This window comes from Microbacterium testaceum StLB037 (genome assembly GCF_008763945.1).
In the GTDB taxonomy this organism is placed as follows: Bacteria; Actinomycetota; Actinomycetes; order Actinomycetales; family Microbacteriaceae; genus Microbacterium; species Microbacterium testaceum_G.
This window is the reverse complement of record NZ_VTQH01000002.1, coordinates 704,984-754,716: the sequence shown is the minus strand read 5'-3', so window position 1 is coordinate 754,716 and position 49,733 is coordinate 704,984. Positions and strand designations below refer to the sequence as shown.

53 protein-coding genes and 1 tRNA gene (1 of these 54 cut by a window edge) are annotated in these 49,733 nt (G+C 70.5%); 32 read left to right on the top strand and 22 right to left on the bottom strand.

The annotated features are described in order from the left end of the window. Positions 1–136 precede the first annotated feature (136 nt). Positions 137–2,809: a phosphoenolpyruvate carboxylase gene (locus F9B98_RS12265; RefSeq protein WP_150957740.1), complete on the bottom strand. Its 2,673-nt coding sequence runs from the start codon at positions 2,807–2,809 to the stop codon at positions 137–139. A 383-nt stretch (positions 2,810–3,192) separates the two neighbouring features. On the opposite strand from F9B98_RS12265, the gene F9B98_RS12260 reads away from it, so the two are divergent. Continuing rightward, on the top strand, positions 3,193–3,798 hold the full coding sequence (locus F9B98_RS12260) for a MazG family protein (protein WP_150957874.1): 606 nt from the start codon (positions 3,193–3,195) through the stop codon (positions 3,796–3,798). A 154-nt stretch (positions 3,799–3,952) separates the two neighbouring features. Next, on the top strand, positions 3,953–5,200 hold the full coding sequence (gene hisS, locus F9B98_RS12255) for a histidine--tRNA ligase (RefSeq protein WP_225310334.1): 1,248 nt from the start codon (positions 3,953–3,955) through the stop codon (positions 5,198–5,200). Positions 5,201–5,260: 60 nt separating this feature from the next. Here the strand turns inward: hisS and F9B98_RS12250 are convergent, their stop codons facing one another. After that, positions 5,261–6,118: a helix-turn-helix transcriptional regulator gene (locus tag F9B98_RS12250; protein WP_150957735.1), complete on the bottom strand. Its 858-nt coding sequence runs from the start codon at positions 6,116–6,118 to the stop codon at positions 5,261–5,263. 126 nt (positions 6,119–6,244) lie between these two features. Between F9B98_RS12250 and F9B98_RS12245 the strand changes: the two genes are divergently transcribed. From F9B98_RS12245 to F9B98_RS12195, 11 genes are all read left to right on the top strand, one after another. After that, a complete protein-coding gene (locus tag F9B98_RS12245; RefSeq protein WP_150957733.1) occupies positions 6,245–7,690 on the top strand; it encodes an MFS transporter in 1,446 nt (481 codons plus the stop codon). A gap of 109 nt (positions 7,691–7,799) precedes the next feature. Further along, entirely contained in the window at positions 7,800–8,603 is an 804-nt protein-coding gene (locus tag F9B98_RS12240; RefSeq protein WP_150957731.1) for an SGNH/GDSL hydrolase family protein, read from the top strand. A 269-nt stretch (positions 8,604–8,872) separates the two neighbouring features. Further along, positions 8,873–9,664 carry a cytochrome c oxidase assembly protein gene (locus tag F9B98_RS12235; protein WP_225310324.1) on the top strand — a complete coding sequence of 264 codons (792 nt, stop codon included), beginning with the start codon at positions 8,873–8,875 and terminating at the stop codon, positions 9,662–9,664. Between the two features lie 31 nt (positions 9,665–9,695). Further along, positions 9,696–10,373 (top strand): O-methyltransferase, encoded by a 678-nt coding sequence (locus F9B98_RS12230; RefSeq protein ID WP_150957729.1) that lies wholly within the window; start codon positions 9,696–9,698, stop codon positions 10,371–10,373. 97 nt (positions 10,374–10,470) lie between these two features. Continuing rightward, positions 10,471–11,751 carry a phosphopyruvate hydratase gene (eno, locus tag F9B98_RS12225; protein ID WP_150957727.1) on the top strand — a complete coding sequence of 427 codons (1,281 nt, stop codon included), beginning with the start codon at positions 10,471–10,473 and terminating at the stop codon, positions 11,749–11,751. Positions 11,752–11,928: 177 nt separating this feature from the next. Continuing rightward, the gene (locus tag F9B98_RS12220) at positions 11,929–12,534 is read left to right on the top strand and encodes an FtsB family cell division protein (RefSeq protein ID WP_225310323.1); all 606 of its coding nucleotides are present in this window, start codon (positions 11,929–11,931) and stop codon (positions 12,532–12,534) included. A 45-nt stretch (positions 12,535–12,579) separates the two neighbouring features. Next, a complete protein-coding gene (locus F9B98_RS12215; RefSeq protein WP_150957725.1) occupies positions 12,580–13,098 on the top strand; it encodes a DUF501 domain-containing protein in 519 nt (172 codons plus the stop codon). After that, positions 13,095–14,465 carry a S8 family peptidase gene (locus F9B98_RS12210; protein WP_150957723.1) on the top strand — a complete coding sequence of 457 codons (1,371 nt, stop codon included), beginning with the start codon at positions 13,095–13,097 and terminating at the stop codon, positions 14,463–14,465. Before F9B98_RS12215 ends, F9B98_RS12210 begins: the two co-directional genes overlap by 4 nt. Continuing rightward, positions 14,462–15,865, top strand: coding sequence for an NAD(P)/FAD-dependent oxidoreductase (locus tag F9B98_RS12205; RefSeq protein ID WP_412177040.1), 1,404 nt, complete (start codon positions 14,462–14,464; stop codon positions 15,863–15,865). The genes F9B98_RS12210 and F9B98_RS12205 overlap by 4 nt, the downstream gene beginning before the upstream one ends. An 87-nt stretch (positions 15,866–15,952) precedes the next feature. Then, positions 15,953–16,025: transfer RNA gene (locus F9B98_RS12200), tRNA-Leu, on the top strand. Between the two features lie 110 nt (positions 16,026–16,135). Further along, on the top strand, positions 16,136–16,705 hold the full coding sequence (locus tag F9B98_RS12195) for a LemA family protein (protein WP_150957721.1): 570 nt from the start codon (positions 16,136–16,138) through the stop codon (positions 16,703–16,705). Positions 16,706–16,744: 39 nt separating this feature from the next. Here the strand turns inward: F9B98_RS12195 and F9B98_RS12190 are convergent, their stop codons facing one another. Beyond that, positions 16,745–17,986, bottom strand: coding sequence for a winged helix-turn-helix domain-containing protein (locus F9B98_RS12190; protein ID WP_150957719.1), 1,242 nt, complete (start codon positions 17,984–17,986; stop codon positions 16,745–16,747). A gap of 70 nt (positions 17,987–18,056) precedes the next feature. On the opposite strand from F9B98_RS12190, the gene F9B98_RS12185 reads away from it, so the two are divergent. After that, positions 18,057–19,247, top strand: coding sequence for an AI-2E family transporter (locus F9B98_RS12185; RefSeq protein WP_150957717.1), 1,191 nt, complete (start codon positions 18,057–18,059; stop codon positions 19,245–19,247). Continuing rightward, a complete protein-coding gene (gene ilvA / locus F9B98_RS12180) occupies positions 19,244–20,473 on the top strand; it encodes a threonine ammonia-lyase (protein WP_150957715.1) in 1,230 nt (409 codons plus the stop codon). The genes F9B98_RS12185 and ilvA overlap by 4 nt, the downstream gene beginning before the upstream one ends. Positions 20,474–20,738: 265 nt before the next feature. On the opposite strand, the gene greA is transcribed toward ilvA, so the two are convergent. Together greA and F9B98_RS12170 are read right to left on the bottom strand one after the other, a co-directional pair. After that, positions 20,739–21,230 carry a transcription elongation factor GreA gene (greA, locus tag F9B98_RS12175; protein WP_056230000.1) on the bottom strand — a complete coding sequence of 164 codons (492 nt, stop codon included), beginning with the start codon at positions 21,228–21,230 and terminating at the stop codon, positions 20,739–20,741. A gap of 104 nt (positions 21,231–21,334) precedes the next feature. Continuing rightward, on the bottom strand, positions 21,335–21,730 hold the full coding sequence (locus F9B98_RS12170) for a DUF4307 domain-containing protein (RefSeq protein WP_150957712.1): 396 nt from the start codon (positions 21,728–21,730) through the stop codon (positions 21,335–21,337). Positions 21,731–21,793: 63 nt separating this feature from the next. Between F9B98_RS12170 and F9B98_RS12165 the strand changes: the two genes are divergently transcribed. Next, a complete protein-coding gene (locus tag F9B98_RS12165; protein WP_150957711.1) occupies positions 21,794–22,069 on the top strand; it encodes a hypothetical protein in 276 nt (91 codons plus the stop codon). 105 nt (positions 22,070–22,174) lie between these two features. Here F9B98_RS12165 and trhA read toward each other — a convergent pair whose 3' ends face one another. Next, complete coding sequence (trhA, locus tag F9B98_RS12160) at positions 22,175–22,870, bottom strand: PAQR family membrane homeostasis protein TrhA (protein ID WP_150957866.1); 696 nt, start codon at positions 22,868–22,870, stop codon at positions 22,175–22,177. A 166-nt stretch (positions 22,871–23,036) separates the two neighbouring features. Between trhA and F9B98_RS12155 the strand changes: the two genes are divergently transcribed. Next, complete coding sequence (locus F9B98_RS12155) at positions 23,037–23,810, top strand: isoprenyl transferase (RefSeq protein ID WP_150957864.1); 774 nt, start codon at positions 23,037–23,039, stop codon at positions 23,808–23,810. Positions 23,811–24,057: 247 nt separating this feature from the next. Then, positions 24,058–25,419: a PhoH family protein gene (locus F9B98_RS12150; protein ID WP_150957709.1), complete on the top strand. Its 1,362-nt coding sequence runs from the start codon at positions 24,058–24,060 to the stop codon at positions 25,417–25,419. Positions 25,420–25,716: 297 nt separating this feature from the next. Here F9B98_RS12150 and F9B98_RS12145 read toward each other — a convergent pair whose 3' ends face one another. From F9B98_RS12145 to xseA, 7 genes are read right to left on the bottom strand one after another with little or no spacing between them, the layout of a single operon-like run. Then, positions 25,717–26,373 (bottom strand): response regulator transcription factor, encoded by a 657-nt coding sequence (locus F9B98_RS12145; protein ID WP_150957707.1) that lies wholly within the window; start codon positions 26,371–26,373, stop codon positions 25,717–25,719. Beyond that, positions 26,370–27,785, bottom strand: a complete 1,416-nt coding sequence (locus tag F9B98_RS12140; protein ID WP_150957705.1) for a sensor histidine kinase — start codon at positions 27,783–27,785, stop codon at positions 26,370–26,372. The genes F9B98_RS12145 and F9B98_RS12140 overlap by 4 nt, the downstream gene beginning before the upstream one ends. 49 nt (positions 27,786–27,834) lie before the next feature. Beyond that, positions 27,835–29,229, bottom strand: a complete 1,395-nt coding sequence (locus F9B98_RS12135) for a class II fumarate hydratase (RefSeq protein ID WP_150957703.1) — start codon at positions 29,227–29,229, stop codon at positions 27,835–27,837. Between the two features lie 30 nt (positions 29,230–29,259). Then, on the bottom strand, positions 29,260–29,946 hold the full coding sequence (locus F9B98_RS12130) for a carbonic anhydrase (RefSeq protein ID WP_412177039.1): 687 nt from the start codon (positions 29,944–29,946) through the stop codon (positions 29,260–29,262). Then, positions 29,943–30,575: a DUF4245 family protein gene (locus F9B98_RS12125; RefSeq protein ID WP_150957701.1), complete on the bottom strand. Its 633-nt coding sequence runs from the start codon at positions 30,573–30,575 to the stop codon at positions 29,943–29,945. The genes F9B98_RS12130 and F9B98_RS12125 overlap by 4 nt, the downstream gene beginning before the upstream one ends. Beyond that, complete coding sequence (locus F9B98_RS12120; protein WP_174799685.1) at positions 30,575–30,802, bottom strand: exodeoxyribonuclease VII small subunit; 228 nt, start codon at positions 30,800–30,802, stop codon at positions 30,575–30,577. Before F9B98_RS12120 ends, F9B98_RS12125 begins: the two co-directional genes overlap by 1 nt. Before the next feature lie 10 nt (positions 30,803–30,812). Continuing rightward, positions 30,813–32,207 (bottom strand): exodeoxyribonuclease VII large subunit, encoded by a 1,395-nt coding sequence (gene xseA, locus F9B98_RS12115; protein WP_150957699.1) that lies wholly within the window; start codon positions 32,205–32,207, stop codon positions 30,813–30,815. A gap of 65 nt (positions 32,208–32,272) precedes the next feature. On the opposite strand from xseA, the gene F9B98_RS12110 reads away from it, so the two are divergent. From F9B98_RS12110 to F9B98_RS12090, 5 genes are read left to right on the top strand one after another with little or no spacing between them, the layout of a single operon-like run. Beyond that, positions 32,273–33,334, top strand: coding sequence for a 4-hydroxy-3-methylbut-2-enyl diphosphate reductase (locus tag F9B98_RS12110; protein WP_191966813.1), 1,062 nt, complete (start codon positions 32,273–32,275; stop codon positions 33,332–33,334). Beyond that, on the top strand, positions 33,331–33,915 hold the full coding sequence (locus F9B98_RS12105) for a DUF6264 family protein (RefSeq protein ID WP_191966810.1): 585 nt from the start codon (positions 33,331–33,333) through the stop codon (positions 33,913–33,915). Before F9B98_RS12110 ends, F9B98_RS12105 begins: the two co-directional genes overlap by 4 nt. 10 nt (positions 33,916–33,925) lie before the next feature. Continuing rightward, positions 33,926–34,474 carry a sigma-70 family RNA polymerase sigma factor gene (locus F9B98_RS12100; RefSeq protein ID WP_150957697.1) on the top strand — a complete coding sequence of 183 codons (549 nt, stop codon included), beginning with the start codon at positions 33,926–33,928 and terminating at the stop codon, positions 34,472–34,474. Further along, positions 34,471–35,169, top strand: a complete 699-nt coding sequence (locus tag F9B98_RS12095) for an anti-sigma factor family protein (protein ID WP_150957695.1) — start codon at positions 34,471–34,473, stop codon at positions 35,167–35,169. Before F9B98_RS12100 ends, F9B98_RS12095 begins: the two co-directional genes overlap by 4 nt. Positions 35,170–35,213: 44 nt before the next feature. Next, positions 35,214–35,759: an MOSC domain-containing protein gene (locus F9B98_RS12090; RefSeq protein WP_150957693.1), complete on the top strand. Its 546-nt coding sequence runs from the start codon at positions 35,214–35,216 to the stop codon at positions 35,757–35,759. A 256-nt stretch (positions 35,760–36,015) separates the two neighbouring features. Here the strand turns inward: F9B98_RS12090 and fbaA are convergent, their stop codons facing one another. After that, positions 36,016–37,044 (bottom strand): class II fructose-bisphosphate aldolase, encoded by a 1,029-nt coding sequence (gene fbaA / locus F9B98_RS12085; RefSeq protein ID WP_150957691.1) that lies wholly within the window; start codon positions 37,042–37,044, stop codon positions 36,016–36,018. 177 nt (positions 37,045–37,221) lie between these two features. On the opposite strand from fbaA, the gene glpX reads away from it, so the two are divergent. Together glpX and F9B98_RS12075 are read left to right on the top strand one after the other, a co-directional pair. Then, positions 37,222–38,211, top strand: a complete 990-nt coding sequence (gene glpX, locus F9B98_RS12080; RefSeq protein WP_150957689.1) for a class II fructose-bisphosphatase — start codon at positions 37,222–37,224, stop codon at positions 38,209–38,211. A 204-nt stretch (positions 38,212–38,415) separates the two neighbouring features. Continuing rightward, on the top strand, positions 38,416–38,625 hold the full coding sequence (locus F9B98_RS12075; RefSeq protein ID WP_150957687.1) for a UDP-N-acetylmuramyl pentapeptide phosphotransferase: 210 nt from the start codon (positions 38,416–38,418) through the stop codon (positions 38,623–38,625). Between the two features lie 33 nt (positions 38,626–38,658). Here the strand turns inward: F9B98_RS12075 and F9B98_RS12070 are convergent, their stop codons facing one another. Together F9B98_RS12070 and F9B98_RS12065 are read right to left on the bottom strand one after the other, a co-directional pair. Next, complete coding sequence (locus tag F9B98_RS12070) at positions 38,659–39,993, bottom strand: DNA recombination protein RmuC (RefSeq protein ID WP_150957858.1); 1,335 nt, start codon at positions 39,991–39,993, stop codon at positions 38,659–38,661. A 54-nt stretch (positions 39,994–40,047) separates the two neighbouring features. After that, positions 40,048–40,641: a 3'-5' exonuclease gene (locus tag F9B98_RS12065; protein WP_150957856.1), complete on the bottom strand. Its 594-nt coding sequence runs from the start codon at positions 40,639–40,641 to the stop codon at positions 40,048–40,050. Between the two features lie 109 nt (positions 40,642–40,750). Here F9B98_RS12065 and F9B98_RS12060 point away from each other — a divergent pair, with 109 nt between their 5' ends. From F9B98_RS12060 to F9B98_RS12040, 5 genes are all read left to right on the top strand, one after another. Then, positions 40,751–41,500: a class I SAM-dependent methyltransferase gene (locus F9B98_RS12060; protein WP_150957685.1), complete on the top strand. Its 750-nt coding sequence runs from the start codon at positions 40,751–40,753 to the stop codon at positions 41,498–41,500. A gap of 40 nt (positions 41,501–41,540) precedes the next feature. After that, positions 41,541–42,614, top strand: coding sequence for a redox-regulated ATPase YchF (gene ychF, locus F9B98_RS12055; RefSeq protein ID WP_150957684.1), 1,074 nt, complete (start codon positions 41,541–41,543; stop codon positions 42,612–42,614). A gap of 51 nt (positions 42,615–42,665) precedes the next feature. Further along, positions 42,666–43,004, top strand: coding sequence for a hypothetical protein (locus F9B98_RS12050; RefSeq protein WP_150957682.1), 339 nt, complete (start codon positions 42,666–42,668; stop codon positions 43,002–43,004). Positions 43,005–43,106: 102 nt separating this feature from the next. Beyond that, a complete protein-coding gene (locus F9B98_RS12045) occupies positions 43,107–43,526 on the top strand; it encodes a hypothetical protein (protein ID WP_150957680.1) in 420 nt (139 codons plus the stop codon). Between the two features lie 23 nt (positions 43,527–43,549). After that, positions 43,550–44,371: a hypothetical protein gene (locus F9B98_RS12040; RefSeq protein WP_150957678.1), complete on the top strand. Its 822-nt coding sequence runs from the start codon at positions 43,550–43,552 to the stop codon at positions 44,369–44,371. Between the two features lie 170 nt (positions 44,372–44,541). Here F9B98_RS12040 and F9B98_RS12035 read toward each other — a convergent pair whose 3' ends face one another. From F9B98_RS12035 to F9B98_RS12015, 5 genes are all read right to left on the bottom strand, one after another. After that, positions 44,542–44,808: a Txe/YoeB family addiction module toxin gene (locus F9B98_RS12035; protein WP_150957676.1), complete on the bottom strand. Its 267-nt coding sequence runs from the start codon at positions 44,806–44,808 to the stop codon at positions 44,542–44,544. After that, a complete protein-coding gene (locus tag F9B98_RS12030; RefSeq protein WP_150957673.1) occupies positions 44,805–45,053 on the bottom strand; it encodes a type II toxin-antitoxin system Phd/YefM family antitoxin in 249 nt (82 codons plus the stop codon). The genes F9B98_RS12035 and F9B98_RS12030 overlap by 4 nt, the downstream gene beginning before the upstream one ends. 41 nt (positions 45,054–45,094) lie before the next feature. Then, positions 45,095–46,033, bottom strand: coding sequence for an ADP-ribosylglycohydrolase family protein (locus tag F9B98_RS12025; protein ID WP_150957671.1), 939 nt, complete (start codon positions 46,031–46,033; stop codon positions 45,095–45,097). A gap of 25 nt (positions 46,034–46,058) precedes the next feature. Continuing rightward, positions 46,059–46,727: a hypothetical protein gene (locus F9B98_RS12020; protein WP_150957668.1), complete on the bottom strand. Its 669-nt coding sequence runs from the start codon at positions 46,725–46,727 to the stop codon at positions 46,059–46,061. A 122-nt stretch (positions 46,728–46,849) separates the two neighbouring features. Next, positions 46,850–48,157 carry a D-alanyl-D-alanine carboxypeptidase gene (locus F9B98_RS12015; protein ID WP_225310321.1) on the bottom strand — a complete coding sequence of 436 codons (1,308 nt, stop codon included), beginning with the start codon at positions 48,155–48,157 and terminating at the stop codon, positions 46,850–46,852. A gap of 152 nt (positions 48,158–48,309) precedes the next feature. Between F9B98_RS12015 and F9B98_RS12010 the strand changes: the two genes are divergently transcribed. Both F9B98_RS12010 and F9B98_RS12005 read left to right on the top strand, forming a co-directional pair. Next, a complete protein-coding gene (locus F9B98_RS12010; protein ID WP_136585266.1) occupies positions 48,310–48,480 on the top strand; it encodes a CsbD family protein in 171 nt (56 codons plus the stop codon). 116 nt (positions 48,481–48,596) lie between these two features. Beyond that, positions 48,597–49,565 carry an aldose 1-epimerase family protein gene (locus F9B98_RS12005; RefSeq protein ID WP_150957666.1) on the top strand — a complete coding sequence of 323 codons (969 nt, stop codon included), beginning with the start codon at positions 48,597–48,599 and terminating at the stop codon, positions 49,563–49,565. A gap of 64 nt (positions 49,566–49,629) precedes the next feature. Here F9B98_RS12005 and F9B98_RS12000 read toward each other — a convergent pair whose 3' ends face one another. Further along, a protein-coding gene (locus tag F9B98_RS12000) for a glucose-6-phosphate dehydrogenase (RefSeq protein WP_150957664.1) crosses the window boundary here: on the bottom strand, positions 49,630–49,733 show its 3' end. The gene runs 307 nt beyond the window's last position; the window shows 104 of its 411 coding nt (coding positions 308–411); the start codon falls outside the window, past its right edge; the stop codon is at positions 49,630–49,632.

The following is a 49,733-nucleotide window of genomic DNA, read 5'->3' as shown; positions in this document are numbered from 1 at the left end:
AGCGCCGGTGCGCTCCCACCCCGAAACCACGGGTGAGAGCACACCGGCGCTTCGTCATACCCGGGGTACGTGATATCGAAAGAGAACGCGCCGGCCCCCGCGAGGGGAGCCGGCGCGTGGCACCGAGGGTCCTGACTCAGCCGGTGTTCTGCAGACCCGCCGCGACGCCGCTCACCGAGAGCAGCAGGAGGCGCTGGTGTTCGGCATCCGGAGTCGGGTTCTCTGCATCCGCGTCGCGAAGAGCGCGCAGGGCCCGCAGCTGCAGGAGCGAGAGCGCGTCGACGTACGGGCTGCGCATCTTCACGGCGCGCTGCAGAACGGGCTTGTTGCCGAGGAGCTCGCCGCCGGTGATGCGCTCGACCCAGGAGCGGGTGAGGAGCATCTCGTCCATCACGAGCTCCGCGAGGTCCTGACGGTCGCCGAGCGCGAGGTAGCGACGCGCGATGCGCTCGTCAGCCTTGGCCAGGCTCATCGCGACGTTGTCGATCATCGTCCGGAACAGCGGCCACTGCTCGTAGGCTTCGCGGAGGCGCTGCTCGTCGCCGACGGCGTCGAGGGCGGTTCCGAGGCCGAACCAGCCCGCGAGGTTGATGCGGGCCTGCGTCCACGAGAACACCCACGGGATCGCGCGCAGATCTTCCAGCGACTCGACCGAGAGCCCGCGCCGGGCGGGGCGAGACCCGAGCGCCAGGTGCCCGAGCTCCTCCATCGGCGTGACCGTGGCGAACCACGGCGCGAAGCCGGGGGCTTTCACGAGCGCGAAGAAGCGCTCGCGCGAGGCAACATCCATCGTGCTCGCGACATCGGCGAAGGCTTCCGCGGCTCCGCGGTTGCGGCGTTCGATGGAGGGGGAGGACGCCGTGAGCACGGCGGCCGCGACCTGATCGATGTGGCGCATCGCGATGTCGGCGTCGCCGTACCGGGCGAAGATGACCTCGCCCTGCTCGGTGAGCTTGAAACGGCCGTCGACCGAGTGCGGGGGTTGGGCCAGGATGGCCGAGTTGGCGGGGCCGCCGCCACGGCCGAGGGCACCGCCGCGACCGTGGAAGAGCGTCAGTTCGATGCCCTCGGCCTGTGCCCACGTGGAGATCTCGGCCTGCGCCTCGTAGAGCGCGAGGTTGGCTGCGACGGGTCCGACGTCTTTCGACGAGTCGGAGTAGCCCAGCATCACCTCGAGGCGGCGGCCCGTGGCATCCAATCTGCTGACGAAGGAGGGGTGCGAGACGATCTCGGCGAGGATGCCGGGGGCCGCCTGAAGGTCGGCGAACGTCTCGAACAGGGGGATGACGTCGAGCACGGGGGGCTCTTCGCCCGGTCCCATCGCGTACGAGGCGAGCTCGTGGACGTTGGCCAGATCTTCCGCCGACTGCGTGAACGACACGATGTAGCGACCGGCGGCGCGGGGCCCGAAACGTTCCTGCACATAGGCGATCGAGCGGAAGACCTCGAGCACCTCGTCGGTCTGCTCGCTGCGAGCGCCACCGGCGCGGAGCTCTTCGAGCACCTTGCGGTGGACGGCCGAGTGCTGGCGCACCTCGAGTTCGGTGAGGTGGAAGCCGTAGGTCTCGACCTGCCACACGAGGCGCTGCAGGGCGCCGTACGCCTGGCGTGTGGCGCCGGCTGCGACCAGCGAGTCCTGCACGACGCGCAGGTCGGTCAGCAGGTGCTCGGGGTCGCGATAGGCGAGGTCGGCGTTGCGCGTGCGGGTCGCGGCGATCTTGCGCGCGAGCAGCAGCATGATGCGGCGGTGCGGCTCGTCGGGTGAGCGCTCGGCGATCTCGGCCGCGGCGTCTTCATCGGCGGCGCGGAGTCGGTGCCACAGCGCGACGAGAGCGTCGCTGGGCGGGGTGCTCTCGGCATCCAGGGTCAATCCTCGTCCGACGCGCTGGGTCGTGCGCTCGAGGCCGAGCAGCACGTGCTCGCTCGCGATCGCCGCCGCCTTGCGGGTGACGGATGCCGTGACGAAGGGGTTTCCGTCGCGGTCGCCGCCGACCCACGAGCCCACGCGCACGAACGGCTTCACGATGGGCGCGCGGGAGCCCGCGTTCTCGCCCTGGAGGATGTCGTCGATGCGGCGGTACACACGGGGCACCGCGGTATAGAGCGTCTCGTCGAAGACCGACATGACCGATCGGACCTCGTCGACCGGGGACGGCTTCTCGCGCCGCAGGGGGGCCGTACGCCAGAGCGTGTCGATCTCCTCGAGCATGCGTCGCTCGGCGCGACGGCTCTCGGCGCCGCCCTCCGACGCCTTGTCGTGCTCGGACAGGAGTTCGGACAGACGCCGGATGCTCGTCGAGATGGCGCGACGGCGGGCCTCGGTGGGGTGGGCGGTGAAGACGGGGTGGAAGCGGAGCGCCTGCAGCCGGGCCAGTGCCGTCTCTTCGCCGACCTCGCTGGAGAGGCGCTCGAACGCGCTCGCGATGGTGTCGGGGATGCCACTGCGAGACGGCTGGTCGCCGCGCTCGCGGAGCACCCGCACGCGCTGATGCTCTTCGACGAGGTTGACGAGGTGAAAGTAGGCCGTGAAGGCCCGGGCCACTTCGTCGGCCCGCTCGATCGAGAAGCCGTCCGCGATGGCGGCGGCCCGCTCGAACGCCTCGGGCGTCTCGTCGGTGTAGGCCTGGATCGTCGCCGAGCGCAGCCGCTCGACGTCGTCGTACAGTCCGGGGGAGCCGCTCTCCTGAAGCACACGGCCCAGGAGCGATCCGAGCAGGCGCACGTCGGCACGCATCTGTTCGGGGAGTTCCTGGCCGGCTTCGAAGCGGCCCACGAGGTCGATCGCCTCGGTCGGGGTCAGTTCACGCACACGCCCCAGATTATCGGCGTCGGGGGCGCGACAATTCACGTGTAACAGCATGCGTCGGTCTCGCGGGGCGGACGCCGGACTTTCTCCGGCATCGGGCCGCGGTGGCCGTAGTGATCCGGGGTCGCGGGGTGTGGCATCCGGAAATCTCCGGCGCCCGGGCGCTCTGCCAGGGCGGGTCGGCGGGGGAGGGCGTGCCGCACTCCGGAAAGATCGCCGTGCGCGGAGAAGAGACCGGCGGAATCGAGTGCCTCTCGCTCGAATCACCGGAGCGCGGCACGCGCCCGCACCTCCCGCGCGGGAGATACTCGTGGCGAGCGGTGCCACCGGGCCCCGCGGAGGGAGGAACCGTGAGCGACGACGCCCTGCGGGACGCAGCCGACACCATGCGGGCGGTGCGCGAGCGCTGCGCCTGGACGCAGACGATCGACCACCGCGATCTGGTGCCCTACCTGGTCGAGGAGAGCGCGGAGGTCATCGACGCGGTCGAGTCCGGCACGCGCGCCGACCTGCGCGAGGAGCTCGGCGACCTGCTGTGGCAGGTGCTGTTCCACGCGGAGATCGCCGCGGGAGACGCCGACGACCCCTTCGACATCGACGACGTCGCGCGCGGGCTCACCGAGAAGATGGTGCGGCGGCACCCGCACGTGTTCGGGGATGCCGTGGCATCCACCCCCGAAGAGGTGCTCGTGCACTGGAACGCGGCGAAGGCGGCCGAGAAGAACGAGCGAACCAGCGTGCTCGACGGGGTCAGCGACCACATGCCGGCGCTGGCTCTGGCGCAGAAGGTGATGGGCAAGGCCGCGCAGGTCGGTGTCTGCGCGCCGACGCACCACCTGGCCGATCCGGAGACCGAGGCGGAGCTCGGCGACGCGCTGCTGACGCTCGTGCACCTGGCGCGGACGCGCGGGTGGGATGCCGAACGGGCGCTGCGCGAGCGCGTGCGCGCATTGCGCGCCGAGGTGCGCGCGACGGAGGCCGGCGCGAGCTGACACGATCCGGTCGAGCGGGCACGTTCCGGCGTGGTCGTCGCGCGTGATCTCGGCGGGATCGTGCGATCTCGCGCGGTGGGCGGCGCCGGGAGACGGAGGCACCGGAGGGCTCTGGAAGAATGGACCCGTGGCATCCGTGAACCCGCCGCGCGGCATGCGCGACTTCCTCCCCGCCGACAAGGCCCGTCGCGAGCGCGTGCTCGCCGTCATCCGCGAGCGTTACCGCGCCCACGGTTTCGACGAGATCGAGACCCCGGTCATGGAGGACTACGACCGCCTGCACGCCGGGATCGGCGGCGACAACGAGAAGCTGTCGTTCAGCATCCTCAAGCGGGGGATGGATGCCGAGGGCATCCGCGCCGCAGCGGAGGACCCCGCCGCGTTGGCCGACCTGGGTCTGCGTTACGACCTCACCGTCCCCCTCGCGCGGTTCTACGCCACGCATCGGGCGCAGCTGCCGACGGTGTTCCGGTCGATTCAGATCGCCCCGGTGTGGCGCGCCGAGCGCCCGCAGAAGGGGCGCTATCGCCAGTTCATGCAGTGCGACATTGACATCATCGGCGACGCCTCGGCGCGGGCCGAGGCCGAGTTGATGACCGCCAGCCTCGACGTGCTCGACGCGCTCGGGCTCGAGGGCGGCACGATCCGCGTCAACGACCGCCGGGCGCTCGACGCGATGCTGGATGTGTTCGGTTTCGCGGTCGACGAGCGCCCCGGAGTGCTCATCACGATCGACAAGCTCGACAAGATCGGCCCCTCGGGCGTCGTCGCCGAACTCCGCGACCGCGGCGTGAGCGCGCGCGCCGTCGACTCTTTCGCGGCGTACCTGGACCGACCCGCGGCGGACCCCTCGTTCGATGACGCCGGCATCCGCGCCGCGCTGCCCGATGGCATGCCGGACGAGGTCATCGCCCACCTCGTCGACCTCGGCGACACCGTCGCCGCGGCGCGCGGGGGCGTGGTGCCGCTCGTCTTCGACCCGTTCCTCGTGCGCGGCATGGGCTACTACACCGGCACGATCTTCGAGCTCGCCCACCCGAGCGTCGACTACTCCCTCGGTGGCGGGGGCCGCTACGACGGCATGATCGGGCGGTTCCTCGGCCAGCAGGTGCCGGCGGTGGGCTTCTCGATCGGCTTCGAGCGCCTCGTCGACCTCCTTCCCGAGACCGGCGCCGACGGCGAGCGGGCCGTCGTGCTCGTGCACGACCGTGACGTGCCCTTCGCGCGGCTGCTCTCGCTCAAGACGGCGCTCATCGCCGATGGAGCGCGCGTGCGCGTCGAACAGCGGGCGAAGAACATGAAGGCCCTGCTCGAGCGCTCGGCCGCCGACGGCTACGCGTCGTTCGCGACGGTCGGTCTCGACACGACACCGGAGACGCTGGAACTCAAGCCCCTCTCCTGAAGCGACACGGGATGCCGGGAACCCGCCGCCTCGGGAGGGTTCTGCCCGCGCGCGAGGACGTCAGGCCACCGCGCTGATCAAGGCCTCGGCCGGGTTCTCGGCCGTGAGGCGTTCCAGGCGCGAAGCGGTCTCGGTGTCGCGGGGCGAGAACCACACCACGCGCGAGCCGAGCCCGTCGTCGATCCACAGGCTCGACATCTCGAGGTGCAGCTCGCCGACGCGGGCGTGCACGAGGTGCTTGTTCGCGTTGCGTTCGCCGCCGACGTCGCCCAGGCGCCACAGTTCGGCGAAGCGCGGGGACTCCTCTTCGAGCTCGGCGATGAACCGCTGCCACGAGGGCTCCTCGTGGTGACGGCCGTACGCGGCCCGCAGGCGTGCCGCGATGCGCCGTTGGGCGTGGTCGAGGTCGACGTGCGAGCGTTGCCACTCGGAGTCGGTGAACAGCAGCACGGCACAGTTACGGCGGTCGGCCGGCAGGTCGTCGAGGTCATCGAAGAGGTACCGGTAGGCGCGGTTGTAAGCGCGGATGTCGAAGCGCGCGGTCTGAACGGCGGCCGGGTAGGGGAGGAGCTTCTCGAGGAGGTCGAGGTGGGTCGCGTCCACGCACTGCCGCGCCTCGCGGTCGGGCGCGGGGAGATCGGCGAGGGCGAAGAGGTGGTCGCGCTCGTCGTCGCTGAGGCGGAGGGCGCGGGCGATGGCGGCGACCACCTGTGCGGAGGCCGCGATCGGGCGTCCCTGCTCGAGCCAGGTGTACCAGGTGAGGCCCACCCCGGCGAGCTGGGCGACCTCTTCGCGGCGAAGACCGGCGACCCGGCGCCGCGTACCCTCGGGCAGGCCCACGTCGGCGGGGCGCAAGCGCGCTCGCCTGCTGCGCAGGAACCCCGCGAATTCGGCGCGGGCATCGTCGGACCGGGTCATGGCATCCCTCCTCTCGGGCGATCATAGGACGGACCTCCGACATCCGCCGTGGCCCAGGGGAGTGCTCGCAGTACCAGGATGAGCGCACTCCTGGTACCAGGATGGCGGTCTCTCCATGCTGGCACCATGACGACTTCCGCACACCCCGCCACCGGGACCGCTCCGGTGCCGATCCGCCCGGGCTCCCTCACCGAGGTGCCGACCTGGCGCTACCTCGGATTCCTCCTGGGCCCCGGCGTCGGTACCTTCGCGTTCAACGCGGTGACCGTGATCCTGCCGACGCTGCGCGATCGGTTCGGAGCGGGCGACGTCGCGCTCGAGCTGGTGATCGCGGGGTACGGCATCCCCTTCGCCGTCCTGCTCATCCTGGGCGGCCGGCTCGGCGACCGCTTCGGACGGCACCGCCTGTACGTCGTCGGCATGGGCCTGTTCCTCGTCTCGGCCGTGGCCTGCGCCCTGGCCCCGTCGATCGAGACGCTGATCGCGGCCCGCATCGTGCAGGGCGTCGGCGCGGCCCTGTGCACGCCGCAGGTGCTCGCGACCATCCAGGCGACCTCGCAGGGGGCTGCCCGCACCCGCGCGATCGCGGCGTTCGGAGCGAGCGGAGGCATCGGAGCGGCGGTCGGGCAGGTATCCGGCGGAGCCCTGGCCGCGCTGTCGTTCGGTCCGGTCGAGGGGTGGCGCGCGGTGTTCGTCGTCGTGGCCCTCGTCGCCGTCGCGGCGATCTCGCTGGCCCCGCTCGCCCCGCGCTCACGCGCGCACGAGGTCGTCGCGATCGACCTGATCGGGACGGCGGCGCTGGGCCTCGGCATCCTGGCCGCTTCCGTCGCCCTCACCTTCGGGCCGGTGTGGAACTGGTCGTGGCCGGTCGCGGTGGCGCTCGTCGTCGCGGGCGCGGCTCTCGTGGCGATGTGGAAGCACCAGAACGCCATCGAGCGCTCGGGCCGGGTGCCGCTCCTGCCGCCGAGCGTGCTGCGGCTGCGACCGCTGCAACTCGGGCTCATGGCCGCGGGCCTCTTCTTCGCCGGGTACTCGGCGCTGCTGTACGTCTTCCCGCGCGCCGTCGAAGCGGGGGGCCTCAGCTCGCTCGAAGCGGGGATGGCGCTGCTGCCCTTCGCCGTGGTGTTCGCCGGCGTCTCTCTCGCCGTCGCCCGAATCCAGGTGCGGCTCGGTGACTCGACGCTCGTGCTCGGCGTCACGGTGCAGATCGTCGCGCTCATCGCGATGGCCGTGACCCTCGTCCTGGCGTGGGGAAGCGATATCGGTCTCTGGCTGCAGCCCGCCCTGATCCTGCTCGGTGCGGGACAGGCCCTGATCTTCTCCCCGCTCACCCAGCTCGTGGTGCGCGAGGTGCCGGTCGAGGCGGCGGGGCTGTCGGGCGGGATGTTCAGCACCGCGCAGCAGCTCGCCCTCTCGTTCGGCGTGATCGTCATCGGGGGCATCGTCACGCTCACCGGCGTCGGTGGCCGCGCCGAACTGCTCGCCGGACTCGCCCTCGACACCCTGCTCGCGGTGGCGGTGCTGGCCCTCGCCGTGGCCCTCCGCGCGCGGAGCCGTCGCACGGCGGCCTGAGTCCCGGCATCCCTTCTTCGAAATATTCACGGGATGCCGGGAGCCCGGCGCCTCCTCGCCGTCACGGCGCGGCCACCCGGCGTTCACCGAGGGCCGGTGTCATCGGAGGATGCGCACGCGTCGACCGGTGGCCCTGACCGCGGCGTCCGTGCTCGCGCTCGCCGGGGCCGGGGCCGTGGGGCTGCGCTCCCTCATCGCCCGGCAGGCCGCGATCGCCCGCCGGCGCATCGGCAAGCCGCTCGGGGAGCAGGCGCTCGACGCCGACCGGGTGTGGCGGCGCAAGAAGCATCCGGGGGAGCCGGTCGAACTGCTCGTGCTCGGCGACTCGATCGCGGCGGGGCTCGGAGCGGGGCACCGGCGCGACACCCTCGGCGCGCGGCTCGCGAAGGGGATCGCGCGGGAGGCGGGGCGACCGGTGCGCCTTCGTACCGCCGCGGTCGTGGGGTCGGAGACCTCGGCCCTCGCCGCGCAGGTGGCCTCGCTTCCCGCGGGATACCGGCCGGATGCCGCGGTGATCGTCGTCGGGGGCAACGACGTGACCCATCGCATTCCGGCATCCCGTTCCGCGGAGCAGCTGGAGGAGGTCGTGCGCGAGCTGCGCGGCCGCGGCGTGCCCGTCGTCGTGGGCACGTGCCCCGATCTCGGCACGCTCCGCGCGATTCCGCAGCCGCTGCGCGCGCTCGCCGCCCGATCGTCACGGCAGCTCGCCGCGGCCCAGGCCGCCGCCGTGCACCGCGCGGGGGGACGCGTCGTGGCTCTCGCGCGCGCGGTGGGGCCGGTGTTCGCCGAGCGGCCCGACGAGATGTTCAGCGTCGACCGCTTCCACCCCAGCGCCCTCGGGTATCGCCGAACCGCCGAGGCGCTGCTGCCGGCGGTGTTGGCCGCGCTGGAGTCAAGGCGGGAGCGCGGCTGAGGCGCGGCGCGGGTGCCGGGCTTCGCTTTCCGGCCTGCGCCGGTGCCGGGCTCCGGTCGACCGGCTCGGATCGGCCGGATCTCGTGCGGAAACCGCACGGGACGCCTCGATCATCCGGAGCGCGGCCCGCCCCCGCACGACCGCATTTCCGGCGGCGCTGCAATCCCCACCTGACGCATAGCCGGCGGATCTACGTTTCTTCCACGCCTCCCATCGATGTCTTCCTCAGCACCTGGCGCGCCGATCCGATCACGCTCGGCGCGCTCTTCGTGGCATCCGCCGCCTATCTGCTCGGGGTCCGGCGCGTGCGGCGCCGCGGAGAGGCCTGGCCTCTGCGGCGCACGATCGGCTTCTTCGCGCTCGGGCTCATGCCGTACGCGGTGATCGAGCTCGGCTTCCTCGGCGTGTACTCGTCCGAGCTGCGCTGGGCGTTCTCGACCCGGGTGGCGCTGTTGATCTTCGCCGTTCCGGCGGGGATCGCGGCGGGTCGGCCTCTCGACCTCGTGCCCGCGGGCCTGCGCGAGCGGTTCCTCGCGTCGCGCCTCACGCGCGTGTTCGGCAACGCCATGGTCGCCACCGTCGTGATCGCGGCGGTCTTCTGCCTGTTCCTGACGCCGATCGCCGGCATCCTGCGGGTGAATCCCGTGGTCGAGGCGTCGCTCGGGATCGGCGTGCCGCTGGTCGGGCTGGCGATGGTGCTGCCGATGATGGCGCTCGGCGCGGTGCACACGGGCACCTTCATCGCGATCGAGTTCCTGCTCGCGTTCGTGGAGCTGCTCATCGACTCCGTGCCGGGGCTGCTCATGCGGCTCAACGACAACGTGCTGGATCTGATCCCGGATGCCACACAGGCGGTGTCGTGGTGGCCGTCGCTGCTGCACGACCAACACCTCGCGGGCGACATGATCTGGTTCATCGCCGAGTTCGCCGACGTGCCGATCCTGGTGATCCTCATGATCCGGTGGATGCGGTCGGACCGCGTGGAGGCGAAGGGCTTCGACGACCTGTCGGACGCGGAGTACGACGAGATGACCCGTGCCCACCTGCGCGGGGAGCGTTGACCCGTCGCATCGGTGCCGACAGGCTGGGGGAGTGCGCACCCACGACGACGTCGATGCCTTCCTGACCGAGACCCTCGTCGGATCCGACCCGACGCTGGAGGCCGCCCTGCGCGCCCAGCACGAAGGGGGCCTTCCCGATATCGAGGTCGCGCCGGTCAACGCCAAGTTCCTGCACCTGCTCACCCGCATCGCGGGCGCTCGCCGCGTGCTCGAGATCGGCACGCTCGGCGGGTACTCGACGATCTGGTTCGCTCGGGCGGTGGGCCCGAAGGGGCGGGTCGTGACGATCGAGGCGGAAGCCGCCAACGCCGGGATCGCCCGCGCCAACCTGTCGGGCGCCGGCGTCGCCGACCGGGTCGAGGTGCGCGTGGGGCGTGGAGCGGACGTGCTGCCGACGCTTGCAGAGGGGGAGCCGTTCGACCTCGTCTTCATCGACGCCGACAAGGAGTCGAACGAGCTCTACCTCGACTGGGCGGCGCGTCTGGGGCGGCCGGGGACCGTGATCGTGCTCGACAACGTCGTGCGCGGCGGCGAGGTGGCCGACGCCGACACGACCGACTCCAAGGTGCTCGGCGCTCGGCGCGGCATCCTGAAACTGGGTTCCGACCCCCGCTTCGACGCTACGGCGCTGCAGACCCTCGACCGGAAGGGGTGGGACGGGGTGGCGGTGGCGCTGGTGGTGGATCCGACGGCCTCGGACACCGAATGACGAACCGGCTCACGAGTGTCGGAGCCGGTCACTAGACTCGACCACGGACCGACGACGCTCCGCCCCCTCCCACTCAAGAACCAACGAGGAGTCCTTCGTGGCACTTATCGAGGCTGTCAACGCGCGCGAGATTCTGGATTCGCGCGGTAACCCGACCGTCGAGGTGGAGGTGCTCCTCGACGACGGAATCGTCCAGCGGGCCGCCGTCCCCTCCGGCGCGTCCACCGGCGCCTTCGAGGCCTACGAGCTGCGCGACGGCGACAAGGGTCGCTACGGCGGCAAGGGCGTGCTTAAGGCCGTCGCTGCGGTCGTCGACGAGCTCGGCCCCGCGATCGAGGGCGTCGAGGCCAGCGAGCAGCGCATCATCGACGAGATCCTCATCGAGACCGACGGCACCGAGAACAAGTCGCGCACCGGCGCCAACGCCATCCTCGGCGTGTCGCTCGCGGTCGCCAAGGCCGCCGCCGACAGCGCCGACCTGCCCCTGTTCCGCTACCTGGGCGGCCCCAACGCGCACCTGCTGCCCGTTCCGCTCTTCAACGTCATCAACGGTGGCGAGCACGCCGACAACGGCATCGACTTCCAGGAGTTCTTCCTCGCGCCCATCGGCGCCGAGACGTACGGCGAGTCGCTCCGATGGGGCACCGAGGTCTACCACGTCCTCAAGGGCGAGCTGAAGTCCGCGGGCTACAACACCGGTCTCGGCGACGAGGGCGGGTTCGCCCCCGACCTGCCCAGCAACCGCGAGGGCCTCGACTTCCTGATCCGTGCGATCGAGAAGGCCGGCTTCACCCCCGGCAAGGAGATCGCCGTCGGCCTCGACGTCGCCGCCACCGAGTTCTACAAGGACGGCGTGTACACGGTCGAGGGCAAGGAGTGGAGCGTCGACACGCTCGTCGACTACTTCGCCGACCTCGTCGCGAACTTCCCGATCGTCACCATCGAAGACGCCCTCGCCGAGGACGACTGGGACGGCTGGAAGAAGCTGACGGATGCCGTCGGCTCCAAGGTCCAGCTCGTCGGCGACGACCTGTTCGTCACCAACCCCAAGCGCCTGCAGCAGGGCATCGACCTCGGTGTCGCCAACTCGCTGCTGGTCAAGGTGAACCAGATCGGCACGCTGTCCGAGACGCTCGACGCGATCTCGCTGGCCACCCGCTCGGGCTACACCTCGATGCTGTCGCACCGCTCGGGCGAGACCGAGGACACCACGATCGCCGACCTCGCCGTCGCGGTCAACGCCGGCCAGATCAAGACCGGTGCCCCCGCGCGCAGCGAGCGCGTCGCGAAGTACAACCAGCTGCTGCGCATCGAGGAAGACCTCGGCGACGCCGCGGTCTTCGCGGGCCGCTCGGCGTTCCCCCGTTTCAAGGGCTGATCGTCTGACATACGCGAGGAGGGGGAGCCGGAGGGCTTCCCCTCCTTCGTCGTTTCGGCCTCCGTTTCACTGGGCGGATGCCGAGCCCCCGGCGCGTCCCCGGAAGCGCCGATTCCCGCGACGTAGACTCGCTCGCGGTTCGAAAGCCGAGCCGTGCGGAACGACGGGAGGGATGCCGTGGAGCGACCGACACTGCCTCCCCGCCGCCCGGCGGCATCCGAGGCCCCGAAGGCGGGCAAGAAGGCGTCCCGGACGTCCGCTCGGCCCGCTCGGCCGACGGCGCGGCCGAGCGCCGGGGACCGCCGCGTCGATGCGCGTGAGTGGCTCGGGCGGGTGCGCATCTCGGGCTTCGTCGTGATCATGCTCGGTCTCGTGGTCCTCGGAACGTTCGTCCTCGTGCCGACCGTGGGCACGTACATGGACCAGCGTCAGCAGATCCAGGCGCTGCGCAGCGCGGTGCAGCTGAGCCAGTCACAGGTGGCCGACCTGCAGACGCAGCGCGACCGGTGGTCCGACCCGGCGTACATCCGCACGCAGGCTCGAGAGCGTCTCGGGTACACCTTCCCCGGTGAGGTCGTGTATCTCATCGACAACGACCTGCCGGCCTCGGCGACGCCTCAGGAACAGGACGACGTCAGCGGCGAGGTGGGGCAGACCCACACCGACTGGATGGCGCAGCTCGTGCGCTCCGTCACCTCGTCGGGGGCGGCCCAGGTCGCCGTGCCCGAGGTGACGGTCGGCGTTCCCGACCCGACCCCCGCGCCTAATTCGCCCGCGGGCTGAGCCCGTTCCGGCGGGGTGTCGGAGACCCCGGGTACCCTGGAGGCGATGAGTACCGCAACGCTTCCCCCCGCCTCCGACGCCGACCTGGCCGTGCTCCAGTCCCAGCTCGGCCGCGTCCCGCGCGGGGTCGTGGGTATCGCGGCGCGCTGCGTGTGCGGAAACCCGACGGTGGTGGCGACCTCGCCCCGCCTCGATGACGGCAGTCCGTTCCCCACGTTCTACTACCTCACGCACCCGGCGGCGACCGCGGCGATGTCGGTCCTCGAGGCCGGCCACGTCATGAAGGAGTTCTCGGACGAACTCGCCGAAGACGAAGAACTCCAGGCGCAGTACCGCGCCGCGCACGAGGCGTACCTGCGTGATCGCGCCGCGTACGGAGAGCCCGAGGAGATCGCCGGGATCTCGGCGGGGGGCATGCCCACGCGCGTCAAGTGCCTCCACGCCCTCGCAGGTCACGCTCTGGCCGCGGGCCCCGGGGTGAACCCGATCGGCGACCGCGCCCTCGAGCGCGGCACCTGGTCGCCCGAGCGGTGCCAGTGCGAAAGCCCCGGGACCGGCGGATGAAGCGCGTCGCCGCGTCCGTGGCATCCGTCATTCTCGTGACGGTGCTGAGCGGTGCGACGGCGATGCCCGCGCAGGCCGCACCCGCGCTCACCTCGACGGTACCCGCGTCGGCGTCGCCTCAGGCGCCGTCGAACCCCGTGCCCGAGGACCCGACCGACTCCATCCGCGCGGGCGAGTACTGGCTGGATCAGTACGGCGTGCGCGAGGCATGGAAGACGACGCGTGGAGCGGGCCAGAAGATCGCGATCATCGACACCGGCATCGGTCGCGGACCCACCGAGTTCACCGGCGCCGTCGTCGGCGGCACCGACGTCTCGGGCGTGGGGTCCGCGGACGGCCGGACGCCGGTCGGTGCCGTGGACGCGAACCACGGCAGTTGGGTGGGATCGCTCGCCGCCGCCCGCGGGACCGGAAACGGCCGCGGCATGATCGGCGTCGCTCCCGAGGCCGAGCTGCTGTCGATCTCGGTCGGCTTCGGCGCCTCGAGCACCAAGCCCTTCACGGACCAGATCGCGGAGGCCATCCGCTGGGCCGTCGACAACGGAGCGACGGTCATCAACATGTCGCTGACGACCAACACCCTCGACTGGGACACCAGCTGGGACACCGCTTTCGAATACGCCTTCGATCGCGACGTGGTGATCGTCGTCGCCGCCGGCAACCGGGGCAGCGGAACCGATCGCGTGGGCGCCCCGGCGACGATTCCGGGCGTGCTCGCCGTCGGCGGCGTCGACCCGAAGGGGGCGGCGAGCAACGACGCCTCGACGCAGGGCATCACGATCGGCCTTTCGGCCCCGAGCGAAAGACTCATCGGCGTGTCGGCGGACGGCTCCCTCGTGCAGTGGAACGGCACGAGCGGGGCGGCGCCGATCGTCGCCGGGATCGCCGCGCTCGTTCGCGCCGCGCATCCGGGCATGGATGCCGATAATGTGCTGAACCGCCTGATCCAGACGGCGAAACCGGCCGCCGGCGCCTCTGCCCGGCCCGACAAGCTGTACGGCTACGGACTGGTGGATGCCGCAGCCGCGGTGTCGGCGCGCGTCGAGACGGTGTCGGAGAACCCGCTCGGCAGCCTCAAAGAGTGGATCCGCCTCTACCGTCGCGCGGACGCGACCCCGTCGCCCGAGCCGACCTCCACGCCCGTCGTCATCCCGCCGCTTCCCCCGGTCGAAGCGGCCCCCGCGGCCGGCTCGCCCCTGCTGCCATCTCGCGATAGCGTTCTGTACGGGTCGTTGCCGCTCGGGGCTGTCACACTGGCCGCTATAATGATTGCGCTCGGTGTCACTGCTGCTGCCCGGCGAATCCGACAGGCGCGCACCTCCCGCGAGCCGAGCCGCACCACAAACGAGGAGTCCCTCACATCGTGACCACTACCGTGCCCAGAATCCTCATCGTCGGTGGGGGCTACGCAGGTTTCTACACCGCCTGGAAGCTCGAGAAGCTCCTCGGCCGCGGCGAGGCTGAAGTCACGCTCGTCGACCCGCTGCCATACATGACGTACCAGCCGTTCCTCCCCGAGGTCGCCGCGGGCGAGATCGAGCCGCGCCACGTCGTGGTCGGCCTCCGTCGCCACCTCAAGCGCACCACCGTCATCGCGGGCAAGGTCACGGGGATCTCCCACGCGACCAAGACCGCGACGATCACGCCCATCGCCGGCGACGAGACCATCGAGCAGAGCTACGACCAGATCGTCGTGACCGCCGGCGCCGTCTCGCGCACGTTCCCGATCCCCGGCATCGCCGACAACGCGATCGGACTCAAGACCATCGAAGAGGCCGTCGCCATCCGCGATCGCCTCACCTCGAACTTCGACAAGGCGTCGGTGCTCCCGGCCGGCCCCGAGCGCGACCGCCTGCTGACCGTCGTCGTCGTCGGCGGTGGCTTCGCCGGTATCGAGGTCTTCGCCGAGCTCCGCGCGTACGCGTCGTCGCTGCTGAAGCAGTACCCGACGCTGACCTTCGATGACACGCACTTCCACCTCATCGAGGCCATGGGCCGCATCATGCCCGAGGTGTCGCAGAAGACGAGCGAGTGGGTTCTCGCCGACCTGGCGAAGAAGGGTGCGTTCGTGCACCTCGACACGCAGGTCAAGGGCGCCGTCGACGGCGTCGTCGAGCTGTCGACCGGGGAGCAGCTCCCCACCGACCTCATCATCTGGACCGCCGGTGTCATGGCCAACCCCACGGTCGTCCGTGGCAGCGACCTGCCCGTCGAGGAGCGCGGTCGCATCCGCACCCGCCCCGACCTGCGCGTCGGCACCGACGAGGACATCGTCGAGGGCGCCTGGGCCGCCGGTGACGTCTCGGCCGTTCCCGACCTGTCGGGTGGCGGCGTGGGCGGCTTCTGCGTTCCCAACGCGCAGCACGCGGTGCGCCAGGGCAAGCTCATGGCGAAGAACCTGGTCGCCGTCCTCCGCGGCGAAGAGCCCAAGGAGTACAACCACAAGAACCTCGGTGCCGTCGCCGGCCTCGGTCTGTACAACGGTGCGTTCCAGTCGGGCAACATCGCCCTCACGGGCCTCATTGCCTGGTTCGCGCACCGTGGTTACCACGGTCTGGCGATGCCCACGTGGGAGCGCAAGTTCCGCGTGATCGGCGACTGGATCCAGAACTTCTTCCACGGTCGCGAGGTCGTCAACCTCGAGGCCGTTCAGCAGCCGCGCGCCGCCTTCGAGGAGTTCGCCGCGCGTCCGCGTCCGGCTGCTCCCGCCGCCGACGCCCCCGCGGCTCCGGCTGAGAAGAAGGCCGAGCCCGTCGCGGCCAAGTAGGTCCTGTCGCGCCGAGACCCTCGTGGCCCATTCGGGCGCGGGGGTCTCGTCGTTGCGGCGGGCAGTCGCGATACGGTGGAGACACGGGCCCCCGTAGCCCAATGGCAGAGGCAGGCGACTTAAAATCGCTTCAGTGTGGGTTCGAGTCCCACCGGGGGTACAGATTCGGCTCGCGTGCAGATCGCCTGGGAGTACCCGCCACCACCCGTAACGAGGCGCGCCCCGCAGTTAGACTGAAGGGCAATCTTCCGAACGAAAGTGTGGGGACTTATGTGGGAGTGGCTCGTACCGGTCATCGTGATCGTCGGCGTCCTGGTGATCGCCGGCATCTACCTGTGGGCCACCTACAACAGTCTCGTCGCGCTCAACGTTCGCGTCGATGAGGCGTGGAGCGACATCACCGTCCAGCTCAAGCGCCGGGCCGACCTGCTTCCGAACCTCATCGAGACGGTGAAGGGCTACGCGGCCCACGAGAAAGCCGTGTTCGAGAACGTCACGCGCGCTCGCGCCGAGACGCTGTCGGCGCAGAGCCCGGCCGAGGCGGGTGTCGCCGAGGGCCACATGCAGCAGGCGTTGAAGTCGCTGTTCGCGGTCGCCGAGGCGTACCCGCAGCTCCAGGCGAGCCAGAACTTCCTGCAGCTCCAGCACTCGATCGTCGACACCGAAGACAAGATCCAGGCGTCGCGCCGTTTCTACAACGGCGGCGTGCGCGAGCTGAACACCAAGATCAAGATGTTCCCGAACAACCTCTTCGCTCGCCAGCTCGGCTTCCACGAGCGGGAGTTCTTCGAGGTGATCGACGGCGCCGCGATCGCGGAGCCGCCACGCGTGCAGTTCTGACCTGTCGCGCCCCCTCCGCTCTGGCGGAGGGGGCGCGTCTCAGTTCGCGCGACCGTCGGGGTGGTCGTGGCGTTCCGCTCTCAATGCGCCCGCGAGATCATCCGCGGCGGTGCCCCACCGCGACACCGTGACGCGCTCGAGCTCCTGCCAGCGCGCCGCGGTGAGGAGCTCCGCCGCGATGCGCTCCGCGGCCGCGGGCGGGGCCCCGGGCTCCCACCAGGCCGACTGCACGCGCAGCGCACCGGCGGCTCGATCGGCTTTGAGGTCGAGGCGGCCCACCACATCGTCGCCGACGAGCAACGGCAACGAGTAATAGCCGAACCGGCGCTGCGGCGCGGGCGTGTAGATCTCGATGCGGTAATCGAAGTCGAAGAGCCGCTCCGCGCGGTCGCGGAACCACACCACCGGGTCGAACGGGGTGAGGATGGCCGCGGCATCCACTCGGCGCGGTCGGGCGGTGTCGCGATGCAGCCACGCTTTGGCCGGGCGGCCGGCCGTCTGCCACCCGTCGACGGCGACGGGGATCAACTCACCGCTGTCGACCAGATCGTGGATGCCGGCCATCACCGCCGGGCGATCGCGGATGCGCCAGTAGTCGGCGAGGTCGGCCGCCGTGGCGACGCCGTACGCGAGGGCAGCGCGGCGAACGAGCTCGGCGATCGCCTCGGCGCGCGGCACCGTCGTCTCGAGGGCTTGGGGAGGGAGGACGTCGGATGCCAGGGCGTAGCGCCGCTCGAAACCGCGTCGCCCCGCGATGGCGACCTCGCCGAACAGCCACAGGCGCTCGAGTCCGTTCTTGACGTCGTCCCACCCCCACCACGGCCCGCGGGACCCGCTGCGCGCATCGTGATCGATCTCGGCCGGGCGCAACGGCCCGCGGTCGGCCAGCTCGTCGCGCAGCCACTGCAGCAGGGGCTGGTTCGCCTCTGCCCACGCGTCACGCCCGTACTTGGCGCGTAGATCGTCGCGACGGAACTGCAGCAGGGGCCAGTCGTCGACCGAGACGAGGGATGCCACGTGCGCCCAGGACTCCATCCACTTCGGGCGACGCGAGAAAGCGAGTCTGTCGAGCAGAGCGGGGTCGTAGGGACCGAGCCGCGCGAAGAGGGGCATGTAGTGGGAGCGTGAGAACACGTTGACCGAGTCGATCTGCAGGATGCGCATGCGGTGCAGGGCCCCGGTGATCTGACGCGTGCCCACCGTCGCGGGGCGCGGCCGGGCGAAGCCCTGGGCGGCCAGGGCGATGCGGCGGGCGTCGGCCCGGCGGAGCGTCATGGTCATGCGTCTCACCGTATCGACCCCCTCCGACATCGCCGCCGGCGCGGACTCGGCGCGGCGGTAGGCTGACGGGATGAGTGGAACCGGTCCCGACGAGCGCGGATCCTTCCTCGACGCCCTCCGACGTCGCACCGTGTCGAGCGACCTGCAGCCCCCGGTCCCGCCGGCCCTGCGCCAGGCGACCGCCTACGCCTGGAGGCTCCTCGTGATCGCCGCGGCCCTCGCGGTCGTGATCTTCGTCGTCATCCAGCTGAAGCTCCTGGTCATCCCGCTCCTGGTCGCCGTCCTCGTGTCCGCGCTGGTCTGGCCGGGGTTCTCGTTCCTGCTGCGACACCGCTGGCCCAAGTGGCTCGCCATCATCGTCACCGTCCTCGGGACGCTCGCGATCATCGCGGGTCTCGTGTGGGTCGCCGTGTGGCAGATCTCGCTCGAGTTCGCCTCGGTCCGCGAACGCACCGAGAGCTCCGTGCGCCAGCTACGCGAATACCTCATCAGCGGCCCCCTGCACCTCAGCGCTCAGCAGATCGACGACAGCCTGAAGCAGGCCGGGACCTTCTTGCAGCAGCAGGGCGAGGTCATCTGGACCGGAGCCCTGACGATCGGCTCGACGATCGGTCACGTCGCGACCGGCGTGCTGCTGACGCTGTTCATCCTGCTGTGCCTGCTCGCCGACGGCGGAGGGATTTGGCGCTGGACGACGCGCCTGTTCCCCCGCGCCGCCCGCCCCGCGGTCGACGGCGCCGGACGCGCCGGCTGGCGGACGATCAAGAGCTACGCCCGCACCCAGCTGCTGGTCGCGACGATCGACGCCATCGGCATCGGTCTCGGCGCGTTCCTGCTCGGTGTGCCCCTGTCGATCCCGATCGGTGTGCTCGTCTTCCTCGGTGCGTTCATCCCGTTCGTCGGCGCGATCGCCACGGGAACCCTCGCGGTATTCATCGCCCTCGTCTACAACGGACCCCTCATCGCGCTGTTCATGCTCATCGTCGTGCTCGGTGTGCAGCAGTTCGAGAGCCATGTCCTGCACCCGATCCTGATGGGTTCGGCGGTCAAGGTGCACCCCCTCGCGGTGGTCCTGGTGGTCGCGGGCGGCGCGATGGTCGGCGGCATCGCGGGGGCGCTGTTCGCGGTGCCCCTCGCCGCTTTCGTGAACGTCGTCGCCGTGTATCTGAGCACGAAAGCGTGGAAGCGCGACGGCGAGGCATTGGCATCCCCGGATCTGATCTGGCGGACCGTCCCGCGTGAGCGCGGAAGGAGATCATGAACGACACTCCCACCCTGGCCGAGTTCGAGGATGCCGCGCAGAACCTGCGCGGCATCATCACGCGGACGCCCCTCGACGAGTCGCTGCACCTCACCGAGCTGCTCGGCGTGCCGGTGAACCTCAAGCTCGAGAACCTGCAGCGCACCGGGTCGTTCAAGATCCGCGGGGCGACCTACCGCCTCTCGCGCCTGACCGCGGAGGAGCGGGCGCGAGGCGTCGTTGCGGCATCTGCCGGCAACCACGCGCAGGGCGTGGCGCTGGCCGCGCAGCAGCTGGGCATCTCGGCCACGATCTTCATGCCCCTGGGCGTGCCGGTGCCGAAGCTCCTCGCCACGCGCGGCTACGGCGCCGAGGTCATCCTCGAGGGGGCGACCGTCGAGACGCCGCTGCGCCTGGCCGCCGAGTTCGCCGAGCGCACGGGAGCCGTACTGATCCATCCCTTCGATCACCGCGACATCGTGGTGGGACAGGGGACGCTGGGTCTCGAGCTCGTCGAGGACATGCCCGACCTCGAGACCGTCATCGTCGGCATCGGCGGGGGAGGGCTCGCGGCCGGCGTCGCCTCCGCCGTCAAGGCCCGCGCCGCCGCCGAGGGCCGCGAGGTACGCATCATCGGCGTGCAGGCCCACAACTCCGCCGCCTACCCCTCGTCGCTCGCCGCGGGATACCCGCTGCAGGTGGAGACCACCCCGACCATCGCCGACGGCATCGCGGTCGCCCGCCCCGGCGACCTGCCGTTCGAGCTCATCCGTCAGTACGTCGACGAGGTCGTGACCGTCACCGAAGACGACATCGCCCGCGCGCTGCTCGTGCTGCTCGAACGTGCCAAGCAGGTCGTCGAGCCCGCGGGAGCGGTGGGCGTGGCGGCGATCCTCGCCGGCAAGGTGAAGGCGAGCGGTCCCACGGTCACCATCCTCTCGGGCGGCAACATCGACCCCCTTCTGCTGCAGCGGGTCGTGGCGCACGGGCTGTCGGCATCCGGTCGCTACATGTCCCTGCGCATTCCGCTGCCCGATCGCCCGGGTCAGCTCGCCCGGGTGTCGGAGCTGCTCGCGGGCGTGGGCGCGAACGTCATCGAGGTGCTGCACACGCGCCACGGGCAGGGCCTGCAGATCAGCGAGGTGATCCTGCAGCTGAGCGTCGAGACGCGCGGCGAGGAGCACCGGGCCCTGGTAATCCAGACCCTCGAGGACGCCGGGTTCATCGCGACGGTCGTTCCGAACTGAGCGCCCTGCGTCGGGTCGGTCGATTACGGTCCTGACGCGGGCGCGCCCAGCGGGCTGTGCGTGCGCCTGGCAGCCGTGCGCCGGAGGGCGCGGTCGATGTCGCACGTCGGCCCGGCTCGGGGCGCATTTCGTCGTTCGGGGCGAGAATCATCCGCCCCAAGCGGCGGAATCCGCCCCAAACCCGCAATGCTCGCGGCAATGTCCGCGGAAACGCCGCGAGCCGCCCACCCGACGACGGGGGAGCGGCTCGCGGGGAGTCAGCGGGTCACTGACCCGAGTAGGTCTCGACCTTCACGACCTCGACCGAGATCTCTTTGCCGTTGGGGGCGGTGTACGAACCCTTGTCGCCCTCTTTCAGGCCCATGATCGCCGCACCGAGGGGCGACGCCTCGCTGTAGACGTCGAGCTCGGAGTTCGCGGCGATCTCGCGGTTGCCGAGCAGGAACTTCTCTTCGCCGCCGGCGACGATCGCCGTGACGACGGTGCCCGACTCGACGACGCCGTGGCTCTCGGGGGCTTCGCCGACCTTGGCATCCTTCAGCAGCTGCTGGAGCGTGCGGATACGCGCCTCCTGCTTGCCCTGCTCGTCCTTCGCGGCGTGGTAGCCGCCGTTCTCCTTGAGGTCGCCCTCTTCGCGCGCGGCCTCGATGCGCTTCGCGATCTCTTCGCGACCGGTGGTCGAGAGGTGCTCGAGCTCGTTGTGGAGGCGGTCGTAGGCGTCTTGCGTGAGGAACGTCACCTGAGCGTCGTTGGACACGGGTACTCCTTCGTCGAGGCGCTGACGGCAATCGGTTCGGCCGTCGGCGGGGGATATGTCGAACGCCCCGGCATCGAGCCGGGGCGCGTCGTGATCCCGCGAGTTTACGGCACCCAGCAGGCGTTGACAAAACCCGTGGTCGCCAGCGACAGCGTCGGAATCGTCTCGGTGAACGCGCGGGTGTGATCGTCGGATGCCGGGTACTCCACGACCCGCCAGCCGACGGTGCCGTGGCCCTCGTCGCGGGCTTCGAGCGCGCAGGCGACCGGCTCTCCGACGGGCGCCGTGATCTGGAAGCTGGTCGACACGAGCTTGTCGGATTCGACCGTGTACCCGGTATCGGTCGCGCTGACGGAGCCAGCGCTGGTCGCATACGTCGTGTAGCCGAGGTAGCCGACAGCGCTCACCGCGAGCACGCCGACGATCGACCAGCCGAGGATGCGCCGCCGCGGCGAACGCGTGCGCCCGTAGCGGTCATCGAGCAGGGCTTGCGTCGTCATGGTCTCCCCGGGCTTTAGGCTGGAGTACCAGGCTACGCGCTTCCGCCCGGACCGAAGGACTCCATGCACTCCGTGATCGTCGCCCTCGCGACCACACCCTCTCCGGCTGTGACCCCCGACGAGTCGATCGTCACGCCCGGACCGCTCGGTTTCGCCGCCATCGCCTTCATCGGGATCGCGGTGTTCCTCCTCGTGTGGGACATGCTGCGCCGCATCCGCCGCGGGCGCTACCGCGAGGAAGTGAACGCGGAACTGGATGCCGAGGAGCAGGCGCGCGCGGCCGAGAACGCCAGCACGACCGACGACCAGGACATCGACCCGGCCGCTCCCCGCAGCTGACCGGTCGCCGGGGGTCCGGCATCCGGGGCTCACTCGCTCGCGCGAGTCGCCAGGTTCTGTCGCTTCCAGTACCTCCGAAGCGACTTTTCGTGGCGACTCACGCGGTCAGGACCCGCCGTGGTAAGCCGGGGTCAGGGCGATCAGCAGGCAGGCCGTCCAATGGCAGAGGAACGCCAGCACCGTGCACACGTGGAAGATCTCGTGGAACCCGAAGTGCCCGGGCCACGGGTTGGGCTTCTTGATCGCGTAGACGATCGCGCCGCCGGTGTACAGCAGTCCGCCGACGACGACCAGCACCATCATCGCGACGTTCGCCGCGAGCAGGTCGCCGAGGTACATCACCGCGGCCCAGCCGAGCGCGAGGTAGAGCGCGACGTAGAGCCAGCGCGGTGCGTTGATCCAGAAGACGCGGAACAGGATGCCGAGAATCGCCCCGCCCCACACGATCGACAGCAGCAGCACGGTCTTCGGCGTGGGGAGGGCCAGCACGGCGAGGGGCGTGTAGGTGCCGGCGATCAGCAGCAGGATGTTCGCGTGGTCGATGCGCTTGAGCACCGCGAGGGTCTTCGGCTTCCAGCGGAAGCGGTGGTAGAGCGCCGAGTTGCCGAACAGCAGCATCGAGGTCGCCATGAACACCGCCGCGGCCCACTTACCGGGGGTGCCCTGTGCGAGAGCGATCAGCACGATGCCCGCGGCGATGGCCACGGGGAAGGTTCCCGCGTGGATCCAACCGCGCCAGGTGGGCTTGAGATCGGGCTGCGCACCCACCGCCCCGGCCTCCAGGAGGGGGAGTTGAGGCATGTCGGGGCCGTCTGCCGGGGTCGAGCTCGTCACTCTCCCGACCCTACGTCGGGCGTCATGCTCCGGGCGGAACATGGGCGCGGCATACACCGTTCCCCCAGCAAGGATCACCCGTTTCCGAGGGGTGGCGCAGCCGTCGACGCGGTAGCGTAGGCGGGTGGCGCGTATGCGGAAGAACGAGGGGCGAGGACCGCTCTACCGTCTTTACATCTCGCGCCTTCGTCGTCGCATGCCGGCGACCGTCCCGCACCACGTCGCCATGATGATCGACGGCAACCGGCGGTGGGCGCGGCAGCTCGGGTTCGACAGCGCCGCCCACGGTCACAGGGCCGGCGCCGCGAAGATGCACGAGTTCCTGCGGTGGTGCGACGATCTCGGGATCGAGGTCGTATCGCTTTACCTGCTCTCGAACGACAACCTCGTCAAGCGCGACAGCCAGGAGCTGCAGGACCTGCTCGAGATCATCGCCGAGCTCGCCGCGGAGCTGTCGCACGAGCCGAACTGGCGCGTGAAGCACGTCGGCCGCGCCGAGGGGTTGCCGACCGAGCTCGCCGAGGTGCTGCACGAGGTCACCGAACGCACGCAAGGGCACAACGGACTGCACGTCAACCTCGCGGTCGGCTACGGCGGGCGGAGCGAGATCGTGGATGCCGTGCGCTCGATCATCGCGAAGCACGATCAGTCCGGCGGGTCTCTCGAAGAGCTCGCCGCGAGCCTCACCCCCGAGCAGATCGGCGAGCACCTCTACACCGGGGGACAAGCAGACCCCGACCTCGTGATCCGCACGTCGGGGGAGCAGCGCCTGAGCGATTTCCTCCTGTGGCAGTCGGCGCACTCGGAGTTCTACTTCGTCGAAGCCCTGGGGCCCGACCTCCGCGAGGTCGACTTCCTGCGCGCGATCCGCGACTTCGCGGCGCGCGATCGCCGGTTCGGGCAGTAGAGCGTCAGGGCGCCCGGCGCCGGGGTCTCGGCATCCGGTGAACCACTTCCCGGCCGCGGGAGGCGCGAACGCGCTGTTCACGAACTCGTCATATTCGCGGCGTGTTAACGACCCTCGGGGGTGTCGGCGGGCCGTACGGTGATGACATCGGACATGGAGTCCGGTCGAGTCGACCTTCGGATCGCGACTCGTGACCCCCAGGTCGACTCGTGACAACCGGGTGTTCCACCCGGGTCGGGAGTGGGTTGTGACTGCACGAGCACCGTACGACCAGCGTCACGTCGTCGAGAGCACCGAGTCCGAAGCCGGAGCCGATCAGGCCCTGCGCACATACGTCCTGGACACCTCCGTCCTGCTGAGCGATCCGCGGGCCTTCTTCCGCTTCGCGGAGAACTCCGTGGTGATCCCCGTCGTGGTGATCACCGAGCTGGAGGGGAAACGTCACGACCCCGAGATCGGGTATTTCGCCCGTCAGGCCCTGCGGCACCTCGACGAACTCCGCGTCGAGTTCGGCCGGCTCGACTTCCCCGTCCCCGTCGGCGCCGACGGGACGCTGCGGGTGGAGCTGAACAACACCGACCAGCAGGTGCTGCCCTCGGGCATGCGCACCGGCGGCAACGACAGCCGCATCCTCGCCGTCGCGATGAACCTCGCGCAGGACGGGGCCGAGGTCACCGTCGTGTCGAAAGACCTGCCGATGCGCGTGAAGGCGGCATCCCTCGGTCTGAGCACGGAGGAGTACCTCGCCGAGCAAGCCATGGACTCCGGGTGGACAGGGATCGCCACGATCGACCTCTCGGGCGACGAGATGTCCGACCTGTACGAGACCGAGGTCGGCGTCAGCGACACCGTGAAGGGACTGCCCGTCAACACCGGGCTCGTGATCCACTCCGAACGGGGTTCGGCGCTCGGCCGCGTGACCGGAAAGGGGGAGTACCGCCTCGTGCGCGGTGACCGCGACGCGTTCGGTCTGCACGGTCGTTCCGCCGAGCAGCGCATCGCCCTCGACCTGCTTCTCGACCCCGAGGTGGGCATCGTCTCCCTCGGCGGCCGGGCGGGCACCGGCAAGTCGGCCCTCGCCCTGTGCGCGGCGCTCGAAGCGGTGCTCGAGCGTCAGCAGCAGAAGAAGATCATCGTCTTCCGCCCCCTGTTCGCCGTCGGTGGTCAGGAGCTCGGCTATCTTCCCGGCGACCAGGCCGAGAAGATGGGCCCCTGGGGGCAGGCGGTCTTCGACACCCTGGGCTCGGTCGTCTCCGGCAACGTGCTCGAGGAGGTGCTCGCGCGCGGTCTGCTCGAGGTGCTGCCGCTCACGCACATCCGCGGCCGCTCGCTGCACGACGCCTTCGTGATCGTCGACGAGGCCCAGTCGCTCGAGCGGAACGTGCTGCTGACGGTGCTCAGCCGGATCGGCCAGAACTCGCGCGTGGTCCTCACGCACGACGTCGGCCAGCGCGACAACCTGCGCGTCGGCCGTCACGACGGAGTCGCCTCGGTGATCGAGACGCTGAAGGGACACGGCCTCTTCGGTCACGTGACCCTCACGCGGTCGGAGCGTTCGGCGATCGCCGCGCTGGTGACCGAGCTGCTGGAGGCCGGCGAGCTGTCGTAGGGGTTCACCGGAAGGGGCCGGGATGCCATGGCATCCCGGCCCTTTCTCGCCACCGCCGGGAGGCCTGAGCGTTAAATGAGAGTCTTCTCATTTTCGGCTCCCCGCGTTCTCACAAAGGCCCGCCAGAGTAGAGGCATCGACGAGGGAGACCTCGTCACCCGCCTCGGCGGTTCCCCCAGGAAAAACACGAGTACGCACATGTGCAGGTCACCGCTCTTCGGGTGAGTCGGAAGACCACCGTGGGCGTCTCCCCAAACCCCCGGTTCCCCCACCGGGGGTTTTCGGGTTGCCGGTGCTCTACTCCCAGCGGTAGCCCGCGCCGCGCACGGTGACGATGTGGGCTTGTCCGACTTTGGCGCGGAGGTAGCGCACGTAGACGTCGACGACGTTCGACGACGGGTCGAAGTCCATGCCCCAGACTCGGCTGAGCAGTTGCTCCCGGCTGAGCACCTGCCCCGCGTGCCGGATGAACTCCTCGGCCAGCGCGAACTCGCGCGCGCTGAGGTCGATCTCGCGGCTGCCGACCGTCGCGCGACGGGCGAGGACATCGAGCGAGACGTCGCCGTGGGCGATCGTCATCGGCCCGGTCGAGACGGGCTCGCGCATGCGCGAGCGCACCCGCGCGAGCAGTTCGTCGAACTTGAAGGGCTTCGCGACGTAGTCGCTCGCCCCCGCGTCGAGACCGTCGACGGTGTCGCGCGTGCTGGTGCGCGCCGTGAGCATGATGACGGGGATCGACGAACCCTGGCCGCGGATGCTCCGCAGCACCTCGAAGCCGTCGAGAGAGGGCAGCCCGACGTCGAGCAGCACGAGGTCGACGTCTCCCGAGAGCGCGGTGTCGAGCGCCTCGGCCCCGTCGGAGACGATGAGGGTCTGATAGCCGGCGGACTCCAGCCCCTTCGCGACGAACGCCGAGATGCGCTCCTCGTCTTCGGCGATGAGGATGCGTGTCATCCGGTGGCCTCTCTCTGCATGACGACGTCACCGGCGCGCACGGGCGTCGGAAGCTCTGCGGGGGACTGCGCCCCGGTCACGGGGATGTGCAGGGCGACCGTCGCGCCACCGCCGGGGGTGTCGCCGACGGTGCAGTATCCGTCGTGCGCCTTGGCGATGGCATCCACGATCGACAGGCCGAGACCCGAGCCGTCGACGCCGCGCCCGGTCGAGAGGCGGTCGAAGCGGCGGAAGACGCGGTGGCGCGCGGCCGGGGGGATGCCCGGACCGTGATCGCGCACCCACAGATGAGCGGTCGTGTCGTCGGCGGTGCTGCCGATCTCGATCGAGGTGCCGTCGGGGGTGTACTTCGCGGCGTTGTCGGCCAGTTGCAGCCACGCCTGGACGAGACGGTCGGCATCTCCGTGGATGCGGACGCGAGCGCGCTGCTCGACGCTCCACGCGTGCCCCGGAATCGCCCCGGCCAGCTCGGCGACACGGTCGGTGAGCGCGCCCACGTCGATGACCGCGGCGGACAGGGAGCCGGTCTCGACGTCGGCCAGCGCGTCGATGTCGTCGACGAGACGGGCGAGTCGGTCGAGCTCGGCGATGCCGAGTTCCCGCGTCTCGCTCACGTCGTGGGGGTCGGCGGGGTCCATCATCTCGAGGTGCCCGCGGACGATCGTGATGGGGGTCTTGAGCTCGTGGCGGACGTCGTCGAGCAGCTGCCGCTGCGCGTCGACCGACATCGCCAGGCGGTCGAGCATGGAGTTGACCGAGGTCGTCAGGTCGGAGATCTCATCGTTCCCGTGCGCCCGCAGCCGCGTGCCCAGGTCGTCGATCGTGATGGCGTCGGTGGTGTCGCGCAGACGCCGGAGGGGGGAGAACAGCCGGCCCGTGACGAACCACCCGGCGACACCGACCAGCAGCAGCACCCCGAGAGCCGAGACCCCGTAGGTGATCGTCGAGAGGGTCACCAGCTCCATGCGCTGGTCGATCGAGATGACCTGCACGGCGACCCCGTCGCGCGTGTCGACCGCCGCGAACAACAGGGGTCCGTGGGTGCTGTCGACGCGTCCGCGGTCGTCGCCCCGGCTGATCGCATCGGCGAGAGATGCCACGAGACCGGCGTCGTCGGCGATGGCGAGCCCCGGCGGCGACGGCGTCGTCGCGAGCACCCGGGCACCGTCGAGCGCCACCGTGCCGTCGGTGCGACCCGGGACGGCCGCGGCGACGAGGGACGCGGCATCCTGACTGCTCGTCGACAGGGTCGACACGAATCCGTCGAGCTGGCGCTCGGCGTTGGTCACGACACGCTCGCTCTGCACGAGGAAGGTGACGCCGCCGGCGATGATCATTCCGAGCAGCACGACGCCGAGGATCGCGCCGAGGAAACGCACGCGCGTCGAGACAGGTCTCGTCGCGCGGCTCATCCTCTGATTATGGCGCGCCTCGGCGTCGTGGATGTGCGGACTGGCGGGCTCAGCCCGGGTGGGTCATCGACAGCAGGTCGAGCTTGGCGTCGAGCACCTCTTCGGTGATCTCGCCGCGCTCGACGTAGCCGAGGTCGACGACGGCCTCGCGCACCGTGATGCCCTTGGCGACCGAGTGCTTCGCGATCTTCGCGGCGGCCTCGTAGCCGATGACCTTGTTGAGCGGGGTGACGATCGAGGGCGACATGCCGGCGAACGCCTCGGCGCGCGCGACATTGGCCTCGAGCCCGTCGATGGTCTTATCGGCCAACACGCGCATGGCGTTGGAGAGCAGGCGGATCGACTCGAGCAGTGCCGTGCCCATGACGGGGATCGCGACGTTCAGCTCGAACGAACCCGAGGCGCCGGCCCACGCGACGGTGGCGTCGTTGCCGATGACCCGCGCGCACACCATGAGGGTGGCCTCGGGGACGACCGGGTTGACCTTGCCCGGCATGATCGAGGAGCCCGGCTGCAGGTCGGGAATGTGCAGCTCACCGAGACCGGTGTTGGGGCCCGAGCCCATCCAGCGGATGTCGTTGTTGATCTTGGTGAGCGACACCGCGATGGTGCGAAGGGCGCCCGACGCCTCGACGAGACCGTCGCGGTTGGCCTGGGCCTCGAAGTGGTCCTTCGCCTCGGTGATGGGCAGCTGGGTCTCGGCCGCGAGCAGCTCGATGACCTTCTGCGGGAAGCCGAGGGGAGTGTTGATGCCGGTGCCCACGGCGGTGCCGCCGAGGGGGACCTCTCCGACGCGGGGGAGGACGGCTTCGACGCGCTCGATGCCGAGGCGCATCTGGCGGGCGTAGCCGCCGAACTCCTGGCCGAGGGTGACGGGGGTGGCGTCCATGAGGTGGGTGCGACCCGACTTCACGATGCCCTTCCAGGCGTCGGCCTTCGTCTCGAGGGCGGTCGCGAGGTGCTGGAGCGCCGGGATCAGGTCGGCGATGAGCGCCTGGGTGACGGCGATGTGCACCGAGGTGGGGAAGACGTCGTTCGAGGACTGCGAGGCGTTGACGTGGTCGTTGGGGTGGACCGTGTCGCCGAGGATGCGCGTGGCGAGGGTCGCGAGCACCTCGTTCATGTTCATGTTCGAGGAGGTGCCGCTACCGGTCTGATACGTGTCGACCGGGAAGTGCGCGTCGTGCGCGCCGGTGACGACCTCGTCGGCGGCCTGGGCGATGGCATCCGCGATCTTCGCGTCGAGGGTGCCGAGCTCTTTGTTGGCGAGGGCGGCGGCCTTCTTGATGCGCGCGAGAGCGGCGATCTGGGTCGACTCGAGGCCCGAGCCCGAGATGGGGAAGTTCTCGACGGCGCGCTGCGTCTGCGCGGCGTAGAGGGCGTCCTTGGGGACCAGCACCTCACCCATGGTGTCGTGTTCGATGCGGTACTCGATGTCGGTCACGTCGTCGTTCCTCCAGGTCGTTCGTTCGGTTCAGATGCGGGCGTCGTGGGCGCGCGGCTCGTCGAGGCGGGGGTCGTCGACGTCGCCCACGATGACGACGGGGAAGGCTTCCCCCTCATCGAGGCGGTAGTTGGCGCCGACGACGGCCGTGCGGCCCTCGGCCACCGCCTCGCTGATGAGTTCCGAGGCGCGCAGCAGCTCGCCCACCGTGTGGCGCAGGTGCTCGCGGCCCACCAGCTCGGGGTCGACGGCGTCGGGGAGGTGCCCGTCGACGGCGGAGGCGCGCTGCACGCGACGCACGGCCGGCACGATCGGGGCGATCTGGCGCCAGATGTAGGCGGGCAGGGTGGGGGCGTCGACCCCCGTGCTCTCGATCGCGGCTCCCACAGCCCCGCAGGCGTCGTGCGCGAGCACCACGATGAGCGGCACCTCCAGCACGCCCACGGCGTACTCGAGGCTTCCGATGACCGAGTCGGAGATGACCTGGCCGGCGTTGCGCACGACGAAGAGGTCGCCGAGGCCCTCGTCGAAGATGATCTCGGCGGCGAGGCGCGAGTCGGAGCACCCGAACAGCGCCGCGGTCGGGTGCTGCGAGCTGGCGAGCTCGGTGCGACGCTCGACGTCTTGACGCGGGTGGGCGGGGGCGCCCGAGACGAAACGTTCGTTGCCCTCCACCATCTGCTGCCACACCTGACGGGGGGTCATGCGCTCGCTCACGGGACCTCTCTCAACTGTTCGATCTGTGCGGTGACGGACGCGGCCGCGAGGGCCGCCGTCTCGGGGGCGGCATCGCCGTAGACGAGGACGTAGTCGGGCCCGGCGGGCGTCGCCAGGGCGTAGTCGATGTTGCCCGTGCCCGAGGGGTTCGACGGGCGGTACACGTCCCACGTGATGCCGTCGATGACCGTGGTCTCGGTGCTGCGGGTGCCGTCGAGCACCTGGCCGACCCAGGTCTCGTCGGCGTCGAGCCCCTGCGCGACACGGAGGAACCCGCTCTCGCCCGAGCGCACGTAGACCATGGTCCACGCCTCGGTGCCGCCGACGCCCTCGGTGCTCGCCTGGTTGACGAGCCAGCCCTCGCCCAGCGACGGGGAGAGCACGGGGCGGCCGAGGTCGCGCTGCATGTCGGCCGCGAGGGCCGGGACGTCGATCTCGGGGCGGGGAGCCGGCTCGCCGCGGGGCACGGCGGCGACCACGACGAGAACGACGGCGACCGTCACGAGCAGCGCCGCGATGAGGTTGCGGAAGGTCTTGCTCGAGCGGTATCGCCGGGAGGATTCCGCCTTGCGGTCGGCCGTCTCCTGCGGGGTCTCGGGGCGGCCGAGATGGGCGACGACGCGAGCCATCAGTCGTCACCCTCGCCGCGGGCGGCGTCGAGGCGACGTTTCGCGCCGAGCAACCACTCCTCGCACCGGGCGTACAGCTTCTCGCCGCGCTCCCACAGTGCCAACGACTCTTCGAGGGTCGGAGCGCCCTGCTCGAGCTCGGCGACCACGCGCACGAGTTCGTCCCGGGCCTGCTCGAACGACAGGGTCGCGACGTCGACGGCGGGGCCCGGGGTCGTCGCGGTCATGGCATCCATTCTAGGCGCGACCCGCCGACACACCGTCGCCGGTTGCCTCGTCGTCGAGGGGACGGTCGACGGATGCCGCGGAGCCGGTGTGGCCCGCGGCCGGGCGGCCGGTGGTCGCGGCCCCGTGGGGAACGGCGTCGGGGATGCCGCCCTCCGAGCGGGCGGCCACCGTGCCCTCTTCGACCGTCAGTCGCAAGAGCGAGCCGGCGGGAGCCTCGGCGGCGTCGCGCAGCACCGAGCCGTCGGGGAGCTGGGCGATGGCGTAGCCGCGCGCGAGGGTCGCGAGGGGAGAGAGCGCGCGCAGGCTCGCGCCGAGCTCGCTGGTGCGCCGCCGCTCGCCCTCGATGCGGCGGTCGACGATGTCGCGCCCGCGGTTCGAGAGCATCCACAGCTCCTGGGCCCGTGAGGTGAGCATCGAGTGCGGGGTGCGCAGCGCCGGGCGCGAGCGGATCTGCTCGAGCTGGGCGATGTCGTGCAGCACGCGCTGGGTCAGCCGCCCGGTCAGGCGCGCGCGCAGCTGCGACACCAGAGCACGCTGCTCGCTGACGTCGGGCACCACGCGCTTGGCGGCGTCGGTGGGGGTCGAGGCCCGGACGTCCGCGACGTCGTCGAGGAGCGGGCGGTCGTTCTCGTGCCCGATGGCGCTGACGATCGGAGTGGATGCCGCGGCCACCGCCCGCAGCAGACGCTCGTCGCTGAAGCCGAGCAGCGTCTGTGGATCCCCACCGCCGCGGGCGATCACGATCACGTCGACCTCGGGGTCGGCATCCAGGATCTTCAGGGCCGCGAGGGTCTCGGGAACGCACCGATCGCCCTGCACCGCCGCGTGCTGGGTGCGGAAGCGCACGCGCGGCCAGCGCAACTCGGCGTTGCGGTGGACGTCTTTCTCGGCGTCGGAGTTCTCACCCGTGATGAGGCCGATGCAGTGGGGGAGGAAGGGCAGCTTCTTCTTGCGCACGGGGTCGAAGAGCCCCTCGGAGCGCAGCTGCACGCGCAAACGCTCGAGGCGCTCGAGCTGCTCGCCGAGCCCGACGTGGCGCATCGCGGAGATCGCGAACGAGAAGTCGCCGGTGCGCGGGAAGTAGTCGGCCTTGACGCAGGCGACGACGTGGTCGCCGACCTTGAGGTCTTTCGGCAGGCGGTTGAGCGTGCTCGACCAGATGCGGAAGGCGACCGTCGACTCGGTTCCGAGGTCTTTGAGGCGACCGAAGACGTTGCCGCCGCGGCGGTTGAACGAGGTGATCTCGCCCTCGACCCAGACCGATCCCCAGCGCTCGATGAACCCGCGGATGGTGTCGTTCAGGCGCGAGACCGAGGTGGGGGCGTCGGTGCGCGAATCGCGGGGGTGCACGCTGTCGGCGGGCGGGGCCTGGCCCGCGATCGTCTCGGGCTGGAACGAGGTCATGGTCTCCGAAGGGTCGAGGTGGGCGGTTCGGCCGGTGTCCAGGGGCGTCCCGGTAGAATCGAGGGGTGAGCTCACCTGCCGTCCACCTGCCCGTTCCCCGTATCCCGGGTCGACGCGGGCGGCTCCAGGATATCCCCGTGAAGGGCCAGAAGAAGGTCCTGCTGGCCGCGCCCCGCGGCTACTGCGCCGGCGTCGACCGCGCGGTCATCGCCGTGGAGAAGGCCCTCGAGCGCTACGGTGCCCCGGTCTACGTGCGCAAGCAGATCGTGCACAACATCCACGTCGTGACCGAGCTCGAGAAGAAGGGCGCGGTCTTCGTCGAGGAGGTCGACGAGGTTCCCGCGGGCGCCCACGTCGTCTTCAGCGCGCACGGTGTGTCGCCGGCCGTCGTGTCGGCGGCATCCGATCGCGGTCTGCAGGCGATCGATGCGACCTGCCCGCTCGTGACGAAGGTGCACCGCGAGGCCGTGCGCTTCGCGCGCGACGACTTCGAGATCCTGCTGATCGGCCACGAGGGTCATGAAGAGGTCGAGGGCACCGCCGGCGAGGCTCCCGAGCACGTGACCGTCGTCAACTCGCCCGACCACGCCGACACCATCGAGGTGCGCGACCCGTCGAAGGTCGTGTGGCTGTCGCAGACCACGCTCTCGGTCGACGAGACGATGGAGACCGTGCGACGCCTGCGCGAGCGGTTCCCCCAGCTGCAGGACCCGCCCTCCGACGACATCTGCTACGCCACTCAGAACCGCCAGGTCGCGATCAAGAAGGTCGCCGTCGGCGCCGATCTCGTGATCGTGGTCGGTTCGGCGAACAGCTCCAACAGCGTGCGCCTGGTCGAGGTCGCCCTCGAGCACGGCGCGAAGGCCGCCTACCGGGTCGACTACGTCGACGAGGTCAAGCAGGAGTGGCTCGAGGGCGTCGAGACCGTCGGCGTCACCAGCGGCGCGTCGGTGCCCGAGGTTCTCGTGACCGAGGTGCTCGACGAGCTCGCCGGCGCCGGCTACCGCGACATCGAAGAGGTGCGCACCGCCGAGGAAGACCTCATCTTCTCACTCCCCAAAGAGCTGCGACAGGATGCCAGCGGCAAGCGCGACGAGCGCGCGCTGGGCGGCCGGGGTCGCGCGTGAGCGACGTCGAGCCGCGGACTCCCGCCGACGAGGCGCGTCCGCGTCCGCAGTACGGCGAATACGCCACCCCCGAGGAGCAGCGCGCGCGCATCCAGCGGCCCGAGGTGACCGAGGCCCTCGAGGCCGGGGTCGCCCCGCAGCCCGAGCCCGTCGCCCCGCAGCGCGCCGCCGCGACGTCGGCGCCCATGCCCGTCCCCGCCACGCGCGGGGGCCGGATCGACCGGATCGTGACGTTCGGTCTGCTCATCTACGGTCTGTTCTCGGTCGTCACGACGATCGTGCAGCTGCTGAACTTCCCCGAGTACGCGAACAACTTCGCCCGGGTGTTCCGCGTCGACGCGACGTTCACGAACCTCACCGCCGGGTATCTGTGGGGAGCGGCCGCCGCCGCGGTCACCGGGATCGGATGGCTGCTGACGGCCATGTTCACCTGGCGGTCGATGAAGCGCGGGCGCATCTCGTTCTGGATCCCCATCGTCGGCGCGCTGATCAGCACGATCATCGCCGCCGTGCTGTCCCTGATCGGCATGGCGAGCGACCCGCAGTTCCTGTCGGCCGTCATGGGCAGCGTCTCGAACTGAACCGATCGGCATGGCATCCCGTGTCCCTAGAAGAAAAGGGAGAGGGGATGCCGCGGTGCGAGACGATCACGCGCAGCTGACCGCGCTGTACGACACGCACGCGATCCCCGTGTGGCGGTACGTCGTGAGCCTCACCGGCGATCACGCCGGGGCCGACGACGTCGTGCAGGAGACGCTGCTGCGCGCCTGGCGGACGCCGCGCGTCATGAGCGACGATCCGGCGACGCTGCGCTCGTGGATGTACACCGTGGCCCGCAACCTCGTCATCGACGAGGCGCGCAGCGCCCGGCGGCGGCACGAGCACCCCGTGGACGAACTGCCCGAGGTCGTCCGCGACGACGACACCGACGCCATGTTCGACGCCCTCCTCGTGGAGGAGGCCCTCGCGACCCTCACCCCGGATCACCGCGCCGTGATCGTCAGCGCCTACTACGGCGGGCGCAGCGTCGCGCAGGCGGCCGAGGAGCTCGGCATCCCGGCCGGAACCGTCAAATCGAGACTGCATTACGCCGTGCGGGCACTGCGGCTCGCGCTGCAGGAAAGGGGGGTGACCCGATGAACGACGACCACGACCGCCTGTCGATGTCGGACGGCGCCTACGTGCTCGGGGCGCTCGGCGCCTCGGACCGCGCCGAGTTCGAGGCCCACCTGGCGGAATGCGCCGACTGCCGCGCGTCCGTCGCCGAGCTCGCTCCCACCGCGGGGCTGCTGTCGCGTCTCTCGCCCGAACGGGCGCGCGCGTTGAGCGCCACGACCGGGCCGATCCCCCTCGCCTCACCCGACCCCGCCCTGCGCGGCCGCGTCGTCGAGGTCGCCCGTCGACGTCGGAAGCGCCGTGTCGCGGTGTGGACGCTCGCGGCATCCCTCGCTCTTGTCGCCGTCGCGGTGCCGAGCGTGCTCGCCGTCACCAGCGCCGTGCAGCAGTCGTCGGGGACGGTCTACGCGCTCGACGACGTCGCCGGGGCGCCGCTGGAAGCGTCGGTGAAGCTCACGTCCGCGCCCTGGGGTACCCGCATCGACCTCGTGTGCCAGTACACCGGGAAGGTGCTCGACGCCCCTCCCGGCGGCTGGCCCTACGCCCTCGCGATCACCGACGACTCGGGTGCGACGAGCGTGCTGTCGACGTGGCGGGCCGACCCCGGCTCGACCACCGAGCTGAGCGCCGGCACCGACCTCGCCGCCGCCGACATCGGGGCGGTCGAGATCCGCACGCTCGACGGCGACACGGTCGTGATGCGGCGGGTGTTCGGCTGACTCTCGTGCCCCCGTGCCGAGGGAGGACGCTCTAGCATCGACGCATGCCTCACCTCGTCGCTGTCTGCGCCGTCCACAGCCTGCACCCGGACGCCGGGTCGGTCGGGGTGACGGCGATCGACAAACGTGCCCTCGAGGGGAGCGTGCGCGTCGGCACGCTCGGCATCCGTTCCGACGTCCAGGCGAGCCGCAAGCACCACGGTGGGCCCGATCAGGCGGTCTACGCCTACGCCGCCGAGGATGCGGCGTTCTGGGAGTCGGAGCTCGGTCGCGAGCTGCACCCCGGGTGGTTCGGCGAGAACCTGCGGGTCGAGGGTCTCGACGTCAACGGCGCGCGCATCGGCGAGGTCTGGCGCATCGGCGACACCGTCGAGGTCGAGGTCACCTCGCCGCGCACGCCCTGCGCGACGTTCGCTCGCTGGGTCGGCGGGTCGGCGGCCCGGGGGTGGGTCAAGCGCTTCTCCGACGAGGGGCGCCTGGGCGCTTACCTGCGCGTCCGCCGTGCCGGCGAGATTCGAGCGGGGGATGCCATCGAGGTGCTGTCCTCGCCCGCGGGGGCGCCGACGGTGCTCGAGATGTACCGCGCCTGAGGCGGGCGTTCGGCCCTGCCGGGGTTTGTGCGGCGGGTGGCCTGTGGGGCGGCCGCCTGTAGGGCGGGTGGTCTGTGGCGCGGGCGTAGGCGTGTACCCAACGGCGGCGCGTTCGCCCGACGCGCCGGTTGCGGTGGCGGGGGCGCGGCGTGTCGCCGGGCGGGCCCGCCGTTGTGCTCGCGGTGGCTCGGGTTCTGGCATCCGGAAACGACGAACGCCCCGGCCGGAGCCGAGGCGTTCGCGGGATGACGCGGTGTCAGTTCTTGGACTGGCCGTACGAGCCGAGCTGCTTGGTGGCCTCGACCACGCGGACGGCCATGGCCGACTCGGCGACCTTGCCCCAGGCGCGGGGGTCGTACTGCTTCTTGTTGCCGACCTCGCCGTCGAGCTTGAGCACGCCCTCGTAGTTCGAGAACATGTAGCCCGCGATCGAGCGCGTGAAGGCGTACTGGGTGTCGGTGTCGATGTTCATCTTCACGACACCGTTGGCGACCGCGAGGGCGATCTCCTCGTCGGTGGAGCCGCTGCCGCCGTGGAAGACGAGGTCGAGGGGCTTGGGGCCGGTGCCGAACTTGGCGGCGATGCCCTCCTGGATCTCGCCGAGCAGCTCGGGGCGGAGCTTGACACCACCGGGCTTGTACACGCCGTGCACGTTGCCGAAGGTGAGGGCCGAGATGTAGCGGCCGTTCTCGCCGAGGCCGAGGCGCTCGACAGCCTTGGTCACGTCGGCGACCGTCGTGTACAGCGCCTCGTTCGAACCCTCGTGCTGAACGCCATCTTCTTCGCCGCCGACGACTCCGACCTCGATCTCGAGGATGGCGTTGATGTTCTTCATGCGGGGGAGGAGCTCCGCCGCGATGTCGATGTTCTCGTCGAGGGGAACGGCCGAGCCGTCCCACATGTGCGACTGGAAGATCGGGTTGCGGCCGGCCTTGACCTCTTCTTCGGAGGCCTCGAGCAGCGGGAGGACGAAGCCGGGCAGGGCGTCCTTCGGGCAGTGGTCGGTGTGCAGGGCGACCGCGATGGGGTAGTTCTTCGCGACCTCGGTCACGTACTTGGCGAAGGCGAGGGCGCCGGTGGCGCGGGCCTTGACGGTGTGACCGGCGAAGTAGTCGGCACCACCGGTGGTGACCTGGAGGATGCCGTCGGAGCCGGCCTCGGTCAGGCCCTGGAGCACCGAGTTGATGGTCTGCGAGCTCGAGACGTTGATCGCGGGGTACGCGAAGCCGCCGGCCTTCGCGCGGTCCAGCATGTCGGCGTACTGCTCAGGGGAAGCGACGGGCATGGAGGTGCTCCTTGGTGTTGTCGGGACACCGTCACTCTAGCGAAGCCGCCGGATCGTGACGGCGTGGGCGCGGCAGGAACCGGGCGGTTCTGCTGATCCGTTAAGAACGTCGATTCCTTCGCTGCACGTCCGGTCAAATCTCGCGATTGTCCACGGTTCGCTGGATACAGTGGCCCCATGGTGAGCCTGACTGCCGACATGAGCCCTCTGCACCCCGACCGCAACCTGGCGCTCGAGCTGGTGAGAGCGACCGAAGCGGCATCCATCCGCGCCGTCCCCTTCATCGGTCGGGGCGACAAGGAGGCCGCCGACGGGGCGGCCGTCGACGCGATGCGCGCGTTCTTCAGCACTGTCAACTTCGACGGCACGATCGTCATCGGCGAGGGCGAGAAGGACAACGCGCCCATGCTCTACAACGGGGAGCGCGTCGGCAGCGGCCGCGGACCCCAGTGCGACGTGGCCGTCGACCCTATCGACGGGACCTCGCTGACGGCCGCCGGTCGACAGAACGCGCTCTCGGTCATCGCCGTTTCGGACCAGGGCACCATGCTCGACGCCTCGAGCGTCTTCTACATGGACAAGCTCGTCACCGGCCCCGCGGGTGTGGGCGTCGTCGACATCCGCCTGCCCATCGCCGAGAACATCCGCCTGCTGGCGAAGGCGCTGGGAAAGCCGGTCGATGAGATCGTCGTGTCGGTGCTGAACCGTCCGCGCCACGAGAAACTCATCGCCGACATCCGTGAGGCCGGTGCGGGCACCCGCCTCATGAGCGACGGCGACGTCGCCGGCGGTATCAACGCCGCTCGTCACAACGCCCGCACCGACATGTGCGTCGGCATCGGCGGGAGCCCCGAGGGCATCGTGACCGCGTGCGCGATCAAGGCGTTGGGCGGTCACATCCAGGGCGTGCTCGCCCCGCGCACCGACGACGAGAAGGAGAAGGGTCGGGATGCCGGCCTCGACGTCGACGGCCAGGTCTACGAGGCCGATGGCCTGGTGAAGGGCAAGAACACGATCTTTGTGGCCACGGGCGTCACCGACGGCCAGCTCGTGCAGGGCGTGCGCCGCGACGGCGACTTCATCTACACCGAGAGTGTGGTGCTCCGGGGTGCGTCGGGAACGCTCCGCCGCATCTCGTCGGAGCACCTGACCTCGAAGTGGCTGTGACGCCGGGGCGCTGAGCGCTTCCGCTTCGGCGCTGTGTGCGCTGTCGCTCGCGTGCCGCGACGCGCGGTCGAGGCCCGGATGCGCAGATACAGCCGGGCGTGTCGTGACGCAAGCGTGACCGGTGTCTCAGGGGGCGTCTGGCAGAATCTCTAGGAGTGTCAACGGCGACGCTGTGTTCTTCCGAGACCCGAAGGGGGATCGTCCATGGCAGCTCCGACGAACCAGGCCGCACCTCAGACAGGTGCACAGGCGGTCATCGCCAGCGCAGTCGACCCTGCGCGCCGCCCCGACGTGCTTCTCCGCGTCCGGCGTGACGAGGGCCACGAGGTCAGCGCGTGGTGGATGGTGGGCGCCTTCGTCGGTGTCTCCGCGGCCGTGGTGAGCCTGCTGAGCTGGGTCCCCGGCGGGGCCTGAGCCTCGCGGGCGCGTCACGACCGGGCCCTTTCCTCAAGAACCCTCCTCGAAAAGCCCCGCTCGCTGGCGGATCGCGCCGAGGTCGGCCCGCGTGGTGGGGTCGCCGTCGTCGCCGACCGGTGGGAGAGCATTCTCGCCATGCCCCTCGCGAGGCGCGATCATCTCGGGTGCCGTCCAGCGGCGGGGGGTCGCCTCGAGGGCCACGGGCGCGGCGACCGCGTCGAGCTTCGTCTCGTCGATCCCCGGGAACTTGCGTGCCGTGACGAGCACGCGCGACTCCAGAGAGCCGGCGAAGCGATTGTAGCTGTCGACCGTCCTTTCGATGGCACGACGAAGGTCGTTGGCGTGCTCGGCCAGCTTGCCGACACGTTCGTAGAGCTCGGTGCCGAGCGCGAAGAGCGTGCGCGCCTCATCGGAGACGTCTTGCTGCGTCCAGGTGAACGCGACAGTTTTGAGCACGGCCCACAGGTTGACCGGGGAAGCGAGGGCGACGCGACGGGTGAAGGCGTAGTCGAGCAGAGTGGGGTCTTCGTCGAGGGCCGAGGCGAGCAGCGACTCGCTCGGCAGGAAGCACACGACGAACTCCGGGCTCGTGGTCAGACCCGCCCAGTACGCCTTCTTCGCGAGGGCGTCGACGTGTGCCCGCACGGCGCGAGCGTGCTTGGTCAGAAGGGCGGAGCGACGGGCGCCCTCGTCGCCGTGCGCCGTCACCGGGATGGCGCTGGCCTGCAGGTACGCGTCGAGGGGGACCTTGGCATCCACCGCCAGAGACTTTCCACCGGGGAGGCGCACCACCATGTCGGGGCGCCCGGCTCCCGCGTCGCTCGAGATCGCCGCCTGCAGGTCGAAGTCGACGTAGCGCGTGAGCCCGGCGGCCTCGACGACCCGGCGAAGCTGCGTCTCTCCCCAGACGCCCCGCGTGGTCCCGGAGCGCATGGCCGAGGCGAGCGATTCGGTGGTCGCGCGCAGTGCCTCGTCGGCCTCGCGCGACAGGCGTAGCTGCTCGCCGAGGGCGGTGTACTGCTCGACCCGATCGCGTTCGAGGCCGTCGACCTTGCGCTGCATGGTGTCGAGCGTCTCGCGCACCGGGTCGAGAGCGCGGAGGACCGTCTGCTCGCGCCGCTCGCGCTCTTCGCGTGCCGCCTGGTCGGCTCGTGACTGGGCCACGAGCTCTCGGTACAACGTGACCTGGTGTTCGAGCTGCGCCTGAACGCCCGCCCGCGCCGTCTCTGCCGCGGCCACCCGCGCACCGAGGGCGTGCTGCTCGGCGGCGGCACGGGCAGCACTACGCGACGAACCCACGAACCACCCGCCGGCGACGCCGACGGCGAGGGCGATGATCACGAGGAGGAGGGCGATGGCATCCATGGGGTCAGCTTGCACCAGACCTCCGACATCGGCGGAAAGACGGGCCGGTGGAGCTCAGGCGACCGCGCGCTCGACGGGTTCTGCGGCGATCTGCGAGACGCGCACGCCCAGGTGCGCGGCGAGGGCATGCACGTCGTCGACACCCGCGCGGCGCGCGCAGTCGATCGTGATCTCGGCGCAGGCCACGGCGTCGGCGAGGGCATCGTGGTGCGCGAAGGGCGAGCAGCCCGCTTCGGCGGCGACCAGCGGCAGGCGGTACGAGTCGAGCGTGTACGTCTTGCGCGACATCTGCACGCTGCACATGTAGCGGTAGGGCGGGCATTCGTCGCCGGTGGCGGCGCACGCGCGGCGCAGGACCGACATGTCGAAGCCCGCGTTATGCGCGACGAGCACGTCGGCGCCGGCGAAGGCGGTGAGGCGCTCGAGCTGCGCCGACCAGCCCAGCGCGTTCGCGACATCGGACGGTTGGATGCCGTGGATACCCACGTTGATGGGAGCGAAGTGGTCGTGACCGGCCGGCGGTTTGATCAGCCAGGCCGCCGTCGCGACCACGCGGCCGTTGCGCACCCGGGCGAGACCCACCGCGCACGCGGACGCACCGCTGGAGTTCGCCGTTTCGAAGTCGATCGCGGTGAAATCCAGAGCCACATCTCCACCCTCACCCGCGCTCCCGTGGGGACGAAGAGGCGCGCCGGGGTCGGCGGCATCCGGTCCGCCGACGGATGCCATGTCGGAGGGGCGGCGTAGGGTCGGGGGCATGACCGATCGCGAGAAGTCGACCTCGTTCGGGCAGGCGGCCTCCGCCTATGAGTCCGGGCGTCCGGGGTATCCCGCCGAGGCCGTGGCGTGGCTGCTCGAACCCGTGCGCGAGCCCGGTCGCGCGCTGCGCGTCGCCGATGTCGGCGCAGGCACCGGCAAGCTCACGCGGGCCGTCGTCGAACTCGGCGCCGACGTGGTGGCGGTCGATCCGGATGCCGACATGCTCGCGACCCTGCGAGAGAACGCGCGCGGTGTGCCCACGTTCGTCGGCACGGCCGAGAATCTGCCGCTGCCGGATTCCGGCCTGGACGCCGTCGTGATGGGGCAGGCCTGGCACTGGGTCGACGTCGAGCCGGCATCCCTCGAAACCGCCCGCGTGCTGCGGAGCGGGGGAGTGCTCGGGCTCGTCTGGAACATCCGCGACGACCGTGTCGATTGGGTGCGACGGCTCACCGAGGCAATGGGTGGCTCCAACGCCGAGGTGCTTCTCGCCACGACCGGACCACGCGTGGCGGAGCCGTACGAGGGGCTGGAGCACCGCGAGTGGTCGTGGGAGCGGCAGATCACCCTGCCGCAGTTGCGCGACCTCGTCGTCTCGCGCAGCGACATCATCACGGCCAGCCCCGACAAGCGCGCGGGTATCGAGGCCGCGGTCGACGGGGTCGTGGCATCCGTTCCCGAACTCGCCGACGGAGGCTCGGTCGCCCTGCCGTACGTGACCCACGCGTTCCGCGCGCGGCGGCCGTGACGCGGGTGAGCGGGCTCCGGGCCGGGTAACCTGGACTCCCGTGGCTCTTACCATCGGAATCGTCGGCCTTCCCAACGTCGGAAAGTCGACCCTCTTCAACGCTCTGACCAAGAACTCGGTGCTCGCGGCGAACTACCCGTTCGCCACCATCGAGCCCAACGTCGGGGTCGTGAACCTGCCCGATGTGCGCCTGCAGAAGCTCGCCGACGTGTTCGGCAGCGAGCGGCTCGTGCCCGCTGCGGTGTCGTTCGTCGACATCGCCGGCATCGTCCGCGGGGCGAGCGAGGGCGAGGGCCTCGGCAACCAGTTCCTCGCGAACATCCGAGAAGCGGATGCCATCGCCCAGGTCGTCCGCGGATTCGCCGACGACGACGTGGTCCACGTCGACGGTTCGGTCAACCCGGCCAACGACATGGAGACCATCAATGCCGAGCTGCAGCTCGCCGACCTCCAGACGCTCGAGAAGGCGATCACTCGCTACGAGAAGGAGGTCAAGGGCAAGAAGCTCGACCCCTCGGTGCTCGACGCCGCCAAGGCCGCGCAGGACGCCCTTCTGCGCGGCGTGCTGCTCTCGGCATCCGGAATCGACCTCTCGCCCATCCGCGAGCTGGGGCTGCTCACCGCCAAGCCCTTCATCTTCGTCTTCAACGTGGATGAGGCCGTGCTCACGGATCAGGCGCGCAAGGACGAGCTCGCCGCGCTCGTCGCCCCCGCGAAGGCCGTGTTCCTCGACGCGAAGATCGAGTCGGAGCTGATCGACCTCGACCCCGAGGACGCGGCCGAGTTGCTCGCATCGACCGGCCAGGACGAGTCGGGTCTCGACCAGCTCGCCCGCATCGGGTTCGACACGCTGGGCCTGCAGACCTACCTCACGGCCGGTCCGAAGGAAGCGCGCGCCTGGACGATCCCGCAGGGTGCCAAGGCGCCGCAGGCGGCCGGTGTCATCCACACCGACTTCGAAAAGGGCTTCATCAAGGCCGAGGTCATCTCGTTCGACGACCTCGTCGAGCTAGGGTCGGTCGCCGAGGCCCGCGCGAAGGGCAAGGCCCGCCTCGAGGGCAAGGATTACGTCATGCAGGACGGCGACGTGGTGGAGTTCCGCTTCAACAACTGAGCGGCATTCGCCCCGGTCGACGCGGCGGGGCCCGGGGATAGTCTCGACGCCATGGCGCAGATCCCCCCTCCTCGTCGTGTGATCCGGCTCTTCCCGGACTACACGCGTGACTGGCCGCTCTGGGAGAACTCGACGCCCACCTGGGATGTCGGATACACGACGACCCCCGAGATGTACGGTCTCTCAGAGGCGCTGACGCGGGAGATCGCCGAGTGGAACACGTTGTGGGAGTCGCAGTTCGACCCGTTCGACGGGTGGAAGAGCGATGCCGCTCGCGAAGCCTGGGGTGAGGCGGGCGCGGGGATCGCGAAGCGCTTGCAGCAGGAGGTCGCCGCATTCGCCGACGTGCACTACGAGCCGTGGCCGCTCGGAAGCGAGCATCAGGGGTGAACGGGGGAGCCGAGCGCATAGGACATTGGATCTCGGACGATGGTGGGGCGTCGACTCTGGTTCGCTACGACCTGCTGAACTACGAGTGAAGGGCGACAGGTGATGGACGCGGATGGCCAGCCTCGGATCTACGAGCCCGCCGATACGTCATTGCGTTCCTACCACCGCGCGGTCTGGACGCTCTCGGTCGACGGCGAGCCGCACGGCCATCTCGCCTGCGTCGTCCTCGAAATGGCGTGGCCGCGACGGGCTCCGTGGTTGTGGTTCCTGGTCGTTTGGCCCGACGGACAGAAGGAACTTCCCTTCGAGGACTACGGGCCGGGGTGGTACACCCTCCGTGAGATCGACGCCGGCTTTCTCGACTACCACTTGCCGAGTGTGACGGTGGGGCAGCGCTTCCTGTGGCGCCGCGCATCCGCGAACAAGCATGGCGCTCCGCGAAGGTTCGAGCTCGAGAAACTGGCCGGGGAGGTCGTGGCGCGTCGCTGGGACGAGCTCGGGCTGAGGGATGAGGACTTCTGAGGCGCCCCGCTAGGGTCGGGCGAGTGACCACCCCCGAACCCACCCGCATCGACGACCTCGCCTCCTTCGCCGCGGCGAACGGCTGGAGCTATCAGCCCACCGCGGAGCCCCCCGCGCTCTCGGGCGACATGTGGGAGTACGCCACGGCGGGCAACGTCCAGGACCGCATCGCCGGACCGGACTGGGAGGTCGGCCGGATCGTCGGCGGGGCGCGCACGGCCGAGAACGTTCGCCAGAGCGGGATCGTCACGATTCGCACGAGCGTCTCGGTGAACATGCCGGTGAAGAACATCAACCTCGGCTACCTGGCGATCCGGTTGCCCCGGCATCTGCCGCATTTCGTGCTCGATGCGCGGAGCAACAACGGCATCCTGTCGTCTCTTCAGCATCAGCCTCGGCGGAATCAGCGACTCTTGCTCGAGGGGGACTTCGACACGCATTTCCACCTCTTCGCGCCGAAAGGGTACGAGCGCGACGCCCTGTACGTCTTCACGCCCGATCTGATGGCGCTGCTCATCGATGAGACGGGCGACCTCGACGTGGAGGTGCGCGACGACATGCTGATCGTCTACCGCCCGGGCGGCTTCGACCTGCACGACCCCGCGGTGTGGGAGCGTTTCGCGCGAATCCGGGACACTGTGGGCGCGAAGGCGTGGACGCAGACCGACGGATACAGCGATGACCGCGCGGTGCCCGGACTCTCGGCATCCGTCGGTCCGGAGGGGCGTCGGCTCAAGCGCAGCCTGCCGCGGTGGGTGTGGATCGGGATCGCGATCGCCCCGGCCGCCCTGATCGTGCCGGTGGGGATCTTGATCACGGTGTTCAGCGTGGTGACCTCGCTCTGACGCTCACATTCCGTGCGGGGCGGGCATCCGCAAGCACCGTGTCGTCGGCGCAGGAGGTTTGTTGGCCCGATCCTCGTGGTTCGGGGGCTAGGAGCCGTCCCGGTGGGTTCGCGCGTGATTGGACCCTGCCGAACACCGTATACAGCGCTCTCCCGGGGGAGGGACGCTCTTCAGTAGTGGTATCGCGCCTGCAGGATCGTGACGCGCGTGCCGTCTGCAACGTAGACCAACCGATTCGCTTCGTCGATCCTGCGCGACCACGCGCCCGCCAGTGCATGCTTCAGGGGTTCTGGCTTGCCGATCCCCTCAAAGGGATCGTCGCGTAGGACATCGGCGATCAGCTGGTTGACCCGGCGCAGGGTCCTCCGGTCCTGTGTCTGCCAGTAGACGTAGTCTTCCCAGGCCTGCCGCGTCCAGGCGAGCGTGCGATCCGTCACGGTTCGACGAGATCGTGTTCCTCGACGTCTCCGGCGCGGGCGCTCTCGAGTCCGTCGAGCAGTCGGCGAGCGTTCTCGGGGGAGCGAAGCAGGTAGCTGGTCTCGACCAGAGAGTCGTACTCGTCTTTGGACATCAGGACGGCGGAACCGCGCTTCGACGTGATCTCGATTTCAGAGTGGTCGAGGTTGACGCGTTCGATCAATCCGAAGAGGTCGCGCCGTGCTTCGCTCGTCGTGATGGCCATGGTTCCTCCTGAGTGGTACGAGAAATGGTACCACTCAGGAGTCAGGCCCCCACGGCCACCCGCGCCCGGCGCGCGAGCTCGGCGCCGTCGATGCCCGGCCAACCGTGCAAGCCCTCAGCGTGGGAGGAGGGCAGTGCCTCGGCGCCCCACAGCGCTCCCGCGAGCGAGCCGGCGATGGCCGCGACCGTGTCGGTGTCGTTGCCGCCGCGGACGGCCCGCTCGATCGCGTCGAGCGGAGTCGCCGCCCCGGAGACGGCGGCGAGGGCACCCTGGAACGCCCGGACGATCCACCCGTTCGCCTGTTCGAAGTCGCGGGGATGCCGGCCCTCGGTCGCCTCGATCAGATCGGCCCAGCGATCCCGGCGCTCGGCGGGCACGAGGTCGAGCTGCGCGCGCATGTCGAGTTCTCCGGTCAGGATGCCGTGGCGGATCGCCCCGCACCACAGCGCGCACGCGTCGAGATTGTCGTCCTCCCAGTGGGTGAGGCGGGCGACGGCCCCGGCGGCCGCGGCGAGCTCCTCCCGCGGGCGGTCGAGGTAGCCGAGGGCGACGGGGCCCGTGCGCATGAGGGAGCCGTTGCCTCCGCTGCGACCGGACGCGCCGTGCACGGCGCGGGATGCCGCGGTGATGGCATCCATTCGTCCCTCGGCGGGGATGCGGGACAGCACGTGGCGGGTCTGGGCTCCGACGTCGAGGGCGTCGCGCGCCCACTCCTGCCAGCGGTGGACGATGGTCTCGAGCGACGACGGGTCTTCGAGCCGGTGCCCGGCGGCGAGTTCGTCGAGGATCGGAACGGCCATGCTCGTGTCGTCGGTCCACTCGCGCTCGCCGTGGCCGAAATGCCCGCGGCCGAAGGCGGGAACGACGTCGTCGGCGAGGGCCGGGCCGAATTCGTACGCGGAGCCGAGGGCGTCGCCCGCGGCCGAGACGAGGACGACGCCGACGGCGCGATCGATGCGGGCGGGGGAGAGGGCGGTCATGACGCCAGCCTAGGAGGGCGCCCGGTCAGATATCGCTGTAGTCGTTCCCGGGCAGGATGATCTGCGTGACGGAGTCGCCCTCGAGGACGAGCATCACGTACTCGCGGCCGACCTCGCCCGGGCGCTGGAGCGACTGCGTGCCCGGGGCGTCGCGGGTGTCGAGGCGCAGCTCGGTGGCGTCGAAACCCTCGGTGGCGCCCGCGGCGACGGCCTCGGCGCGGGTGGAGCCGACACCGATGCCCCCGCTGGTGACGACGGGGTGACCGGCGACGGTGGGCGCGGTCACGCGCAGGGAGGCACCGCGGGTCGACCCGTCGTTCGGCACGGTCAGCGTGAGCCCGGGCCACTCGAGGGCGGTGAGGTCGAGGGTGCCGCCGTAGGGGCCTTCGACCGGCGACTGCGTGGGTGCCGTGCCCAGGGCCGCCGTCCACGCCTCGACCGCGCCGATCGAGTACGCCAGCGACGAGCCGGCCGCGATCGAGGCGCCGCCGAGCTGCACGATGAGCACCGCATCGCTCGCCGGGGCGCTGGTGTCGGCGGTGGGGGTCACCGTCGGCGTCGGCTTGACGGTCGGCGTGAACGTCGGCGTGGCGGCGTCCGTCGTGGTCGGTGCGGCTATCGGCTCCGGAGCGCAGGCGCTGAGCCCGAGCGCGGCCAGCACCGCGACCGTGAGAATCGAAGTGGTCCGCCGCATTCTTCGACGCTACCGCCGCGGCGGTTCGCCGACAACGCGCCGAGGACGCGGACGTTCGACGAGACCGCGGGCTCTCGGCGTCCCCTCGATGCGTCCTCGACGAACGGGTGCGTTCTCGGCGCTCAGTCCAGCTCGCCCGGGTGGGTCAGGCGCCACCACAGGGTCGGCTCCTCGATCGCTCCTGCGATCTTCACGCTCGACGACGTCGTCTTCGGCCCCGCGGTCCAGGTCACCGAGCCGACGACCTCGCCGTCGGCGTAGTTCTGGGGCGTGGTGGTCTTCAGGTCCACCGTGACGGGGGTGTCGGACCACGTGCGCAGCTTCGTGGTCTGCGCCAGCACGAGGGATGCGCTCGACCCCCACGGCGTCGAGATCGTGCCGATCGTGTCGCCGACGGTGCCGAGCGGGATGTCGTGGAAGCCGTCGCTGAGGCTCTGCAGGAGCTTGCGGACGTCGGCGTCGGTGCTGTCGTGGGTCTCGCCGCCGAGGCGCACCCCGGTGATCTGCAGGGGAGCGCCGATTCCCACGTCGAGCGACGAGGTGAAGAGCAGGTTGAACGAGCCGTCGCCGAGGTTCCCGGTCTTCAGCCCGGTGATCCCGAGCGTGCCGAGCAGGTCGTTGGTGTTGGTGACGAATCCGGGGCCGTTTATCTGCGCCGATTTGGTGCCGGCGATCTGGGCGATGACGGGGTTCGCCTCCGCGATCTTCGCCAGCGTCAGCAGATCGCTCGGCGTGCTGGAGTTGCGGGAGTCGATGCCCGTGGCATCCACGATGCGGGTGTCGTTGAGACCGTTCTTGCTCAGCCACGACCGCGCCGCCGACACGTACGCCCCCTCTGAGCCGAAGCCCCACCGGGCGATCGCCACGGCGTAATTGGCGGCCGAGGGCAGGAGCATCGTCGTCAGCGAGTCGTGCAGCGACAGCTTCAGACCGTCGGGCATCCGCGCGATCACCGCGCCCTGCACGTAGAACTGGTCGTAGAGGTCGGTGTCGGCCTCGGTGTACGAGATGGTCGGGCCCGGGTCGGTGGGACCGTCGAGCGGGTGCGCATCGAGCACGACGAGCGCCGTGATGAGCTTCGAGATGCTCGCGAGCGAGCGCGCATCGTTCCCGCCCACGGCCGCGAAGGACTGGGCCGCGTCGGGGCCGAGATAATCGGCGCCTCCCTCGACGCGCAGCAGCATCTCTCCGCCGGAGGGGAGGGCGAGGGATGCCGGCGCCCCGGCGTTCGCGACCGGAGTCTTCGAGGTGACGGTCGGGGCGGGCAGCGGGGCGGCCGAGGCCCACCACACGTAGCCCCCGCTCCCGCCGAGCACGACGAGCGTGACGATGAGGAAGACAATGAGCGCGATGCGCCCGGCCCGACCGCTCGGTCGCGGTTCGCCGGGAGCCTCCTCGAGGAGATCGCCGAAATCGGCGAGGGTGCTCACGAGAGTTCTCCGGGGATGCCCACGTGTCGAACCTAATCCGTCCGCTGCCTCACGACGACCTGAATTTCAAGCCCCCCTTTCCGCTCAGGGTCGTCGACTTACCGTGTACGCACATCGGGAATTACCCGAGGACCACACGGGAGGAGCCGACTATGGGACTCGACGACAAGATCAAGAACGCCGCGGAGAACATCGCTGGCAAGGCGAAGGAAGCCGCAGGCAAGGCGACGAACAACGAGCGCCTCGAGGCCGAAGGTCAGGCCGACCAGACCAAGGCCCACGCCAAGCAGGCCGGCGAGAACGTCAAGGACGCCTTCAAGTAAGTCGCCCTCCCCGGAATGCCTCGACCCCTCGGTGGGTCGGGGCATTTCGTCTGTTCGGATGAAACCCGTCGAGCGGGATGCCGGGGAGGCGGCGCCGCGGCCGGAATAATGGCGTCATGACCGCTGCCGTTCCCACCGAGACCCCCACCGTGGTCTCGGGTACCCCCGTCGTCCTGCGCGCCCACGGCTACGAAGCCGCGATCGCGAGCGTCGGCGCCTCGCTCCGCTCCCTGACGCACGAGGGCCGCGACCTCGTCGTCCCCTTCGACGCCGACGAACTGCGTCCCGCCTACCGCGGGACGACCCTCGCCCCGTGGCCGAATCGCGTGGTCGACGGCATCCACCACTTCGACGGACGCGAGCACCAGCTGCCGCTGACCGAGCCGAACCGCGGTCACGCGCTGCACGGTCTGCTCTCGTGGGTCGACTGGAACGTGCTCGAGGCCTCCGACGACGCCGTCACGCTCACCGCGACCGTCACCGCGCAGGCCGGATACCCCTGGTGGCTGGTCGTGTCGACCACGTACCGCCTCGGGGTCGACGGCCTCACGCAGATTGTGCGCGCGACCAACCTGTCCGACACCCCGGCGCCGTGGGGCACCGGACCCCACCCGTACCTGGTCGCCGGCCCCGCGACGCTGGACGAGTGGACCCTCGGTCTCCCCGCCGACACCGTGCTCGAGGTCACCCCGGACCGGCTGTCGCCGGTGGCGCTGGCATCCGTCACCTCCGACGCGGAGCGCTTCGACTACCGCGCCGAGCGCGTGCTGGGCGCCGTCGAGATCGACCACGCCTTCACGGGATTGATCCGGGATGCCGACGGCCGCGCGACCGTGACCGTCACCGACCCGTCGGGCACGGGGGTGGCGATGAGCTGGGCCGGGGAGTGCGCCTGGGTGCAGATCCACACCGCCGACCTGCCGGACGGACCCGGGACGCCCGGGCACCGCGCGGGGCTCGCGGTGGAGCCGATGACCTGCGCCCCCGACGCGTTCAACGACGACGCCTACGACTTCGACACCGGCGTCATCTCGCTCGACCCCGGCGCCTCGCACGAGGCGGCCTGGACGATCTCGGCACGCTGACGCCCCCGAACACCAGAACCGCCCCGGAGCGATCCGGGGCGGTTCTGTTCGTCGGGGCGGCCGGTCAGACGACCTGGGCGCCGCACATTCCGCAGTCGCCGCCCGCCGAGACCTCGACGAAGCAGTCGGGGCACATCGCGCGGGTGGGGCGATCGGTGATCGGGGTCG

What these genes read in the sequence shown, in the direction of transcription:
- F9B98_RS12245 (WP_150957733.1), top strand. Translation starts at nt 6,245, where the DNA reads ATGACGACTTCCGCACACCCCGCCACCGGGACCGCTCCGGTGCCGATC.
- F9B98_RS12030 (WP_150957673.1), bottom strand. Translation starts at nt 45,053, where the DNA reads ATGGCCATCACGACGAGCGAAGCACGGCGCGACCTCTTCGGATTGATC.
- F9B98_RS12045 (WP_150957680.1), top strand. Translation starts at nt 43,107, where the DNA reads ATGGACGCGGATGGCCAGCCTCGGATCTACGAGCCCGCCGATACGTCA.
- F9B98_RS12190 (WP_150957719.1), bottom strand. Translation starts at nt 17,986, where the DNA reads ATGACCATGACGCTCCGCCGGGCCGACGCCCGCCGCATCGCCCTGGCC.
- F9B98_RS12050 (WP_150957682.1), top strand. Translation starts at nt 42,666, where the DNA reads ATGGCGCAGATCCCCCCTCCTCGTCGTGTGATCCGGCTCTTCCCGGAC.
- F9B98_RS12165 (WP_150957711.1), top strand. Translation starts at nt 21,794, where the DNA reads ATGCACTCCGTGATCGTCGCCCTCGCGACCACACCCTCTCCGGCTGTG.
- F9B98_RS12075 (WP_150957687.1), top strand. Translation starts at nt 38,416, where the DNA reads ATGGCAGCTCCGACGAACCAGGCCGCACCTCAGACAGGTGCACAGGCG.
- F9B98_RS12020 (WP_150957668.1), bottom strand. Translation starts at nt 46,727, where the DNA reads ATGCGGCGGACCACTTCGATTCTCACGGTCGCGGTGCTGGCCGCGCTC.
- F9B98_RS12140 (WP_150957705.1), bottom strand. Translation starts at nt 27,785, where the DNA reads ATGAGCCGCGCGACGAGACCTGTCTCGACGCGCGTGCGTTTCCTCGGC.
- F9B98_RS12100 (WP_150957697.1), top strand. Translation starts at nt 33,926, where the DNA reads ATGGCATCCCGTGTCCCTAGAAGAAAAGGGAGAGGGGATGCCGCGGTG.
- F9B98_RS12025 (WP_150957671.1), bottom strand. Translation starts at nt 46,033, where the DNA reads ATGACCGCCCTCTCCCCCGCCCGCATCGATCGCGCCGTCGGCGTCGTC.
- F9B98_RS12240 (WP_150957731.1), top strand. Translation starts at nt 7,800, where the DNA reads ATGCGCACGCGTCGACCGGTGGCCCTGACCGCGGCGTCCGTGCTCGCG.
- F9B98_RS12060 (WP_150957685.1), top strand. Translation starts at nt 40,751, where the DNA reads ATGACCGATCGCGAGAAGTCGACCTCGTTCGGGCAGGCGGCCTCCGCC.
- ilvA (WP_150957715.1), top strand. Translation starts at nt 19,244, where the DNA reads ATGAACGACACTCCCACCCTGGCCGAGTTCGAGGATGCCGCGCAGAAC.
- F9B98_RS12185 (WP_150957717.1), top strand. Translation starts at nt 18,057, where the DNA reads ATGAGTGGAACCGGTCCCGACGAGCGCGGATCCTTCCTCGACGCCCTC.
- F9B98_RS12260 (WP_150957874.1), top strand. Translation starts at nt 3,193, where the DNA reads ATGCGGGCGGTGCGCGAGCGCTGCGCCTGGACGCAGACGATCGACCAC.
- F9B98_RS12010 (WP_136585266.1), top strand. Translation starts at nt 48,310, where the DNA reads ATGGGACTCGACGACAAGATCAAGAACGCCGCGGAGAACATCGCTGGC.
- F9B98_RS12125 (WP_150957701.1), bottom strand. Translation starts at nt 30,575, where the DNA reads ATGGCTCGCGTCGTCGCCCATCTCGGCCGCCCCGAGACCCCGCAGGAG.
- F9B98_RS12155 (WP_150957864.1), top strand. Translation starts at nt 23,037, where the DNA reads ATGCGGAAGAACGAGGGGCGAGGACCGCTCTACCGTCTTTACATCTCG.
- glpX (WP_150957689.1), top strand. Translation starts at nt 37,222, where the DNA reads ATGGTGAGCCTGACTGCCGACATGAGCCCTCTGCACCCCGACCGCAAC.
- F9B98_RS12005 (WP_150957666.1), top strand. Translation starts at nt 48,597, where the DNA reads ATGACCGCTGCCGTTCCCACCGAGACCCCCACCGTGGTCTCGGGTACC.
- F9B98_RS12145 (WP_150957707.1), bottom strand. Translation starts at nt 26,373, where the DNA reads ATGACACGCATCCTCATCGCCGAAGACGAGGAGCGCATCTCGGCGTTC.
- F9B98_RS12095 (WP_150957695.1), top strand. Translation starts at nt 34,471, where the DNA reads ATGAACGACGACCACGACCGCCTGTCGATGTCGGACGGCGCCTACGTG.
- F9B98_RS12250 (WP_150957735.1), bottom strand. Translation starts at nt 6,118, where the DNA reads ATGACCCGGTCCGACGATGCCCGCGCCGAATTCGCGGGGTTCCTGCGC.
- F9B98_RS12070 (WP_150957858.1), bottom strand. Translation starts at nt 39,993, where the DNA reads ATGGATGCCATCGCCCTCCTCCTCGTGATCATCGCCCTCGCCGTCGGC.
- F9B98_RS12210 (WP_150957723.1), top strand. Translation starts at nt 13,095, where the DNA reads ATGAAGCGCGTCGCCGCGTCCGTGGCATCCGTCATTCTCGTGACGGTG.
- xseA (WP_150957699.1), bottom strand. Translation starts at nt 32,207, where the DNA reads ATGACCTCGTTCCAGCCCGAGACGATCGCGGGCCAGGCCCCGCCCGCC.
- F9B98_RS12215 (WP_150957725.1), top strand. Translation starts at nt 12,580, where the DNA reads ATGAGTACCGCAACGCTTCCCCCCGCCTCCGACGCCGACCTGGCCGTG.
- F9B98_RS12090 (WP_150957693.1), top strand. Translation starts at nt 35,214, where the DNA reads ATGCCTCACCTCGTCGCTGTCTGCGCCGTCCACAGCCTGCACCCGGAC.
- F9B98_RS12120 (WP_174799685.1), bottom strand. Translation starts at nt 30,802, where the DNA reads ATGACCGCGACGACCCCGGGCCCCGCCGTCGACGTCGCGACCCTGTCG.
- fbaA (WP_150957691.1), bottom strand. Translation starts at nt 37,044, where the DNA reads ATGCCCGTCGCTTCCCCTGAGCAGTACGCCGACATGCTGGACCGCGCG.
- F9B98_RS12195 (WP_150957721.1), top strand. Translation starts at nt 16,136, where the DNA reads ATGTGGGAGTGGCTCGTACCGGTCATCGTGATCGTCGGCGTCCTGGTG.
- F9B98_RS12170 (WP_150957712.1), bottom strand. Translation starts at nt 21,730, where the DNA reads ATGACGACGCAAGCCCTGCTCGATGACCGCTACGGGCGCACGCGTTCG.
- hisS (WP_225310334.1), top strand. Translation starts at nt 3,953, where the DNA reads ATGCGCGACTTCCTCCCCGCCGACAAGGCCCGTCGCGAGCGCGTGCTC.
- trhA (WP_150957866.1), bottom strand. Translation starts at nt 22,870, where the DNA reads ATGCCTCAACTCCCCCTCCTGGAGGCCGGGGCGGTGGGTGCGCAGCCC.